Genomic DNA, 48,986 nt, shown 5'->3' with positions numbered 1-48,986 from the left:
AAAACAGCCCGAACAAAAATGCCTGCCACAAAAACAAAAACCCGCCGAAAATATCGACGGGTTTGTCAGCGGTCTGAAGGCGGCCTTCGCCGCCTTTCAGTTTTCTGGCAATCAGGTGATCCGCATCCGCAGCGGACGACGTCGGCTGGGTCCTGTCACGTGCAGGTGAATGCCGGCGCGGGGCTGGGTCGAGCGCCAGGCCCGGGCGCCATGCGTAAGCAACATGCCGACGAGGTCGCGCGTCTTCGCCTTTGACCGGTTCAGCCCGAGGTCGGCGATGCGCATCGCCGCCTCGTGCAGGGGATGCAAGTTGATGCGAGACGGCTTGCCGCGTCTCCCCGGCAGCGGGGTAACCCCCGGAACGTTCTCGTTCATTGCCATATTTAACCTCGTTACGCTGTACAAATCCGAGGAAGGCGGTCGGAAAAAATACACAACCGACCGCCGAAACTTTTCACCTTACTGCTGGCTCGCCCAGCAGGAAATGCCCTTTTTCTTCAGTGCCTTGCAGGCGTTGACTGCTGCGTCCTGGCCATCGAAGCCACCAAAGCGGGCGCGATAGACCTGGCCGAAGGCGACGGTAAAGGGGGTCGCGTTGCGCAGTGCCTTGCCACCCTTGTCCTTGGCGTTGCCAAGAAGGGTCATGGCCTGTTCCTTGTCCGGCGTCGCGCCGATCTGGATCACCCAGCCTTGCGGCTGCGCAGGCATCGGTTCGGCCTTGGCGACTTCAGCCGGCTCAGCCTTGGCGACAGCCTCGGCCTTTTTCGGAACCGAATTGGTGACCTGGGTGTCGACCATGTCGGCGGCGACTGGCTGACGAAGCTTCAGGCTCTGTGCGTCGAGCGTGTTGGGAACGATCCTCGGGGAAAGAACAGGGTTGTCCGATGCGCGCTTGTTGCCGGCATAGGCCATCTGCACGCTGCTTGCGTTTTCACCATTGTAACGGAAGTCCGGAACGGGGCCGGTGTTGGGCAGGTCGTGGCTGCTGGCCGCCGTTGCAACGACGGGCGTTTCGGCAACTGGAGCTGCTGCTGCCACCTCAGTTTCTTCGGCCGGAACCGGGGTCGGCTTGGTTTCGGCAATCAGGTTGCCGTCGCCACGACGGGACGCCGTCGGCATGTACTTTGCCACCAGCCGGCGCATCTGCGCATCGCGGCTGGCACCGGACGTGCCGCCCATGACAACGGCGACGATGCTGCGGCCGTCGACTTGGGCCGAGGTCACGAGGTTGAAGCCGGAGGCGCGGGTGTAGCCGGTCTTGATGCCATCGACGCCGCGCACATTGCCGAGCAGGCGGTTGTGGTTGCCGATCGTCTGCTTGCCGAAGCGGAAGCTGCGCGTGGAGAAATAGTCGTAATACTGCGGAAAATGCTGACGCAGCGCGAGGCCGAGACGAGCCTGGTCGCGTGCAGTCGTGCGCTGCTCGGGGTTCGGCAGGCCGTTTGCATTGCGATAGGTCGTGCGCGTCATGCCGAGCGCCCGGGCCTTGTTCGTCATCATGCGGGCAAAGCGCTGTTCGGAGCCGCCGAGATACTCGCCGAGGGCCGTCGACGCATCGTTTGCCGAACGGGTGACGAGCGAGAGGATCGCCTGCTCGACGGTAATCGACTGACCCGCGCGGACACCGAGCTTCGACGGCGGTTCGGCCGAAGCGTTCTTCGAGAAGGGAATGGTAGTGGACTTCGTGATCCGTCCAGCCTCGAGCGCCTCGAAGGTCAGGTAGAGCGTCATCATCTTGGTCAGCGACGCCGGATAGCGCAGTTCGTCGGCATCCTCGCCGTAGAGGATCTTGCCCGTCTTGGCATCTACGACAATGCCCGAATATTTCGGATTGGCATACTTCGAGGCCGCGAAGGCCGGCGCTGCAAAGGCGGCCGATGCAATGGCGCCCGCCAGGACGACGCGCCCTACCATCTTTGAAAGAGCGCCGAACGGGCGCTTCGCGAGATCAAAAAAACCGGATTGGGACACTACGCTACTCTTCATTCTCATGTCATGGGGTTGTCCGGACGCCGCCTCCGGGAACGACCGTTCTCGAGACAGTATCGGCATAGCGTTACCAATCGGTTTATGATGAATGATTGGTTTCCGGAAAAGGACGCATTCGTACAAGGACAATTCCGGTGTAGCGCAATGGTGCGGCGGCCATGCCTGCACCATATCAGTTGGACGAAATCAGGGCAGGATGCGGCTTTTGACAAAGGTGGCGATGGCATCATCGATCTGCCGCCACTGCGGCAGCAGCCTGTTCGAGAAGCGGTAGAGCACGACAAGATCCTTGCCGGCGTGAATGTCGCGCTGGCAATCGGCGCTGGTCGAGAGGGTTTGAGCGTCGGCCTGCAGGCAGCGAACGACATACGGCGTCTGGCCATTCCGCTCGGCCGTAAGGAAGACTTCGCCGGCATAGCTGGACGTCCGCTTGACCTGATGTTCCGTGAGGCCGCCTGGTCCGGGTGCCGGCGTGCCGTCGAACACCTGGGTGTAGATCGGTTCCAGCCGCCCGGACATGTCGCGCGACATGGTGCTCTGCGCAATCTGCAGGAATATCAGGTTTTCAGGTGCGTCGACGTCGTTGAAGAGGTCGCGGTTCGCGTCGCTGTAGCCTTCAAGCGCCGGCCAGGTCAGGTAGAGGTCGACGCGCTCGACGATCGATGTGGCGCGCTGTGCCTCGAAGCGGATCATGTTGGCGGGGAGGCGCAAATGATCCTGGCCGATGAAGATGTCGTAGGGCTCGCGGCTGGCGGTATGGCCAGCAAGCGCCAGGTTTTCGCCGAACCAGCGACCGGAGAGAGCGATGGCGGCAGTCAGGCCGGCAAGCAGCACAATGACGGCCGTCACGCGATAGACGAAACGAGGTGACAGCAGCGGCCGGAGTTCCGGTTCGTGAGTGCCGTTTGAAGCGCTGCTCATCTTTGGACTGACCTGTCCGCTATCGCGAGGGATCCGTTGGGCGCCTTACCTGTCGCCACGCACCAAACGTGCCTGATGTTGCTTGCCCGACGCTGGTCGAAGTTGGTTAATTTTCGGTAAATACGACCGGCGCTGTGCGACGGGTGGAACCTGCTCTCAAAAAAAGGCCGGTTCCGAGGGACAGCGGAACCGGCCGAGGCCCGGTCTGGACGGGGAAAGTGAATGGACCGGAGCCCTTTGGGGGAGAGAGGTGGCCGCTTACAGCACCTCTCATATGCGTCTCATTGGGTGCGTACGCTGCCGACGGCGACGGTGCGGCCGTCCTGAAGCTTGACCCAGCGACCGGAATGTTCGGTCGATTGCCGCTTGAGGTAGGTGTATTCGGTATCCGACCACGCCAGCACCTTGTTGCGCATGTTGTCGAGGATGAAGTCGCCGCGGTCCGTGCGGACGGTCAGAACCGCGTGGCCGTCGCCATTCGGTTGCAGCACGACGGTGATGAGAAGATCGGACGGGGAGAAGCCGTTCTCGATCAGCTTGCGGCGCTTCAGAAGAACATAATCTTCGCAGTCGCCAACGGTGTCCGGGTAGGACCACTTTTCTTCGACGCCATGGATTTCCATGTCGGTGAGCGGCGTGATCGCCTGGTTGACGTCGTAGTTGATCTCGAGAATCTTCTGCCAGCCTTCGCGCGTCAGGACCATCGGGCCGCGATCCTTGCCATTGGACGCGCACTCGGCCGAATAGGTCTTGCAGAATTCATAGTGGCCGATCGGCGGGTTGGTGGCGCCGGTGACGACCATGTTGGCCGGAAGTGCCTGGGCTGCTTCGATCAGTCCGCCGGTAAAAAGCATCGCAACCGCGATCATCTTGGTGATTGTCTTGAGCATCATTGTCTCCCCGTTATGGTTCGACAATGGCACAGACGTTTTTATCGCTCGCGAACTGGCGAGGTAAAAACAAGTACAAATGCGGATCGTATAAGAATAAAATAAGAATAGATTTTTATATGTATTTGAATCGTATTTGATTCAAATTTTATCGATTTCAAGCCTCTTGATCCGGATGATCGAAATTCATTCATTATCCAAGTGGCTGTATTGGCGTGTGTTTCTAGAGAAACTGGATCCGGCAAGCTTCAGGTGGCCTGGCACAGCGCGGACGAAGTCGGCATCGAAGGGGAACTACCCGCCCGCTTCGGTTGCGGTTTTAAACTTGCGACGACCTTACAGGCCGGGGTTTTCTGAAGAAAATATTTTTGTGAAATCCGAGGGCGGCTGGAGCGTGCCGCCACTTGCCCTGTCCCAGAATGAGCCAACTGATCGCATGCCGCTGCATGCGGTTCCGAGGGTGAGCCTGCTTCTGCCCGGTTGCCGGTGGGAGGCTTGAGGCGGAACCCTGGCGGGTAAACTCAGTCGGCGTCGCCGTTGGCGGTTTGCGCAACGGGCTGATCGTTCAGCAATGTCGGTGAAGGTCTTCTTGATGGACGGGCGTGGCGGTCTGCTTCGACACGTTGCCCGATCCCGTTCTCATGAAACTCAGAGAAACTCGGTCAGCGCCGCGCGGGACTGAATGCCCGAGAACTCGATGGCGCAGCCTTCCTGGAAGTGCCGGACGATCTTGCCCTTCATGTTGCCGAGCAGGACCGGCGTGCCGATCGGCGGGCGATTTTCGATGTCGACAGCGGCGCCGGAAAGCGAAAGGTCGATGATGCGGCAAGGGAGTTTGACGCCGGTGTCGAGCGTCAGCTCGGTTACAGTCTTGCGCGGCGCGAGACGGTCGTGGCGACGATCTTCAGGCAGGCCAAGTTCGTGCTTGTTGGCGATCCAGGTCAGTTGGGCTGCGAGTTTCTCGCGCTTGCGTTCGGTCGCGTTGAGCTGGATCACGAAAGCATCTTCGGCGATGCGCGACACGGTGCCTTCGAGGCGACCGACATGATCGATATAGGCGATGATGCGTTCGCCCGCCCGCGGGCGCGCCGGCGAGGCAAGCAGCACGTCGCCGGGCGACATGTCGACGGCGGTGCAGTCAAATTCGTCATGATTGGCAAGCATCAGCCGGCCAGCAAGGTTCACCGAAACGCGCTGAAATGCACCTTCCTGGCGCGGTTTCGGAGCGGAATTCTGTGCGTGCTGGAACGAAAACATGGTGTCTCTGCATGACGTATCTTGGCAGGCGGAGCTTAGAACGTTCGGGTTAATAGAAGGTTCGTCCTCCGGTTGGTCCGCGCGTCCATAGCGAGACATCGGCGACGATCAGCCGCGACGCCCGCCCTCCAGGATGCGCAGGTGTCGTACCTGACGGAACTTGCTTGAAACCCTTTCATCGAAAAGGAATTCCGCGGGCACTCGAGTGCAGTCCGCCGCCGGCTCGTCTCGGAACACAGCGGTGCGATCGGGGTCGAGCACCTTCATGCCGGTGACGTCGAGTGCTTCGATCGAAGTCGCATGCAACCATTGCGGGCGCGAAAGTGGCGAAAGCGCCCCAAGGATTCTGTCGCTTGCGCCTTCGCCGGACGCGAGCGGGAGTAGAAGTGTTTCGATTTCGATCTCGCGGTTATCGGCAGTGCGACCCTTGGCCGACAACATGACCGGCACGCGGTGCGTCATGACCTGGCCGGCTATGCGCTGTGTCTTGGCGGCCTGCGCGCCAAGCCAGAGCATGCCGAATTGCCGCGCGCGAAGTTCCAATCCGAAGAGGGCACAGACATGGGTTCCTGCGAGCCGAAACGAGATGCCGGCGTTGCGGTCACGCTCAAGCATGAACAGGTTCGGCAGCAAAGTGCGGATGTCTGATGGTTCAAGTTCGTCGCGGCGCGGTAGGTCGCGCTTGCCGCGAATGGTGTTCCAGTATCGGAAAAGCTCGATTGTCGTATGGCTGCGCATCGTAAATTCATTCCATCTGTACGGCCCTGTCTGTGCCGGTCTGGTACAGGCTTGGCCTCTCATTGCGGTTTTGAGATCAGCGGAGCGAAAACCGTGCCAGCCCGAAATTAAGGTTAACAATCGGTTTCGATTGCGTGTGCGGCGTATGACTGGCACTGGAGAGACATCACTTCACGAAGCGTTGTCTTCGGCACTTGAACTGGAGCTCGGATGTGAGCTTGGCGACCGTTCAGTTTTTGCTGGACGGTCTTTTTTTGTTTGCTTATGGCTGGTCGCCCCAGTCCGGTCCAAAATTCCGGCGATGCCTTGCCGTCGCCTCGATCGAACGGGCGCATCGATGGAAGAGAGCAGCATGGAACGAGATCAGACGGCAACGCCACCGGAAGCGGAGCGCGACGGCGCTGCCAGCCCGGCGCGTGAACCCGCCTTCAATCTGCCGGCGGGGCTGACTTTCATCCTCCTGTTCCTCATCGCGGTCCATGTGCTGCGGATCTATGTCCTGCCGCCTTCCGTCGACCAGGAAATCATTTTCAATTTTGCCTTCTTGCCTGCACGGTACGATCACCCGCTTGCCGAGCAGGGGCTCGCATGGCTCTGGAGCCCGGTGACCTATTCGTTCCTGCACGGCAGCTGGGAGCACCTGATCTTCAACATCTTCTGGATGGTCGCATTCGGGGCTCCGGTCGTACGGCGGATCGGCATGGGGCGGCTCGCGGTTTTCTGGTGCCTTTCGGCTGCCGCAGCCGTGGCACTTCACACCGCGTTTCACTGGGGCGAGATGATCGTGGTCGTCGGTGCCTCGGGGGTCGTGTCTGGTTTCATGGGTGCGGCTGCGCGATTCGTCTTTTCGCCGAGCGGCCGGATCAGTCGGCAGTTTGCCCATCTCAACCGCCGGCTGACAGTTTATGAGGCGCTGGCGAACCGCTCTGTGGTCATGTTTGCCGGGATCTGGTTTCTCACCAACTTCCTGATCGGCCTCGGCATGTTCACGCCTGGTGGCGCAGGCAGTGTCGCCTGGGAGGCCCATATCGGCGGTTTCCTCTTCGGCTTTCTCCTCTTCGGTCTGTTCGATCCTCGCGACTGACAATGTGAAAGATCGGCGGATGGCCGCTGTAACCGCTTGATTTCCCCAAGGCGCTGGCGCACCATTTGTTACGGTCGCCATCAAATGGCGACCCGTGTAGGCCGGGTATCGAAGGCCCGTCCGCGTCTGAGGAGCACGCGGGCAGGTCGTCCACAGCGGCCAGGGTACAGGTTCCATCGCCCGACCGTACCGCACGAGAGACGGCTGGAACTTTCCCTGCCGACCCGGTGTTGTCGCAACGGGAGATGTGCGCATGTCAGTAAAAGCAATACTCGATGAAAAGGGCCGGAATGTCGTATCCGTCGGCCCTCAGATGACGGTCCAGCAGGCTGCCATCCTCTTGCGTGACAATCATATCGGTGCGGTCGTCATCCTTGACGCGGACGATCAGATCGCAGGCATCCTCACCGAGCGTGACATCGTCGCGGCAATTGCCAAGCAGGGAGCGACCTGTCTCGAACGGCCGGTCGCAGCCGTCATGTGGCAGAATGTCTATTGCTGCACCGAGGAAATGTCCGTCCAGACGCTGATGGAGATGATGAGCAAGCTCAGGGCGCGCCACCTGCCGGTCGAAAGGAATGGCCAATTGGCGGGTATCGTATCGATCGGTGACGTGATCAAGCACCACATCCGTGCGATCGAGCACGAGACCGAGCAGATAAAGGCCTATATCGCCGGCTGATACCGGGAAGGGCGGCCCGCGCCGCCCTCTTTCACCGACTTGGCTTCGGACTCACCGTTGCGGTGAGGGTAATGCATTTGTGCTGCATCCCGCGCGGTCCGTCCGCTCGCGGCAAAGCGATTTTAAGAGCTGCCTTTTCTGCAGACGATTGGCGCGAGACGATTGAACGCGCGTTCCCTCACGACACGCGCATTGCTCAGCGAACGAGGACTTCCTGCATCCGACGAATCTCGACCAGCCTGGCTTTCGCCTCGTGGTAACCACGATCGATCGCCTCGCCGGCACGGTGGAATTCGGACAGGCCGATGTCGTTGAGCTTCGGATGCAGCGCCAGATCCGGCGGATCACCGGCAAGCCGGGCTCGTGAGATGCGATCCTGGATGATGTTGAAGGCCTGGACCATGACGCTGGTCATGCCGAGACGCGAGTGGTGTGCCACTTCCCTTGCTGGGTCGTCCGGCGATCCCGCGCCCGCACTGTGCTTGACGACGGCCGAGCGGCCGTAGAGGTCGTAGTTCAGGTTGACGGCCACAACGAGTTGTTGCTCGTGAGCACGGCAGACGGAGACGGGCACCGGATTGACGAGCGCCCCGTCGATCAGTGTGCGGCCATTCGCCTTGATCGGCTCGAAGATGCCGGGCAGCGCATAGGAGGCGCGGATGGCGGTGATCAGCGATCCCTTCTCGAGCCAGACTTCATGGCCGCTATGGACTTCTGTGGCAACGGCAATGAACGGCCGGTCGAGGCCCTCGATGCTCAGGCCCTCGAGGTGTTCCTGCATGCGTTTGGTCAGTCTCAGCCCGCCGAAAAGACCACCGCCGCCAATGGCAAAATCGAGCAGTCCGGCGATGCGGCGTACGGTCAGGGAGCGGGCGAAAGCCTCGAGTTCGTCCAGCTTGCCGGCAAGGTAGCAACCGCCGACGAGCGCCCCGATCGACGTTCCGGCGATCATGCCCACTTCGATGCCTTCCTCGTCGAGCGCGCGCAGCACGCCGATATGGGCCCAGCCGCGAGCAGCACCCCCGCCAAGGGCGATCGCAATCTTTGGACTTTGCGGCGGTGTCGCAGGTTCTGGCAGTGTGGTGGATATCGATGCCCCGTCCGGGCCGGACAGATCTGAAATCTGGTTGCTACGCGTAAAAGTCCAGTTCAACATCCGGCACCTCCAACACCGCCGAATACTCCGCAGCGCGACACGTCGATGAGAATGCGCGAGGGTCGCTGGGGCAATTCTTCACTGACTAAACTGTCCAGGAGCGGGTTCGATCCTGAAAAAAATGCTACTCGCCGCGCGCGTCTTGAGGAGGCTCCGCCAAGCCGGCGCTGGTGCCGGCCTCGTCTCATTCCATTGCTGAAAGACTGGCACCATTCTCTAGGTATATCACCGATCCCGTCGCCGATTGCGGCACGATCGATAAACATTGGATACAGTTTGCAATACAGTCTGGGACGCCAATTCCCGTTGTCTGCCTTGTATCCCTGCATAAGGATTAGGCGCCCGCTTGGTTTCCAAAAGGTGAATGTAGCACATGCGCGCACCGAAAAGATGCGCAATGCTTAATTTTTATCATAGATCTCGGCGGGATCGAAGTGCCTGTGGTCATCGGTAATCGTGACCACGGCCTTGCCGTCCTTCATGCCGACCGTGCGGTAGAAGCAGGAGCGGCGGCCGGTGTGGCAAGTGGCGTCGTGGCCGGCGACCGAGACCTTCAGCCAAATTGCATCCTGGTCGCAGTCGGTGCGGATTTCCCTGATTGTCTGCAGGTTTCCGGAGCTTTCGCCTTTCTTCCAAAGGCTCTTGCGCGAGCGACTGTAGTAGTGGGCCACGCCGGTCTCGAGCGTCAGGGCTAGCGCCTCGGCATTCATGTGAGCGACCATCAGCAATTCGCCGTCCCGGGCATCGGTGACGACGGCGGTGATCAATCCCTTTTCGTCGAAGCGCGGAGTAAAGGCCGGACCGGATTCCAGTTCGGCCTTGTCGGAGGAGGGGGCGTCGAAGGTGAGCGTCATGAAAGGCTCCGTCTGTCGGAGCCTTACCGGAAGCCCCTGATCATGGTCATGAACCGGGCCTGTTCGGCCGGCTCCGTCTGGAACGTACCCGTAAATGTGGTGGTGAGCGTTGTCGAGCCTTGCTTCTGCACACCGCGCATCGCCATGCACATATGCTCGGCCTCAACCATGACAGCGACGCCGCGCGGGGCAAGCGACTCATCGATCGCCTTGGCGATCTGCGCCGTCATCGATTCCTGCGTCTGCAGCCGCCGGCCATAGATGTCGACCACGCGGGCAATCTTGGACAGGCCGAGAACGCGGCCGTTGGGCAGGTAGGCGACATGCGCCTTGCCGATAATCGGCACCATATGATGTTCGCAATGCGAATAGAACGGGATGTCCTTGACGAGCACCATGTCGTCGTAGCCGGCAACCTCCTCGAAGGTGCGACCGAGCACGTCTTCCGGGGCAAGATCATAGCCGCTGAAAAGCTCGCGATAGGACTTGGCGACGCGTGCCGGCGTATCCTTCAAGCCTTCGCGTTCCGGGTCTTCGCCGGCCCAGCGCAAAAGAACGCGCACGGCCTCTTCCGCTTCCTTCTGGGTCGGGCGGTCGCTCGCATTGTCGAGCACGGGAAAATTCTTCACTATGGCATCCATAATGGCCTCTTTGCGCAATACGGGATTGCTTGACGTTTTATCTTTCGGACAACTCGCCACTGGCCATTCGCCTAACCCTGCAGGCTTGGGTTCCGTTGGCGGGCTCCGGGGCTTTCGGGTCCTGGCTTAGCAGTGCACTGGACCTTCCGGCACGGTTTCCCAAACAACAGGCGACATTGTTCCTCTTGCGGAACTGTCGCCCCAACACGACATAGCATATAGTATGGTGCCACAGAGATGAAAGAGGCGGAGCGTGTCGCGTCGTGCTTTTTTCCTGCCTACCGGAGAAAATCATGCGTCGATCATTCAAAACCGCGAAAAATCAGTCGGATCGCGTCACATGATGGATGACATCTACAACAGCCGCATTCTTGAGTTTGCCGGCAATATCCCACGCATAGGAACGCTTGCCGACGCGGATGCGGACGCGGCAGCCCATTCCAAACTTTGCGGCTCCAAGGTGCATATCTGGCTGAAGATGGACGGTGACGTGGTTGCCGATTTTGCTCACGAGGTGAAGGCTTGCGCGCTCGGCCAGGCGTCGTCCTCCATCATGGCGCGCCACGTGGTTGGCGCCGGAGCCGAAGAAATACGCAAGGCGCGCGAGGACATGCTGGCCATGCTGAAGGCTGACGGCGAGGGGCCATCCGGGCGTTTCGAGGACATGCGCTTCCTGCGTCCCGTCAAGGACTACAAGGCGCGGCACGCCTCGACGATGCTGACCTTTGACGCTGTTGTCGATGCGATCGAGCAGATCGAGGCCAGGCGACAGCTCGCGGCCGTCTGACATGTGCGGCGAACCGGATTGTCGTCATGCAACGAACGAACGGACAAAGCCTGCCGTCCGCGGCCGAAACTGGAATGGTCCGTTTCGCAAGACGCCGGGACGGCTGATCGGAATGGCGCTGATCCGCGCCTACCAGCTGACCCTTTCAGGCTTCATCGGCAATTCCTGTCGGCACCTGCCGACCTGTTCGGAATATGGCTACGAGGCGATTGCCCGCCATGGCTTTTGGGCCGGCGGCTGGATGACGCTGTTTCGCGTGGCGCGGTGCGGACCAGGCGGAACACACGGTTTCGACCCGGTGCCGGAACGTCTCGAGCCTCGTCTCACTTGGTACGCGCCGTGGCGCTATTGGCGGCCGCGGCCAAAGGCTGGATGACCGCCATGTCGATGCCGATGGAATATCGCCAGGCATCCGCGGATTTTGACCGCTTCCTGCTGGACGCCCGTGACATCGCCGGGCTGCAGACGACCAACCAGGCCTACACGATGGTCCAGGCGGTGCTGCAGACCTTTCGCAGGAGACTCGACCTGGAAGAGGCCATCCTGTTTGCTGACGTTTTGCCGCCGGTGCTTCGGGCAATCTTTGTCGCCGAATGGGACGTCGAAGAACCGAAAATGCCGTTTGCCGGCCGCATCGCGATGACCCGGGAAGTGCAGTCGCTGCGCCCCGACCACAACATTTCGCCGGACAGTGCCATTGCAGACGTGGCTGCCGCCTTGCGTCGCAACATCGATGAGGCGAAGCTCGACCGGGTCCTGGCAAGGCTGCCCGCGGGGGCCGCGGACTTCTGGCGCGCCTGACCTGGAGAAAAGATGAACAGCTACGTCGCCTTGCTCTACAGCATCGTTCTTGGTCCCGGGCGTCGGGTTGTCATGGCGGATCTCAAGCGAATGGCGGAAGGACTCGGCTTTCGCGAGCCGCGCACGCTGGTCGCGACCGGCAATCTTATATTCCAGTTCGGACAAACGCCCATCCCCGACCTCGAAACGCCGCTTGAGCAGGCTTTTCTTGAGACGTTCGGCCGGCACGTCGACATTATCGTCCGGTCTGGTGCCGGCTGGCGGGCGCTAGCGGCATCCAATCCCTTCCACGAGGAGGGCGAAAAAGATGCGACCCAGGTACATGTCCGCGTGATGCGTGAGCCGCTGACGGAGGCAGTGCTCGCGGACCTTCAATGCTACTGTGTCGCTGGCGAACGCCTTGCGATTATCGATGGCGATCTCTGGGTGCATTTCCAGGGAAAGGCGAGCGAATCGAAGCTGTTGGGCGCGATGACGACAAAGCGGCTGGGCATCGGCACGTTCCGCAACTGGAACACGGTCAAGGGCCTCGCCGACATGTTGCAAGGCTAGTTCGCACGGCCGCCCTTGCCTTTACTCGCCTTCGAAAACCCTTTATCAGGCCAGCTTCCATTCACCGGCACTGCCGGCCAACCATACCACCCGCATTCGTTGGCGGGACTGGATAGGAGATGATCATGTCGAATCCCGTTTCCCTTACTTTTCCTGATGGCTCGGTCCGCGAATACCCCGCGGGAACGACCGGCCGCGACGTCGCCGAAGCAATTTCGAAGTCGCTTGCCAAGAAGGCCGTCGCCATTGCCCTTGACGACGAGCTGCGCGATCTGTCCGATCCGGTCACCAGTGGCCGGCTCGAGATCGTCGTGCGCGACGACAAGCGCTCGCTCGAGCTTATCCGTCACGATGCCGCGCATGTGATGGCAGAGGCCGTGCAGGAACTGTGGCCGGGAACGCAGGTGACCATCGGTCCGGTCATCGACAACGGCTTCTACTATGATTTTGCCCGCAACGAGCCGTTCACGCCTGACGATCTGCCGCTCATCGAAAAGCGGATGAAGGAGATCGTTGCGCGCAACAAGCCCTTCACCAAGGAAGTCTGGTCGCGTGACAAGGCCCGCCAGGTCTTCGCCGACAAGGGCGAGGCCTACAAGGTCGAGCTCGTCGATGCGATTCCGGAAGGCCAGGACCTCAAGATCTACTACCAGGGCGACTGGTTCGACCTCTGCCGCGGCCCGCACATGGCCTCCACCGGCCAGATCGGCACGGCCTTCAAGCTGATGAAGGTGGCCGGTGCCTACTGGCGCGGCGACAGCAACAACGCGATGCTGACCCGCATCTACGGCACGGCCTGGCACACCCAGGAAGAGCTCGACCAGTACCTGCACGTGCTCGCCGAAGCCGAAAAGCGCGACCATCGCCGCCTTGGCCGCGAGATGGATCTCTTCCATTTTCAGGAAGAAGGCCCGGGCGTCGTGTTCTGGCACGGCAAGGGCTGGCGCATGTTCCAGACGCTGGTCGCCTATATGCGTCGCCGGCTTGCCAACACCTACCAGGAAGTCAACGCGCCGCAGGTGCTCGACAAGTCGCTCTGGGAAACCTCGGGCCACTGGGGCTGGTACCGCGACAACATGTTCAAGGTGACGGTTGCCGGTGACGAGACCGACGACGACCGCGTCTTCGCGCTGAAGCCGATGAACTGCCCCGGCCATATCCAGATCTTCAAGCACGGCCTGAAGTCCTACCGCGAGCTGCCGGTCCGTCTTGCCGAGTTCGGCAATGTCCACCGCTACGAACCGTCGGGCGCTCTGCACGGCCTGATGCGCGTGCGCGGCTTCACACAGGACGACGCGCACGTCTTCTGCACCGACGAGCAGATGGCGGCCGAATGCCTGCGCATCAACGATCTCATCCTCTCGGTCTACGAGGACTTCGGCTTCAAGGAAGTGGTGGTCAAGCTCTCCACCCGTCCGGACAAGCGCGTCGGTTCCGACGAACTCTGGGATCGCGCCGAAAGCGTGATGATGGACGTCTTGAAGACGATCGAGGCGCAGTCGGAAGGTCGCATCAAGACCGGCATCCTGCCGGGCGAGGGCGCTTTCTACGGTCCGAAGTTCGAGTATACGCTGAAGGACGCGATCGGTCGCGAATGGCAGTGCGGCACGACGCAGGTCGACTTCAACCTGCCGGAACGCTTCGGTGCCTTCTACATCGACAAGGAATCGGAAAAGCGCCAGCCCGTCATGATCCATCGTGCCATCTGCGGATCGATGGAGCGCTTCCTCGGCATTCTCATCGAGAACTTTGCAGGCCACATGCCGCTCTGGGTCTCGCCGCTGCAGGTGGTGGTCGCGACGATCACGTCTGAAGCGGACGACTACGGTCGCGAGGTTGCCGAGCTCTTGCGTGATGCAGGCCTCACCGTCGAGACCGACTTCCGCAACGAGAAGATCAACTACAAGGTTCGTGAGCACTCGGTAACGAAGGTTCCGGTCATCGTCGTCTGCGGCAAGCGCGAAGCGGAAGAACGTTCGGTCAACATCCGTCGTCTCGGCTCGCAGGCCCAGACCGCGATGACGCTTGACGAGGCGATCGCCTCGCTCGCCTTCGAGGCGATGGCGCCCGATCTCAAGCGCAAGGCAGAAAAGAAAGCTCGGGGTTAATACCCCGGGCACTTGCTTTGTCAGCAAACTGTCATATTAGCGGAATATCCGGATAAGATCGTATCCATCGGAGATTTCCGTGCAGTTCAAAGAGCTGTCCTACGCCAATGCCAACGACCGGCGCCTCAAGCGCTGGTTCATTCGCTCGGTAGAAGGCCTGTCGGGCCGTAACCGCTATGCCAAGCTCTATACGCGCTGGCGGTCTGACATTGTCGGCAAGAGTGACCGGGTCTTCGGTGGCATGCTGCAGCTCATCGATGTGAAGTTGCGCACGGAGGGGGAGTGGCCACCGCGGCAACTGCCCGATACGCCGCTCGTCATCGTCGCCAACCATCCCTTCGGTATCGGCGACGGTATTGCGGTGCTGGCGCTCGCCGAACAGCTCGGCCGGCCGTTCCGTGTCCTCATCAACAACGAACTCTTGAAGGTGCCGGAAATGGCGCCTTACTCCTTGCCGGTGTCGTTCGAGGAGACGAAGGAGGCGCTGGCCGTCAACATGGCGACGCGCCATGAAGCGCTGCGCCTTCTAAAGGAAGGCGTCACCATCGTGATCTTTCCCGCCGGCGGCGTCGCTACCGCGCCCAAGGGCTTTGGTCGGGCGGAAGACCTGCCGTGGAAGATCTTTCCGGCAAAGCTCATTCAGGCTGCGCGGGCGAGTGTCATCCCGATCTACTTCGAGGGACAGAACGGTCCCATCTTCCATCTGGCCAGCAAGATCTCGCTGACGCTCAGGCTGTCGTTGCTGATCCGCGAATTCCGCCGCCTGTCGGGCACGACGATCGCAGCACGCATCGGTCGTGTCCTGACGCCTGAAGATCTCGGTGCCTGTGGCGACCGCAAGGATGTGCTGGCGCGGATCTATGACGCGGTCTTCTCGATGGCGCCGCCACGCCGGCGATTCCTGAAGCGAGCAGGTTGACGTAACGTCAATTGGCCGCCGTTAGAGCAGGGCGTCAGTCCGCCGCGTCGGAAATTGCACCCGGATTGGTATTGGCGTCATTGCCGCCGCTGCTGAGCAGCACTTCCACATCGGTGTTTAAGCCGGCCTTCACCATGAAGTCGCGCTCGTAGATCTTGTCCTTGTAGCGTGCCACGGCGGAATAGCTGCCTTCGAGCAGGACCAACGTCGGGAAGGCGCCGTTTTCTTCGTCCACCGTATCGCCTGCGGACGTCAGGATCGTCCAGGCGGTGTTGGCGATCGCTTCTCCGCCTGGTTCCGAGACAAGTTTGAGCGTCAGCTTGGCGGCACGATGCTGGATGGTCGCTTCGGTCAACTTGCCGGCTTCGACCTGGATGTCGGCGGCGGTCGATGCGTTGGTGGAGCCATAGCTTGACGTAACGTGATAGGTGCCCGCCCCAAGTCGCACAACCGTGTTCGGTTTCACATCCGACATGATGAGAGCCCGCTCGCCATCGCTCTTGGTGTCGGCCGAATAGACCGAGAAGCTGAGCTCTGCTGGCGGGATGCGCACGTCGCTGCCGGAAACGGCGTTGAGCTTGATGCCGCCGGCATCGAGCACCAGAACCTGTTTTTCGAGCGTGCCTTCCTCGGGCACGCGGATCTTGCGCGTGGCGGCCGCACGGCCGAACGAGACATTGACGAAATAGTCGCCAGGAACGAGGTTGAAGGCTGTGGAGCCGCCTTCCGAGGTCGCAAGAAGCGGCAACTTGCCGTCGCTTCCCGGGATCGGGCTGAACACGCGCCAGGTCAACCCGGCCTCGACGGGGCCGCCCTTTTCGGCGAGCAAGGCCTCGAGTTTCACATCCTTCAGGGTACCGTCCGCAATCGGATCTGACGCCATCGGGCTGAAGCCCGTGAGCTTCGGCATCTTGCGTGGGACCGCAATCGAGGGAAAGCTTTTGAAGGCCTGCGTCGCATCTTCAGCGAGAACGCTTCCCGCAGCGACCGTGGCGACAAGCATCGCGAGACCGGTTCTGAGGAAAATACGAGAGCACGGACGCATGAGAACAGTTGACTTCCTGACTGAGTGACTCCACTTGGGACGCCGATATGGCATTTTCGTGGCTGCCTGTGGGGCGGCAAATTAGTGGAATTCATCGGACATGAAAACCGAAATTAAGCTTGTGGACTACCTCACGTCCCGCCGCTCGATCCCTGCGTTCCAGATGGGCGAACCCGGCCCCGGCAAGGCCGAAGTCGAGGAGATGCTGAAGCTTGCCTCGCGCGTACCGGATCATGGCAAGCTCGCCCCGTGGCGCTTTATCGTTTACCGCGGCGAGGAAAGGGTGCGCATCAGCGCCGAGCTGAAGGCAATGGCGCTTCGGCTGAAGCCGGATCTGTCCGAGGAGATGATCAAGGTCGAGGAAACCCGCCTGTCGCGTGCGCCCGTCGTCGTCGCCGTCGTCAGCACCGCCGCACCGCACTTCAAGATCCCCGAATGGGAGCAGGTGATGTCGGCCGGTGCCGTCTGCCTCAACCTGCTGATGGCCGCCAATGCTCTTGGCTACGCCTCCAATTGGCTGACCGAATGGTATGCGTTCGACGAGCGGGCCTATCCCTTGCTTGGCGTCAAGCCGGGCGAGAAGATCGCCGGCTTCATTCACATCGGCACCGCGATGGTGCCGCCGACCGAGCGGCCGCGCCCTGAGCTTGCCGAGATCGTTACCTGGGTCGGGGAAGGTGCCTGATGTTCTACGATACGGCCTTAAACCGTCATGGGCTGTCGCATGACCCCTTCAAGGCCATCGTCTCGCCACGGCCGATCGGCTGGATCGGCACGCGTGCATCGGACGGTTCGCTGAACCTCGCGCCCTATTCCTTTTTCAACGCCATCGGCGATCGGCCGAAGCTCGTGATGTTCTCCTCGAGCGGCTACAAGGACTCGGTTCGCAACATTGAGGCGACCGGGGAGTTCACCGCGAGCTTTGCCAGCCGCAGTCTCGCAGAAGCGGTGAACGCGACGTCGGTCGCAGCACCGCATGGCGACAGCGAGTTCGAGATTGCCGGATTGACGCCGGTCGAAGGCACGCTGGTGAAGGCGCCTTTCGTTGGCGAGGCCTTTGCGGCGCTCGAGTGCCGCATGACCGAGACGTTTCGCCCGAAGGGGTTGGATGGCACGCCGTCCGACAATTATGTCGTCATCGGCCAGGTGGTCGGTATCCACATCCGCGAAGAGGCGATCCGCGACGGCCGTTTCGACATGGCGACGGTCAAACCGCTCGCCCGTCTCGGTTACATGGATTACTGCGACGGCGGCGACGTTTTCGAGATGATCCGTCCGACGCGCTGATGGACTGGGTTTTACACGTCGCTGAGAAAGGTGGCCTGCTCGATCGAATGGCAGCCAACCGAGGCGAAGCCGTTGTCCCTGCTTTTCGCAAGGGCCTGCCGGGTCCTGGTCTCGTTGTCGCAGCTGGTGGGCAGAACCTCGTAAGCGGGAATGCCCGCATGGCTTGCCTTCAGCACCACGGCTGCGCGCGCGGCGAGGATTGGCGCTGCCGTGCGCTCATGGGTTTCGGCCGTGGGTTCTTTGCAGCCGACCAGTGTTGCCAGTGCCGTGCCGTCGAAAATCAAAGCGTCCAGACGTTTTGACGATCCCGCCAGTGTGTGCGCGGACAACAGGCCCCCGGCCGAACCGCCAAACTCCGCATAGAGCCGGATCCGATTGGAAGCGATGCCCATTGATGCTTCGGCAACCTGCAGCATCACATCAAGCCGCTGGATGTCAGAGCGCCCCGCGCATTCGGAAAGAACGAGGCCGTCGACGCCGCTGTCGAGCAGCCGGTTGAGATGCTCCTCGCTCAACTGACCGGCAGGCGCGACGCGCGCAAGCAGCGAAAAGCTGCGACCGGCTAGCTGAGCCATGCCGACAAGTACCTCTTTGCTGCAGTCGATGCCAACGACGACGCCGGCAAACCTGTTGAGGGCCGCGACATCGACATTGGTCGCTGCACTGTCGGCAAGAAGCAACGGCTTTATGGTTTGGAGGCGGTTAACAGACATGGTGAACCAATCTTAAACCTTTGCCTGCTAGGGTCGGAACATCAGATGGCATTGGCGTGTCTAGTGGGGCGTAGGTGATCATACAAGCATTTCTTCGCTGGGTGGAAACGGCGAGAACGGGTGAGCGAACCCGCGCCGCCAGCGCTCTCGGCCGCGCCTATGTCGATGCGCAGATGAATGGCCTTGATCGTCGTGCGGCCGAGATGGCGATGACCTTCCTGCTCGATGATCCTTCACCCAAGGTCCGCCATGCGCTGGCCGATGCGCTTTCCGGCTGCTCGACCGTGCCGCGCGCAATCATTCTTGGCCTTGCTGCCGACCAGCCCGAAATCGCCTATGTCGTTGTCTCGCGTTCGCCGGTCCTTACCGATGAGGACCTTGTCGATCTTGCCGCACGAGGTACTCCGGAAACCCGCGCGCTGATCGCGGCCCGCAGTTTTGTCTCTCGCGCCGTGTCTGCCGCGATCGCCGAAATCGGCGACGAAGAAGAAATTTTGATCCTCTTGGAAAATGCTGGCGCTCAGGTGCCGCGCCGCTCGCTGAAGCGGATTGCCGAGCGCCTTGGCTGTTCGGCCGCCGTGCGCGATCTGCTTCTCGGCCGCACCGACCTGCCGAGCGACGCCCGCCACGCTCTTGTCGAAGAGGTGGGCGCTGCCCTTGCCGCCTTCGGCCTGGTCCAGGTGGCGATCGGCGAGGCGCGGGTGCAGCGCGTAACGCGCGAGGCCTGCGATGTCGCAGCAGTCGGCATGGCAGGCGCGCTTGCCGTTGAGGAATTGCCCGGACTTGTCACGCATCTGCGCGAGACTGGGCGGCTGACACCCGCGTTCCTGCTGCATGCCTTGGTCACCGGCCGGGCGGAGTTTTTCTCAGCAGCAATCGTCGATCTCTCGGGTGTTTGCGACAAGCGCGTGCGCTCGATCCTGTCCGGTGGTCGCATTCATTCGATCCGGGCGCTTTTCGAGAGCGCCGGGCTTGGCCGCGACGTGAGCGAAGCATTTGCCGAGGCCGTGCTGCTTTGGCGTCGCGACGGGAGTGCTCACGGTGGCGGCGTGGCATCGTCCGTCTCGTCCACGCTGCTTGCCCGTCTTCGAGGGCAGCGCTCGACGTCTCCGGCATTGACGGCAATGATCGACCTGCTCGAGCGGCTGGCCTTTGCCGAGGAGCGTCAGTCGGCCCGGGACTATGCCCTGCTGGCAGCCCGCCAGGCGGCCTGATCCCAATCGTTGCACTTGTCATCGGCCGCCATTCTGCCCAATTAGCGACGGGCCTGTGAACGCGACCAGCCACAAGGCGCTCGACCCGGCGAATTCAGGTGAAACATCTGTGGCCGTTTCCGGCATCGGAGTGTCGGTCGCCGCGCTGCCGGGCACCTGTTTGAACAAGATCGGATCGCCTACTCGGTGAAGCGGCGGGCAACCCAGGAATAGCCGTCCTCGATATAGTGCACGGGCTTGCTGACGATCGTTTTCAGCTTCTCGCGATCGGGCATGGCGCCTTTCAGGAAGGCGAGCGTCCGCTTCGGCAATCCCGGCTCCGGCTCCGTTGCTTGTTGCGGCGGCGTTTGCGGTAGGGGTTGTGGCACAGCCGGCGCAAGGTCGACCGCGGCAACGGCTGGCGCGGTGCTTTCGCAGACGGCAACGACGACCGGGTAGTTCGCATTCGAAAACTTCGGCAACTGCGCCTGCGAGGCGGTATCGCACTGCGCGATCGAGGGCCATGTGCCGTTGACCGTCGAAATGTACTGGCATTGGCTGACGTCGTGGTCGCAGCCGAGAATGGTCATGACAATCAGAGCCGCTTGCATGGTGTACCTGCGTTCCATCGGGGAGTGGCATTGTTGTGCAGTCAACCTATGACTGCCTGATTCTCCCGGAAATAGGGCAAAGCACGGAAGGCTGAGGAACAATTTGTTTCAGATCGTCAGCCGGATTGATGCCGCCGCAACAGGGTGATGCGCCAAATGACGTATTGGCCTGCGGGACCGTCGACGGTAGGTTGGTGATCGAGATCGCCGACACCAAGGAAAGACCGATTGCCCGCCGTAACCATCGCCCTCGAGCCGCCACGCCAAGCCGCCATCATACGGCTCTTGGAACTCTCCGACGCCTATGCTGCCTCGCTTTATCCTGCCGAAAGCAATCATATGGTCGACCTGTCGAGCCTGGAGCAACCGGCGGTCTCATTTTTCGTGGCGCGGCGTGAGGGCGATATCGTCGGCTGTTGCGCGCTCGTGGATGCCGGCGACGGAACTGCCGAAATCAAGCGCATGTTCGTCGATCCGCAGGCGAGGGGGCTGAAGGTTGGCAAGCTGTTGCTCGGGGCGCTGGAGGAACGTGCGCAGCAACTGCAATGCAGGGCGATCCGCCTCGAAACCGGCATCTATCAGCCCGAGGCCATCGGCCTCTATAAGGCCGCCGGCTACGTCGAGCGCCCGCCGTTTGGCAGCTATCAGCCGGATCCGCTGAGCCTGTTCATGGAAAAACCTGTCGACCCTGCCGCCTGACCCGGTGCAAGGGGGCGCGGGCTGAAACGCAAACGGCGGCGACTGGCCGCCGTCTCGGATTTGACAGGTTGGAACATGGAACGCAGCGCCAACCTTGCGGCGCCTTCCCCGGGCCAGCGTCCTTAGATGTCGAGATTCTCCGCAAACACCGCCCGTTCCTGGATGAAGCGGAAGCGGGCGTCGGCCTTGGTTCCCATCAGGTTGTCCACCGCCTCGCGCGTGCCTTCGAAATCGATTTCGTCGATCTCGACCTTCAACAGCGTCCGGAACTTCGGATCCATCGTCGTTTCCTTGAGCTGCGCCGGCAGCATCTCGCCAAGACCCTTGAACCGGCCGACCTCGACCTTGCCGCGGCCATTGAATTCGGTCCGCATCAGTTCCTCGCGGTGCGCGTCGTCGCGCGCATAAAGCGTCCTCGAACCCTGGCTGAGGCGGTAGAGCGGCGGTACGGCCAGATAGAGATGGCCGCCGCGGATCAGCTCCGGCATTTCCTGGTAGAAGAAGGTGATCAGCAGCGAGGCGATGTGCGCGCCGTCAACGTCGGCATCGGTCATGATGATGACGCGCTCGTAGCGAAGATCCTCGTCCCGGTACTTGGTCCTCGTGCCGCAGCCGAGCGCCTGGATCAGATCGGCGATCTGCTGGTTGGCGCCAAGCTTTTCACGGCCGGCGCTGGCAACATTGAGGATCTTGCCTCGGAGCGGCAGGATCGCCTGGTTGGCGCGGTTGCGCGCCTGCTTTGCCGAACCACCTGCCGAATCCCCTTCGACGATGAAGAGTTCGGCACCCTCGGCAGTATTCTGCGAGCAGTCGGCGAGCTTGCCCGGCAGGCGCAGCTTGCGCACCGCCGTCTTGCGGTTGACTTCCTTTTCTTTGCGCCGGCGCACGCGCTCTTCGGCGCGCTCGACCACCCAGTCGAGCAGCTTGGCGGCTTCAGCGGGATTGTCGGCGAGGTAGTGGTCGAAGGGGTCACGCAGTGCGTTTTCGACGATGCGCTGCGCCTCGACGGTCGCGAGCTTGTCCTTGGTCTGGCCGACGAATTCGGGCTCGCGGATAAAGACCGAAAGCATGCCGGCCGCCGAAATCATCACGTCATCGGTGGTGATGATTGCCGCGCGCTTGTTCTGCGTCAGTTCGGCGTAGTTCTTCAAGCCCTTGGTGAGCGCGATGCGGAAACCAGCCTCGTGCGTGCCGCCTTCGGGCGTCGGAATGGTGTTGCAGTAGGAGTGAACCTGCTGATCGCCGCCGTACCAGGTGACCGCCCATTCGAGCGAGCCGTGACCGTTGGCCTTTTCCGACTTGCCGGCGAAAATCTCGCGGGTGACGGTGAATTCCTTGCCGAGGGTCGCCGCCAGGTAGTCCTTGAGGCCGCCGGGGAAGTGGAAGACCGCCTTGTCGGGGATTTCCGAGCCTTCTTGCAACAGCGATGGGTCGCAGGACCAGCGGATCTCGACGCCGCCGAAAAGATAGGCCTTCGAGCGCGCCATGCGGAAGAGCCGGCCGGGCTCGAAATGGGCGTGCGGGCCAAAAATGTCCGGATCCGGATGGAAGCGAACGCGGGTGCCGCGGCGGTTGTGCACGTCGCCGAGCTCTTCGAGCCCGCCCTGCGGGATGCCGCGGGAGAACCGCTGACGATAGAGCTTGCGATTGCGTGCAACCTCGACTTCGAGCGCATCGGAGAGCGCGTTGACGACCGAGACGCCGACCCCGTGCAGACCGCCCGAGGTTTCATAGGCCTTGCCGTCAAACTTGCCGCCGGCGTGAAGCACGGTCATGACGACTTCGAGAGTCGACTTGCCCGGAAATTTCGGATGGTTCTCGACCGGGATGCCGCGGCCGTTGTCGGTCACTGTCAGGAAGCCGTCGGCATCGAGATTGACCTCGATGAAGTTCGCATGGCCAGCGACCGCTTCGTCCATCGAGTTGTCGATGACTTCGGCAAAGAGGTGATGCAGCGCCTTCTCGTCGGTGCCGCCGATATACATGCCCGGACGCCGACGAACCGGCTCCAGCCCTTCGAGCACCTCGATCGCCGACGCGTCATAGTCGCTGCCATCGCTGCCGCGCGGGGCAGGGCGCGGCTCGTCGCTGCCCGAAGCGGGCGCGGTCGGCGGCTTGCGCGGAGGGGCTCCAGCTTCGGCAGGCTTCGGCTGCGGGGGCGCGGAGGAGAAGAGGTCGCTGTTGTCGTCCATGGGGCCGTTCGGGTCGTTCCTGTCACTTTGGGATGCCAGAGGCCATAGCAAGACCTCGACTTTGCCGCCATCCCCCGGCGGTCGAATCATCTGAATTCTGCCAGACTCTCACTGAAAGCGCGAACAAAAGGAGAATACTGGCGTCGGTCACAGGTGGAATGCTGCCTCTGCGGCCCTGTCACGGGGCAAGTGTTGCTTTGGCGCCCGTACGATGGCAAGGCTTCCGGCGAAAGAGGGAGCCCGTCATTGGCCGTGTCCACAACTGTTTTTCCGTTTCGCCGGCTTTTTCTGGCTGTTGCCGTCGTCGTCTCGGCTTCCGCCGCCCAGGCGCAGGCGCTGAAGCCCTTCAAGGATGAGCTGTTTTCCTATGGCAAGGTGCTGCAGCAAAATGATGGCGGCGACGATCTGACGGTTGATTATCAGGAACTGCGGGACATCAACGAACGCGACGAAATCCCGGAACGCCGGGTAAAGCGCGCGTATATCTCGCTCGGCGTGAAGAGCGAACAGGTCAACGAGACGCTCGAAATCGGCGGGCGATCGCTCGACGTGACGCGGGTCGGTCCGGACAGGGGTGCGGCGTTCACGGTCATCTTCATACACGGCCGCGGCGGTGATCGGCGGCTCGGTGCCAACGACTTTTCCTTCGGCGGCAATTTCAACCGGCTGAAGAACCTCGCCGTCGCCAATGGCGGTGTCTACTATGCGCCGAGCGTGCGCTCCTTCGATACGCAAGGTGCAGCCGACATCGCGGCCCTCGTCAAGCAGGCGTCCGAGCGATCCGGCGGCCGGCCGGTGGTGCTTGCCTGTGCTTCGATGGGCAGTTTCATCTGCTGGGGCGTCTCGCGCGATGCAGCCGCAGTGGCGGCTCTTGGTGGCATGATGGTCATGGGTGGTGTCAGCGATCCCGATTTTACCAAAAGCGCCGCCTACAAGGCGAAATTGCCCATGTTCTTCAGCCATGGCAGCCGCGACAGCGTCTATCCCGCCGAAAGCCAGAAGGGGCTTTACCGCACGCTCAAGTCTCAGGGCTATCCGACGCGCTTCGTGCTGTTTGAAACCGGTTCGCATGGAACCCCGGTTCGCATGACCGACTGGCGCGATGCGCTGAACTGGATCGGCAAGCGCTAACCGTCGCATGCGCGCTCGGCATTTGTTAACCAGATCGGCAAATTTCCGGGTGCAGCGGCGGCTCGCATTTCCACTCTGGAAAGTTGAAGGCGTCATGATGCCCGGCAACTATGGCTGGGATGGATTTCATGGACGCGCGCACCGAGACACGGCACATTCCGCTGTGTGTGGATCTGGACGGCACTTTGCTGGCCGCCGATACGCTTTGGGAAGGTGCTGCGATCCTCCTTCTGCGCAACCCGCTGATGCTGTTTCCCATGCTGTTCTGGCTTTCGAAGGGCAAGGGGCGGCTCAAGCATGAGGTGGCGCAGCGCTCCGGGCGGCAAGCGCAGGATTGGCCCTATCGCCAGGCGGTCATCGACCGGCTGACTGAGGAAAAGAAGACGGGTCGCGAAGTGGTGCTGGTCACCGGTGCTGCTCCGTCCGTTGCCAGGGACATCGCCGCCCATGTCGGTCTCTTCTCCTCGGTCATGCACTCGACGGAAGACCTCAATCTGACAAGCAGCCGCAAGCGCCAGGCGCTCGTCGAGCGCTACGGCGACGGTGCGTTCGACTACATGGGCAACAGCCGCGACGACATTGCTGTCTTCGAAGTGGCGCGGCGCGCGATCGTGGTGGCCCCGGATGCGGCGGCAGAAAAATGGCGCCGCGGCCATGACGCCGAGCGTCTCGATGTCGGCAAGACCAGCGCGCTGGCGCCGTTGAAGTCGATCCGGGTACATCAATGGGCGAAGAATGTGCTGATCGGCGTCCCGATGATCCTCAATCACGAGGTGTTGCACGTCGACGCGATTGTCAGCGTCATCATCGCCTTCTTTGCCTTCAGCTTTCTTGCCTCCGCGGTCTATGTCATCAACGACCTTTCAGATCTCGCGAATGATCGTCGCCATGCCAAGAAGCGCCACAGGCCCCTTGCCAGCGGTCAGATGTCGGTGCCGACGGCGCTTATTCTGGCGGGCTGCCTGATCATTGCCTCGTTGTCGCTGACCCTGCTGCTGCCATGGAAATTTGCCGCCGTTCTGGCGTTCTATGCCTGCGCGACGACGGCTTACACGTTCGTGCTGAAGCGCAAGCTGCTGGTCGATGTCTTCACGCTTGCCGGTCTCTACACCACGCGCATCGTTGCCGGCGCGGCGGCGACCGAGACGGAACTTTCCTTCTGGTTGGTGTCCTTCGCGATCTTTTTCTTCCTCAGCCTGGCGCTGGTGAAGCGTTATGTCGAGTTGAACGAATTCGACGACAAGGACGGCGGCAACGTGCCCGGGCGCGGTTATCTCGCCGTCGATTTCGAGATGGTGGGACAGGCAGGCGTCGCCTCGGCCTTCACATCGGCCCTTGTTTTGGCACTCTACGTGCACAGCAAGGAATTGCAGGAAATGTACACCACGCCCTGGGCGCTCTGGCCGCTTTGCCCGCTGGTGCTCTATATGCTCTTGCGCATCTGGATGCTCGCACGCCGCGGCATGCTGCATGAAGACCCCGTCGTCTTCATCATGCGCGACTGGCGCAGCCAGCTGACCATGCTGGTCGGCGCGCTTTTGATCCTGTTCGGAGCCATTGGGCCGCAATGACAGTTGAAGACCATGAAAGCTGGGGCCGCCTCGACAATCGTGTGCGGCCGGCCATTTTGCCTGACGACTATGAAGATCGGCTCGGAAATCTGGAGGCCAACGGTTACCTGCCGTTCGGAAACGGCCGCAGCTATGGCGACAGCTGCCACAACGACCAGGGCATGCTGATCGAAAGCCGCCGCCACGCCCGCATCCTGGCCTTCGATCCGGGCACCGGCATGATGACCTGCGAGGCGGGGGTGACGCTGCGTGAAGTTCTGGAGCGCGCGATCGAGCACCGCTTCTTCCTGCCGGTGACACCAGGCACGGCCTTCGTGACGGTTGGGGGCGCCCTTGCCAACGATGTGCACGGCAAGAACCACCACGCACGCGGAACTTTCGGTAACCACGTAACGAGCTTTACCCTGCTGCGCTCGAGCGGCGAAAGGCTGACCTGTTCGCCGGCGGAGAACCCGGACCTCTACGCCGCGACCATCGGCGGCATGGGGCTTACGGGGTTGATCCTGAAAGTCGACCTGCGGCTGATGAAGGTACCGTCGCCGCATGTGCAGCAACATGCTATCCGCTTCGAGAATCTTGACCAGTATTTCGCGCTCGTCGACCGTGTTGATGAGGAACACGAATACTCCGTCGCCTGGATCGATCAGCTAGCGACCGGATCGCGCACGGGCCGCGGTATTCTGCTTGCCGGCGATCATGCCGACGGCTCCTGCGAGCTGCCCGATATCCCCAAGGGAATGAAGCTCTCGGTGCCGCTTGCGCCGCCGTTCAATCTCTTGAACAGGGCGACGCTCAAGGCCTTCAACGAATACTATTTCCGCAAGGTGCAGCCGGGCGAGACCGTGAGTACGGTTCCCTGGACCTCCTATTTCTATCCGCTGGATGCGATCGGAGCGTGGAACAGGCTTTATGGACCGCGCGGCCTCTACCAGCATCAGAGCGTCTATCCCTCCGAGCGAGCGCCCGAGATCACCGCGAAGCTCATGGAAACCGCTCGGCGCGCGGGGCACGCCTCGTTCCTGACCGTGCTGAAGCGCTTCGGCGATATCAGTTCGCGCGGACTTCTGTCCTTTCCGCGGCCTGGTTTTACTTTGACGCTGGACTTCGCCAATCAAGGTGAACGGACAGTAAAGCTTCTTGATGCGCTCGATCGCATCGTGATCGAGGCTGGCGGAGCGGTCAATCCGTACAAGGATGCCCGTATGTCCCCGCAAGTATTTGAAAAATCTTTCGTTTCTTGGCGGCGACTCGAAGCGCTCCGCGATCCGGCGCTCGTTTCCAATTTCTGGAAGCGCACGGCTCTGGCTTTGCCAGAATGAGAATGCAGACAATTTTATTCAAATAAACGTTCAAACTTCACCGAAAATCCGTCTCTTGCCCGTAAGTAGATTTGCGGGACTGGGAGTAAAACGATGAAATATATTCCATTCATTCTCTTCACGGTGCTCACCAACGCCGCCGCTCAGTTGATGCTGAAACAGGGCATGATGACGCTGGGGCCGATTTCGATGACCGCCGAGACGGCGATCGTCCGGCTGTTCCAGATCGTCTTCAACCCTTGGGTCTTCTCAGGCCTTGCGACCTTCGTCATCTCGATGGCCTCGCATCTCTATGTGCTGTCGAAGGTCGAGCTTTCCTTTGCCTATCCGTTCCTGAGCCTTGCTTATGTCGCCGTCGCGATCTTCGCCTATTTCGTCTTTCGCGAAGACCTCAACGCCTGGCGCATCGCCGGCATCGCGCTGATCTGCGCAGGAACCGTTCTTATCGCCCAATCGGGCATCTCATCCCATGCCGACGAGAAGCCGGCTGACGCCGCCGGGGTGAGCACCGCAGAATTCGGGAGCAAGTCATGAAACACATCATCTTTGGTGGCGACGGCTTCGTTGGCCGTCACCTGGCGGAACGCCTCGTCAAGGACGGCGAGGACGTGGTGATCGCCGATATCGTCAAGTCCGATCTGCCGCACTACGGCCGCGCCCGTTTCGTCCATTGCGACGTCACCGACCTCGAGGCTGTGCAGAAGGTCGGCATCGGCCCTGACGACATGGTCTACAACATGGCGGCCAAGATGCTGTCGCCGTTGCAGATCCGCTCGAAGCGCTGGGAATTCTTCTGGCCCGTCAACTACTACGGCGCCGAGAACATCATGAAGGGCATGGATGCAGCCGGTGCCTCACGTCTGGTGCAGTTCACCACAGACATGATCTACGGCCACACGGTGCAATCACCGCAGACCGAGGATCATCCGGCCAAGCCGCTTGGCGAATACGGCAAGTCGAAATGGGCAACCGAACAGCTCGCGGTGCAATGGCGCAAGCAGGGCATGAACATTTCGATCTTCCGTCCGCGCCTGATCATCGGGCCTGGCCGTCTCGGTATCCTCGAAAAGCTGTTCAAGCTGATCGACCTGAATCTGCCGGTGCCGATGATCGGCTCGGGCAAGGTGCCCTACCAGTTCATCTCGGTCTTCGATTGCGCGGAAGCCGCGCGCCTTGCCTGGAAGGGCGGGGTGCCGAACGAAGCCTACAATCTCGGCTCCGACAATCCACCGTCGGTCCGTGAGTTGCTTGGCAATCTGATCAAGCATGCAGGCTCGAAATCCTTCCTGCTGCCGACGCCGGCCTTCGCGGTCAAGCAGACGCTGGCGTTCTTCGACCTGATCAACAAGCCGATCATGGATCCGGAGCAATATCTGATTGCCGACGAGATGTGCGTGCGGGAGACCGGGAAGCTCAAGCGAGAGCTCGGCTGGCGTGCGGAATACAACGATGGCGACATGCTGATCGCCGCCTATGACGAATACCGGGCCAAGAAGATGGGCGCCGCAGCTCCTGCAGCTGTCGCAGTGCCGGCCGAATGAGGGGAGAGACCATGCTGGACAGACCGAACCGTATCGCCGTTGCCGCTCCTTCGCTTGATGGCGGCGTTGCCAGGCCCAACCTCATCACCGTCGAACAGGCGAAAGCCATGTCGATCGGCGATATTACCACGGCCTTCAAGGACCACCTGAACCCCGGGCAGCTGCATTTCATGAAGCTTCTCGGCTTCCACAAGGTGAAGATCGAGAGTGCCGAGGGCATGTTCTACACCGACCAGAACGGCCGCCAGATCCTTGACTTCTTCGGCGGCTTCGGCTCGCTTGCCTTCGGCCACAATCATCCGCGGATCCTCGATGCGCGGCAGAAATTCCAGGACGAGAAGCGGCACGAGATCGCCATTGCCTTCATGTCGCAATATGCGGCTGCGCTCGCCAAGAACATCGCCGCCTGCTCGCCTGGTGACCTCGACATGGTCTTCCTTGGGTCGTCCGGTTCTGAGGCGATGGAGGCCGCGGTCAAGCTCGCCGAGCGTGCCGCCGGCCCGAAGCGGCCGAAGGTCGTCTATGCCGAGAACTCCTTCCACGGCAAGACCAAGGGCGTGCTCGCCATTACGGACGGCCAACTCTACCGCGCCGATTTCAAGGTCGCCGATAACACCGTGCGGGTACCCTTCGCCGACATCGATGCGGTGGAGAACGCCTTCAAGTCGGATCCGGAAATCGGCGTTATCGTGCTTGAGACCATCCAGGGCGGCGGCGGCATCATCCAGGCCCCGGCCGAGTACTGGCAGAAGCTGCGCGCGCTCTGTGACAAGTACGGCGTACTCTGGGTGGCCGACGAAGTGCAGTGCGGTTACGGCCGCTCCGGTCGCTTCTATGCCTTCGAACACTATGGTGTCGTGCCTGACGTGACCGCGCTTGCCAAATCGCTCGGCGCCGGCAAAGCCGCCGTCGGTGCGATGATCGCCCGCCGCGAAGTTTACATGAAGGCCTATGGCACGCCGAAGACCGCGATGATCCACGCCATGGCGACGTTCGGTGGCATGGGCGAGGCCTGCGTGACGGCGATCGAAGGCATCAACGTGCTCTATGACGAGCACCTGATCGACCGCGCCGCCGACAGCGGCAGTTATCTGCTCGAGCGCCTCGAGGCGTTGAAGGCCAAGTACCCGAAGATCATCAAGGACGTGCGCGGCAAGGGGCTGATGGTCGGCCTGGAGTTCCAGGACTTCAGCCAGACGTTGCCGATGGTGCTGCGCCCGGTCGTCTCGATGCTCGACGACAAGCTCAAGGGCTCGCTCTCCGGCTTCATCGGCGCGTTGCTTCTGCGCGACTATGACGTGCTGGTGGCCTTCACCGAATACAATCGCAACGTCATTCGGCTCGAACCGCCGTTGATCTGCGAGCGGGCCCATGTAGACCAGTTCATCGCGGCGCTCGACGACCTGCTTGGCCGGGGCATCGTGCGCATAGTCAAGGATTTTGTCGGCAGCCAGATCGGCTGAGCGGTTAAGTCATCGATCCATCAAAGGGCAGGGGCGTTCAACGCCTTTGCCCTTTGATGTTCATGTCGAACTCCACGACGTTGGAATAGATCGGAGTTCCAACATCCATGCCGTAGGGCGAGCGATGAATGCTGCCGCGGATGTTGAAGGCGATCGAGCCGCTCTTCCAGTCGAGCAGCGTCACCGAGAAGCGTTCCGTGCGTGACGTGCCGCGCGCCGTCAACGTCCCTTCCACTGCCGCCGTGGCGGGCCCGGTCTGCCGGACAGCCGTCGAGCGGAAGGTGACGGTGCTGTAGGTTGAGGTATCGAAGACGGCGCTGGACTTCAAGAAATCCTCCACCCGTTTCTCCCCGGTCTTCACGCTGTCCGGATAGAGTGTGAATTCGACAGATGACCGGTCGATATTGTTGCGATCGATGCGGAAGTTGCCGGAAAACTTGCCGAAGTCACCGACGATTCCTCCGCCTCCGCCAGCCTGGGCCACCGTGAAATGGATCCGGGAGGCAGAGGTAATGCCATAGTTGCCGGCGGCGTCTGCGAGGTCTGGCGCGGCAGCAGTCGCAAGCGGCGGCGCGCCGAGCATGGCCGCCAGTACGGCCAGTGCAATTGCCTTCGGTGATGGATGCAAGCGCAAGGTCATGGTTCTTTCCTTCCAGCAATCATCGGATCTGCAGCCGTCGCATGGGAGCGGTGACGACGGCTGGAACCGGCAGACAGCATGCGAGCAAGGACGTCGTCGTGGCGCGCGAAGTGGTGGTAAAGGGCCGCCGACGCATGTAGCGCGACGAAGGCCAGCAGAAGATAGGCGAGCGTCATGTGGACGAGCGTCCAAAACGCCTCAGCGGGTGCCGATTTCATCATCGGCAGGTGCGGTATGACAAACCAGTTGAAATAGAAGCTCGGAATGTTGAGCGTCGAGGTCGATGCCACACACCAGCCGGCGAGCGGCACCGCGAGCGCAAGCACCAAGAGCAGGATATGGGTGAACCCGGCCGCACGCCGTTCAAGCGCGTTGAGATCTTGCGGTGGCTCGGGCTGCCGCTCGATTACGTGCCAGACGGTCCGGACGGCTGCTAGGCCCAATGCGGTGAAACCAACCGACTTGTGCCATTGGTAGAGCGAGAACTGCAGCGCGGGGTCGATCGGCACCCGGCGCATGACAAAGCCAAGGGCCAGCAACGCCAGAATGAGACCTGCGACGGTCCAATGGAGGGAGATGGCAATCCATCCGAAGCCAGCCCTGTCATTGCGCAACATGTTCAGTTCCTTGGTGCCGGCCCCGGTCCTGTCGGTTTGGCTACCGGGGTGAGACCCATGAGCGGTGGTTTTTATTCGCCGATAATACCTTAAAATTGCCCGGTGATCTTGTTGATGGCGGCAGGCTATGGTCCACTTGTGGTAGAAGGAACACGGAGGAGTTGTTCCCGGGAGGAGTGGGCTGGCGCACATGACAAAAAAGAAAACAACACCGATGAGCCCGCATGAACGAGAGGCCTATGAACACGCCCGCGCAGGCATCCGCCTGGGGACCGAAGGCAAGCTGGCAGAAGCCGTCGATGCCTGGCGCCAGGCATCAGAGATCGCCGATGCGCATCTGGCCTTTCTCGACATGTATTACTGGGTAAAGAGCGGTTATGGCGCGGCGTTGTGCGACGCTGGCCACTACCGCGAGAGCATCACGGTGTCGATGATTTCGCGGGAATGGACGCTGGAGCGGAACCAGCCGCTGTCGTCGCTTTCGATCGCGCGCGCTTACCTGGCGCTCGGCGAAGGCGAGGCGGCCGTGCCCTATCTGCGCGACGTCCATCATTTGATCGGGGACGCAATCTTCGAGCAGTTCGACGCCGACCTGGAGCCGGAGGTTCAGGCGGCGATAGCCGGGCGGGGAAACGGCGATGCATCGCCGACTGCGGATCGCTTGAAGTAAAGCAAAGACCTTTTGCGACGAGCCGGAATTCCGGCGTCGTTCTGGGCTGGAGCGATCCGCGTCCGCTCGGCGCATTTTCTCGCCATGGTTTTAGTCAATCTGGCGTCCACCCCTGTTGCTGGTGGTTCGATGCCGGCCATCCTGGCCTGGTTTCCTTTTTCATGATTTGGTTTTTAGGAGTTTCCAATGAATGAGGCTGTGCTCACGTCTGTCGCAGAGGTTACCTTCAGGCGCATCTCGGCGCTGACCGTCTGCGATGTCTGCGAACTCAGCGAGACGTTGAGCAACGAGCAGCGCAACATGGTGGCGGACAACGGAACATCGATCGCCGAGGCGCATTTTTCGGAGAATGCCTGGTTTCGGGCGATCTATGCGGATGAGATGCTTGTCGGTTTCATCATGCTGCACGAAGGGTCCGACTGGGACGACGGCATCGATTGCCCCGGTGTCTACCTCTGGCGCTTCATGATTGCCCGCCCGTTCCAGGGCAGGGGCTTTGGCAAACAGGCTATCGCTCTTGTCGTTCGCGATTAGAAGGCGCGCGGCCTTGGCGAGGTCTACACGAATTACGGACAGGGTCCTGGCAGCCCTGAGGGCTTTTATCGCGGGCTCGGATTCGACCCGACAGCGGATCACTACGACGGCGAACTCGAAGCGGTGCTGAGATTTTAGAATGGCGCAGGCATGGGCTATCGTTCCCCGCCTTCCGACAGGACCTTTTTGTGAGTAGGACCATGCGTAACGATATGCACGAAGCCAATCGCCTCTCCTGGAATGCGGCAACTGTCGCCCACAACAGCCACAAGGGCGATCAGGCTGCGTTTTTCCGCGCCGGCGGTTCGACGCTTTATCCAGAGGAAGTGGAGTTGCTCGGCGATCTGGCAGGGCTCGACCTCCTCCATCTCCAATGCAATTCCGGCCAGGATAGCCTGAGCCTCGCCCGTCTTGGGGCAAGCGTCACGGGCGTCGATATTTCAGACGAGGCGATAGCCTTTGCCACGCGGCTTTCAGCCGAAAGCGGCATTCGAGCCACCTTCGAGCGGGCGGACCTGTTTTCCTGGTTTGAGGAAGCACGGGTGGCCGGACGCCGTTTCGATCGCGTCCTTGCGTCTTACGGCACCATCTGCTGGCTGTCGGACCTCGGCGTCTGGGCGCGCGGCATTGCCGGCGTGCTGAAGCCCGGTGGGCGTTTTGCCTTCATCGAGTTCCACCCCTTCGCGATGATCTTCGATGCGACCTGGAAGCCGCACTACGACTATGCGCCTAGGGAACCGGTCGCCGAAGCCGGTATCGGCGATTATGTTGCGGATGCCGGTTCCAACCTCGCGGTTGGCGGCTACCACGAGGGCGTCGTCGGCTTCACCAATCCCCACCCGTCGCTCGAGTTCAACTGGGGTATCGCCGATGTGGTCCAGGCGCTCATTGATGCCGGTCTGAGGATCGAGCGGCTGACGGAGTATCCCTATGCCAATGGTTGGATCGGCTTTCAGGCCATGCGCGAACTCGGCGGTCGGCGCATGGGCCCGCCCGAAACAATGCCAAGCTTGCCCTTGATGTATGCGATTGTCGCGGAGAAGTCCTAGCGAGAGCTAGACCGTCCTGTGGCGGCAGCGAACGGAGCTTGGGAACCGTCGATGAGGAAGCACCCTGCCCCCCGGTTGCTATGGATCGCAACCGCTTGTGCGGGCAAGGCAACCTGCCTCGTCGCCACGGAATAATAGCCCGCGGTGCTTTTATTTGCCGGCGGCATTTGCTAGGCCGCTTCCGGAGAAAAGCATAAGACCCGGAGGAAACTGCATGACGCCCGAAATCCGCCCGCTCGTCGCCGGCAACTGGAAGATGAACGGAACCCGCGCCTCGCTCGACCAGATCAAGGCGATGGCTGAAGGCGTGAAGGGCGAACTCTCCGCCAAGGTCGAAACGCTGATCTGCCCGCCAGCGACCCTGCTTTACGTTGCAACCGCGCTTTGCGACGACAGCCCGCTGATGATCGGCGCGCAGGACTGCCACCAGAAGCAGTCGGGTGCCCACACCGGCGACGTTTCCGCCGAAATGATCGCCGATTGCTTCGGCACCCACGTCATCGTTGGCCATTCCGAGCGCCGCACCGATCACGCCGAAAACGACGCGCTGGTGCGCGCGAAGACGGAAGCCGCCCACGCCGCCGAACTCGTGGCCATCGTCTGCATTGGCGAGACCGGTGACGAGCGGAAGTCTGGCAAGACGCTGGATGTCCTGAAGCGCCAACTGGCCGAAAGCCTGCCGGATGCGGCGACTGCTGAAAACACCGTCATCGCGTACGAACCCGTCTGGGCGATCGGCACGGGCCTGACGCCGACTGCAGCCGACGTCGAGGAAGCCCATGCCTTCATGCGCAAGGAACTCGTTTCGCGCTTTGCAGACGCCGGAGCCAAGATGCGCATCCTCTACGGCGGCTCGGTCAAGCCATCCAATGCGAAGGAATTGATGGGCGTCGCCAATGTCGACGGCGCATTGATCGGTGGCGCGAGCTTGAAAGCCGAGGACTTCCTCGCCATCTACCGGGCATATGAAGAATTGACGGCCTGATCGCCCACGCCAGCGGGCAGGGGCTTGGAATGGCGCACGGCTTGGTATAAAGAGGCGCGAAAATTGCGCCCGGCCATGCCGAGTTTGCGCATGGTTTGATTCGTGTGCCCAAAGGGCAGGACTGGAAGCTGATGCAGACCGTACTACTCGTCATCTATCTCATGGTGGTCGTCGCCCTGATCGGCGTCGTTCTCATTCAGCGTTCCGAAGGCGGCGGCCTTGGTATCGGCGGCGGCTCGGGCTTCATGTCCGCGCGCGGTACGGCCAATGCACTGACGCGCACGACCGCGATCCTGGCGGCACTGTTCTTTGTCCTGGCGCTCGCAATGGGCATCCTGGCGCGCTACCAGCCGCAGGCGACCGACATTCTCGACCGCATTCCGGGCACCAGCTCGAACGGCGGCGGCGTCCTCGATTCGCTCGGCGGCAACACCCCGGCTCCGGCCGGTGGCGCCACGCAGCAGCAGCCGGCGACCGGCAACGGTGCCGCGACCGGCAATGGTGTCCCCTCGACGGCTCCGGCAACATCAGGCGAAGCGCCTGCTGGCGGTGCCGCCACGCAGACCCCCGCCGCTGGCGCCAACACCAATACGGGATCACAAGTTCCCAGCGGCCAATAAGGTCGCAATTCTAAAGAACCCGCCGGCGGATGGTTTCATCCGCCGGTTTTGTTTTGTGTGAAATCTGCCTCCATCCAAAGACGAAAAGTTCTGGAACATGAATTTTTCGGTGGCGGAATCGTTTGTTAAAAGGTATCCGGTGACTCCCATGGCGCGATATGTATTCATCACTGGCGGCGTGGTTTCCTCCCTCGGAAAAGGCATCGCTGCAGCGGCTCTCGGAGCACTGCTGCAGGCGCGTGGCTACCGGGTGAGACTGCGCAAGCTCGACCCCTACCTCAACGTTGATCCGGGCACCATGAGCCCGACCCAGCACGGCGAGGTTTTCGTAACTGACGATGGCGCGGAGACCGATCTCGATCTCGGCCACTACGAACGCTTCACCGGGCGTTCGGCGACGAAGACCGACAACATCACCACCGGCCGGATCTACAAGAACATCATCGACAAGGAACGCCGCGGCGACTATCTCGGCGCGACCGTTCAGGTGATCCCGCATGTTACCAACGAGATCAAGAACTTCGTTACCGAAGGCAACGACGACTATGATTTCGTGCTCTGCGAAATCGGCGGCACCGTCGGCGACATCGAAGCCATGCCGTTCATGGAAGCGATCCGCCAGCTCGGCAACGATCTGCCGCGCGGCACCGCCGTCTACGTCCATCTGACGCTGATGCCCTATATTCCGGCCGCCGGCGAACTGAAGACCAAGCCGACGCAGCACTCGGTCAAGGAACTGCAGGCGCTCGGCATTCATCCCGACATCCTGCTTGTTCGCGCTGATCGCGAAATCCCGGAAGCCGAGCGTCGCAAGCTCTCGCTGTTCTGCAACGTCCGCCAGTCGGCGGTCATCCAGGCGCTCGATGTTGCCTCGATCTACGACGTTCCGATCGCCTACCACAAGGAAGGCCTCGACAACGAAGTGCTGGCCGCTTTCGGCATCGAGCCGGCGCCGAAGCCGCGCATGGAAGCCTGGGAGCGTGTTGCTGATCGCATCCGCACGCCGGAAGGCGAAGTCACGATCGCGATCGTCGGCAAGTACACGGGCCTGAAGGACGCCTACAAGTCGCTGATCGAAGCGCTTTACCACGGTGGCATTGCTAACCGGGTCAAGGTCAAGCTCGAGTGGATCGAATCGGAAGTCTTCGAGAAGGAAGACCCGGCACCCTACCTCGAGAAGGTGCACGGCATCCTCGTTCCCGGTGGCTTCGGTGAGCGTGGCTCCGAGGGCAAGATCAATGCGGCGCGCTTTGCCCGCGAGCGCAAGGTGCCTTATTTCGGCATCTGCTTCGGCATGCAGATGGCGGTCGTGGAAGCGGCCCGCAATCTCGCTGGCATCGAGAAGGCCTCGTCGACCGAATTCGGCCCGACCAAGGAACCGGTTGTCGGCCTGATGACCGAATGGGTGAAGGGCAACGAACTCGAGAAGCGTTCGGCCTCGGGCAATCTCGGTGGCACGATGCGCCTCGGCGCCTATCGCGCAGCGCTCAAGGGCAACACCAAGATTGCCGATATCTACGGTTCGACCGAGATTTCCGAGCGCCATCGCCACCGCTACGAAGTCAACGTCGACTACAAGGATCGGCTTGAATCCTGCGGCCTGGTCTTCTCCGGCATGTCGCCGGATGGTGTCCTGCCGGAAACGGTCGAGTATCCCGATCATCCGTGGTTCATCGGCGTCCAGTACCATCCCGAACTGAAGTCGCGGCCGCTCGATCCGCATCCGCTGTTTGCAAGCTTCATCGAGGCGGCGCTCGAACAGTCGCGCCTCGTCTAAGACACGAGAGCTCTCTCGTAAAAGGCCGGTCCCGCGACCGGCCTTTTTGTTTTCGCGGATGTCTCGCATTCCGCTTGAGGTGTGCCGCCTTTCAGCGCGCCCCGACGGGCTTGCGCCATTGCGGCGCACGCCAGATGGTGATCAAGCGCAGTACCCACTCGAGTGGCCCATAGGCGAAGCGGGCCATCCACCAGCGGCTGATGAAAAGCTGTGCCGTGAAGATGCTGAGTGCGATGAGCGCCGTTGCGAGCGGCGACACGCGGCCGATCAGGCCCAGGCCGTAACCGTGAAAGATCAGCGCGGCGATGAGAGATTGCATCAGGTAGTTGGACAGCGCCGTGCGCCCGGCAGGTGCCAGCAGGCTGCGCAGGCGTTGGCCGATCCTCGTTCCGAAGAAAAGCATCATGCCGCCGACATAGGCGCCGGTGAGGAACGGTCCTGTAATCAGGCCGACAGAAAGCCCGATGATCGCGACGGGAGAATCGATCATCTCGACGCTGGTATAGGCGTAGATGATCGCGCCGGGCAGGCCGATCCAGAGGCCGGCGCGGATGAGGCGTTGGAACAGCAGTTGGTTCTCCCGCGGTCGCGCCAGCGTCTTGTGACGTCCGGCAATCAGGCCAAGTACGAACATGGCGAGTGCCGAGGGCGCCTGTAGCAGACCGAGGATCACCCAGACCGACGAAAGCTCTGTCAGGTGCTGTCCGATGATCGCCTGCCAATCGCCGCGAAAGGCAAGCTCGGTTGCCTCGGCGGCAGCAAGGATGGCAGGGCGATCAAGCGACGTTGGCTCCAGGGTCGCGACGACACCGAGTGCGCCCCAGGCGATGGCGACGAGAACCACCAGCCACGTCGCCAGGCGCCAGAGGGCGGCGTCGCTGCGGTTGCGCAGCATCAAGAGCATGATGCCAAGCACCGCATAGGTCGTGAGAATGTCGCCGTGGAACAGCAGGGTCGCATGGGCAATGCCGATCAGCCACAGACCCGCCTGGCGCCGCAGGAGCCTTGGCACGAAGGCCTCACCGGACCTCTCGGCAGAGCGCATCTGCAGAGTGAAGCTGTAGCCGAACAGGAACGAGAACAGGAGATAGAATTTCATCTCGAAGAACAGCGCGACGACGAGGTGAACGACGCGATCGACAAGGCCGTTGAAGGCAGGGTCGGGGATCTCAAGGCCGTAGAAGGCAGAGGCAAAAGCCATGGTGTTGACGAGCAGGATACCGAGCAGGGCAAAACCGCGCAGTGCGTCGACATCGTCGATGCGTTCCTGGGTGTTCATGATTGAACTCCGTAACGGAAGGCGACTGAAGATCGCGCCATAATTGTCTGATTTGGAATGTTTCTTTTGGTAAGCCCGCACTCGTCCCTCCAGTGCGGGGGGCTGTGGCGGCCGTGTTTTTTCGGGTGTATTCGCTCGTGATATTTAATAAACCGAGTAATCAATCTAATTATTAATACCGCACAACGTCAAGGTCCGACGCGCGCATTTATCGCGCCGGTCGGCGTTGCTTATGCAGGGTGTATTCGCGGCTTGGGCCGTCAGCTTTCGCGGGTGGCCTTTTGCTTCAGCCAGGCGATTTGACGCCGGGCGCGCAAAAGCGCCGTCAGGGCGGCACCGATCATAACCAGGAGCAGGGCGATCCAGAGAACTTCCCCGTCACCCAGCCAGAGGCCCTCGAAGGCTGACACGAGTGCTGCCGCGGTCATGGTCGCCATGCGATGCTGCTTGGCCATCGGGCCGGAGAAATCGCTCGGTGCGCCATTGGCTCGGCCGAGTTCGCGCACATAGGCGGTCAGCACGGCAAAGCTGGCTGCGGCAAATCCAAGCGCCGGGGCGCCGATAGCGAAACCGGCGCCGGTGAAAATGAAGATGTCGGCGATGCGGTCCGGAAACTCGTTCCAGAACGGGCCGTCGGCCTCGCCCTTGCCACCCTCCACCGCGACCATGCCGTCGAAGAGATTGCAGAGCAGGCGGAGCTGGCAAAAGAGTGCGGCCGCGATGAACAGGCCGGCGCGCCAACCGTCCTGCGCCTCGCCGGCCAGCCAGAAGGCGAGCCCGGCAAAGGCTGCTGCCAGCATGCTCGCCTGCGAAATCCGGTTGGGCGTGACGTTCATCGACGCCAAGCGGCGTGCGATCGCCTGCGCCCAACGGGTGTTGCGGCTTGCCAGCGGCCTGCGGTCACCGGTCTCGCTCATGCCTGATCTCCTCGGCTGATCGCATAGTTGTAAAGCGCCGCGTAGCTGGTCGACACCGCGAGCGGCAGCGCGATCGTTTTCAGGATCTCCGGCGTGCCGCTGGCGGCATGGATCGTGACCAACACGGCGGATGAGCCGAGGCAGGCGATTACCGGCGGCAATACCAGTTTCGAGACGCCGTGAAACCGGCGCGAGAGCGCGTCGATCATCGTCTTGAGGTAAAGCGCCAGCAGCGCCGAGATCGTGCCCTGCACACCGGCGGCGACAATCGGTCGTGGCATCGGGTGCAGCCGGTTGGCGAAAAAGGCCCAGCCGCCCATGGCGATGAAGGCGAAGGCGACATGCACGGCACCTCGGCCGGCGAGTGCGCGCAGCCTGGCGCTCATGTCAGCGACCACCAGTAACGGGTAAGGTGGAAGAAGATCGGCGCGGAAAAGACGACCGAATCAAGTCGATCGATCAGGCCGCCGTGCCCCTCGATCAGGTGGCCCCAATCCTTCACTCCGCGGTCCCGTTTGATCGCCGACATCACCAGCCCGCCGAAGAAACCCATCATGGTGATGATGAACGACATCAGCGCCGCCTGGACCGGCGTGAACGGGGTGATCCACCACAGAGACGCGCCGAGCAGCGTTGCGCTTGCCACCCCGCCAACGAAGCCTTCAACCGTCTTCGACGGCGAAAGCGTCGGCGCGATCTTGGTCTTCCCGAAAAGCTTGCCCCAGATATATTGCAGCACGTCGCTCGACTGGACGACGATCACCAGGAAGGCGATCAACAGCACGTTGCGCCCGTCATAGCCGGGGATCTGCAGTGTCAAGAGCGCCGGCACGTGCGAGGCGCAGAAGACGCAGATCATCAGCGCCCATTGCACTTCGGAGATCCTGAGCAGAAAGTCGCGCGGGTCGCCGCGCAGCACCGCGATGATCGGCATCAGCAGGAAGGCGTAGACCGGCACGAAGATCGAATAGATGCCGTACTCTTCGGCCCAGAGCAGGAAGTAGTTGATCGGTAGCACGACGAAGAAGGCGGCGGCGATGGCCCAGTGATCGCCGCGACGGGTGTTGATGAGGGTGATGAACTCGCGAAGTGCCGCGAACGAGCAGAAGGCAAACAGCAGCAGCACGCCGACCCGGCCGGCGACGAAGGCGAGTGCGATCAGCACTACCATGGCCCACCACGCCTTGATGCGCGCGTTCAGGTTTTCGATCGCGCCGTTCGATCCATCGGCAGAGAGCTTTTGCTTGAGCACGTAGCCCACGCTTGAGGCCAGGACGAGGATGCCGCCGACGCCGAGAAGCAGTCTGAGCATGTCGAGGGTGGCGGTACTCATGCATCGTTGTCCGTTGACGAAGGCGCAAGGCCAAGCAGGGCAGCTTCGGTGCGGGCGATGAACTCGTCCTTGGTCTCCTGCGCCCTAAGGTGCATCGGTTCGCCGAAGGTTACGGTACAGACGAGCGGGATCGGCACAAATTCTCCCTTCGGCATGACCCGGTTGAGATTGTTGATCCAGACGGGGACCAGCGCCACGTCCGGCCGTCGGCAGGCGAGGTGATAAAGCCCGCTCTTGAAGGGGAGCAGCCGCGCCTCGGTCTGGTTGCGTGTCCCCTCGGGGAACAGGATCAGCGACGAGCCGTCGCCAAGGGCGGTCGCCATCTGATCGACGGGGTCCTGGGTACGGGCGGCCGGATCGCGTTCGATCAACAGCGCGTCGAAGACATCACGGCCGATGAAGGTGGTGAGCTTCGACTTCAGCCAGTATTCGGCGCCGGCAACCGGCCGCGCGCGTTCCCGAAGCCAGGGTGGCAGCACCGCCCAGATCAGCACGAAGTCGCCGTGGCTGGAATGATTGGCGAAGTAGATGCTCTGCCTCGGTGGCAGGCCGGTCTCATGCCAGATGGCGCGTGCGGCAGTCAGCGCACGAGCAAACATCATGATGGCGACGGAAGCCAGCTTGGCCATCAGGTCGCGGATCATGCGGGCTCATGTCCGATTGATAAACAGGCCGTCGTGCCGACGCGCTTTGCCGTACGTGCCGGCCGGACCCGGATGTGTTTCATGCCTTGCAACAATAAGATCAAGCGCTGCCCCCCAGCCTGCGCCCGGCGTAAACCCCAGGCTGCAATCGACCAACTTTACGCGATTGCGTCCGCTTCTCAAGCGGTTGAAATCACACGCAGCGTGATAACGGACCAGGGCTGCCGGATATTCGTTCCCGGGTTGAAGCGGTCGAACGCAGAACGATGCGACGCCTGGTCACGGCGATCCGCCTCGAAGTCGCCGTCTCCGAGATTGACCGCCTGCGGCCGGCCCATCCGCTTCCCTTCGTCGAAGCCGACCATCTCGCTGCCGAGGTGGTGCAGGCCAAGGTCGATCGAGGCGAGGCGCTCGTGTTCGGTCACAGCCTTGCCGCGCAGATCGACGGGCAATTGCGGGCTGGCTTCGTACTGACAGGCTTTCACGAAGATTGGCAGCCATCGCCCCGGTTCCTGATCGACAGGTTCGTGCCGACCTTCATCGCCACCTGTGCCATCAAGAGCGATCTCGGCCTCTGACGCAGGCGAGCCGAGGACGATGCGCGTCTTGTGGCACGCATCGGACGAACAAGGCGATCACGACGTCTGCGATGAGGTGCGAATGCGTTTTCGGAGCAAAACCGCATGTCGCTCTTCGTCTCTTGTTACCTCGCGTTACTGTTACGTACTCGCCAAATCGCTGATTTCATTGTTTTCTGTTGGTCAGCGAAACTGAAAAAAAGGGGTCAATACCTATGCGCTTCATCGCTTCATTGTTCGTGCCGCTGGCGGTTGTGCTGGGGCTTGCGGGCTGTGCCTCCACGTCCTCCTCGGCCAATACCACCTACGCGCAGCCGCAAGTCTCCGCCCCCGGTCTCGGGGCGGGAAATACCGCCAACTCGACGGCTGCTCCGGGCTACTACTGAGGCAGTTCGGCACTTGCTGGCAAACATGACTCTGCGGCGGGCGCGGCCCGGCGCGGAGGTTTTGGTTCACGGCTTGTAATTGGACGCCGGTGACAGATCGGCTTCATGGCTGCGACCCGACTTGCATTCGCCGGCCAAAAGTTGCAAACAGCGGCGAACCATCAGGGAAACCGCCATGAGCCTCTCCAAGCGCACCACCCGCCCGCTCGATCACCTCGTGCTGCCGGTGGATACGCTTACCCAGGCGCGCCGCCGTCTTGCTGATCTCGGCTTTACGGTGGCGGAGGATGCCCGCCACCCCTTCGGCACCGAAGATGCTTGTGTCTTCTTTGCCGATGGCACCTATCTCGAACCTCTGGCCGTTGCTTCCCGCGAGGAATGCGAAGCGGCTGCGCTTGACGGCAACGCCTTCGTCGCCCGCGATCAGGCGTTTCGCTTCCGCCAGGGTCCTGAAGGCTTGTCGGCTTTGGTCTTCGGCACGGAGGATGCGGCGAGCGATCATATCCGCTTCCGTGCCCGCGGCATTTCCGGCGGCGATATGCTGGAGTTCTCCCGGCCGATGAGGTTACCGGATGGTCGCGAGGGCCTCGGGTCCTTCCGCCTTGCGTTTGCCGCCGATCTGCGCTCGCCGGATTTGTTCCTCTTCAACTGTCAGCGCGTGCGAGCGTTGCCCACGGATCGGGCGGCGCTGGAGCAGCACGAAAACGGCGTGATCGGCATTTCAGAAGTGGTTCTATCGGAAGCCAATCCGACAGATTTCCAATACCTGCTTCAGGAAGCAATCGATGAGCGCGAGGTTACCGCGCACTCCTTCGGTATGGATGTCGCCACCACCAACGCCAAGGTCTCGGTGCTGAATGCCGCCGGCATGGAGGCCTTCTTCGGCCGCTCGGTGCGTGGTGCCGAGCGTGGCCTACGCGGGCGTGCCGTCGTCTTCCGCGTTGCCGATCTCGAGGCGACACGTGCACTGTTTGCCGAGAACGATATCGAATTTGCAGAAATGGGCGGACGCCTCATTGTTCCCGAAATGCCGGGGCAAGGGGTGATCTTCGCGTTTGGAGCTTGATGATGAAAACCAATGCCAGAGTCGTTGTCGGTGAGGGTGCACACAAGGTTGCCTTCGCGCAGGCTGACAAGCTGTCGCTGATTGCCGGCCCCTGCCAGATGGAAAGCCGCGAGCACGCCTTCATGATGGCTGGCGCGCTGTCGGAACTCTGCAAGAAGCTCGGCCTCGGCCTTGTCTACAAGTCCTCCTTCGACAAGGCCAACCGCACGTCGCTTTCGGGCAAGCGCGGCATCGGCCTTGAGAAGGCGATGGAGATTTTTGCTGATCTCAAGAAGGAATTCGGCTTTCCTGTTCTGACCGATGTGCACACCGAAGAGCAATGTGCCCTGGTTGCCCCAACGATCGACATCCTGCAGATCCCGGCCTTCCTGTCGCGCCAGACCGATCTGCTGGTGGCCGCCGCCAAGACCGGCCGCGCGATCAACGTGAAGAAGGGCCAGTTCCTGGCGCCCTGGGACATGAAGAACGTGCTGGCGAAGTTCACCGACAGCGGTAATCCGAACGTGCTTCTGTGCGAGCGCGGCGCATCCTTCGGCTACAACACCCTCGTCTCCGACATGCGCTCGCTGCCGATCATGGCCTCGCTCGGCGCACCGGTCGTCTTCGACGCCACCCATTCGGTTCAGCAGCCGGGCGGGCAGGGTGGCTCCTCGGGCGGCCAGCGCGAGTTCGTCGAGACGCTTGCACGCGCCGCCGTTGCGGTCGGCGTTGCCGGTGTCTTTGTCGAAACGCACGAAGATCCGGACAATGCGCCGTCGGACGGTCCGAACATGGTGCATCTGAAGGACATGCCGCGGCTGCTCGAAAAGCTGCTCGCCTTCGACGCGATCGCCAAGGCTTAACCGCCGGGGCGCTTCGTGAAATTTTCATGAACCCCAATGGCGCGAACTGTTTTGCATCTTGCGCGCCATTGAAATTTCGAGGCCTTGGCGTATGACAGGCCCCGACCATTCCACCGTCCTCAAGCAGGGAAGAGATCATGACTGCAATCATCGACATCATCGGCCGAGAAATTCTGGACAGCCGCGGCAACCCGACCGTCGAGGTCGACGTGTACCTGGAAGACGGAAGCTTCGGCCGTGCGGCAGTCCCGTCGGGCGCTTCGACCGGTGCGCATGAGGCTGTCGAACTGCGCGATGGTGGTACGCGCTATCTCGGCAAGGGCGTCGAGCGCGCCGTCGAAGCCGTCAACGGCGAGATCTTCGAAGCGATCGGCGGTCTCGATGCCGAGAACCAGATCCAGATCGACAAGACCATGATCGAGCTCGACGGCACGGCGAACAAGTCGCGCCTCGGCGCCAACGCCATCCTCGGTGTTTCGCTGGCCGTTTCGAAGGCTGCTGCCGAAGCTGCCGGCCTGCCGCTCTATCGCTACGTCGGCGGCCCGAACGCCCACGTTCTGCCGGTTCCGATGATGAACATCATCAACGGCGGCGCCCATGCCGACAACCCGATCGACTTCCAGGAATTCATGATCGTTCCTGTCGGCGCCGACACGATGCGCGATGCGGTGCGCATGGGCTCGGAAGTCTTTCACACGCTGAAGAAGCAGCTCCATGCCGATGGCCACAACACCAATGTCGGCGACGAAGGCGGCTTCGCACCGGGTCTCGCTTCGGCTCCGGCAGCGCTCGACTTCATCATGAAGTCGATCGAGAAGGCGGGCTACAAGCCGGGCGAAGACATGTTCATCGCGCTTGATTGCGCTGCGACCGAATTCTTCAAGGACGGCAAGTACGTGCTTGAAGGCGAAGGCCGCACGCTCGAGCCGGAAGCCATGGCCGAATACCTCGCCGAGCTCGCTGCCAAATACCCGATCTTCTCGATCGAAGACGGCATGGCGGAAGACGATTGGGACGGCTGGAAGGCCGTCACCGACAAGATCGGCTCCAAGGTCCAGCTCGTCGGCGACGACTTGTTCGTCACCAACTCCGCCCGCCTGCGCGACGGCATCAAGATGGGCGTTGCCAACTCGATCCTCGTCAAGGTCAACCAGATCGGTTCGCTCTCGGAAACGCTCGACGCCGTCGAGACCGCGCACAAGGCGCGCTACACCGCCGTCATGTCGCACCGCTCGGGCGAAACCGAAGATGCGACGATTGCCGATCTCGCGGTTGCCACCAACTGCGGCCAGATCAAGACCGGCTCGCTCGCCCGTTCCGACCGGCTCGCCAAGTACAACCAGTTGATCCGCATCGAAGAGCAGCTTGGCGTGCAGGCCAAGTACGCCGGCCGTTCGATCCTGCGCGGCTGATCGCCTCAGCCTTCGTCTTTAATGAGAAACCCGTCCACGCTGCCGCGTGGGCGGGTTTCTGCTTTCTTGCCATTCATGGTCAACGGTCGGTTAATCTATCGGCGCTAGTCTCGTTTTCGTATTGCGTTTCAGGGCATGTATGGATGTGGACACGGCATCATAAGAAGCGGAAATTGGGTCGGCTGGTCATGCCGCTGATCACGGTCGCCTTTCTCTCCTACTTCGGCTATCATTCCATTCACGGCGGCTACGGCTTGAAGGCGACCGAGCAATTCGATCGCCAGATCGTCGAGCGGCAGGCGCGGCTGGATGAGCTCACGAAGAAGCGATTGATCCTCGAAAAAGAGGTTCAGCTCATGAGTGACGGGTCGCTGGAACGGGACATGCTGGATGAAAAAGCTCGCCTCGCGCTCAACATGTCGCGAAGCGACGAAATCGTTATTTTTCATCGGGTCCAGAATTAACCGAAAGTCGGTTAATTGAAATTTATTAAGCAAATTCAGTAATTTGCGCGGAATGCGAGCCATGCAAATATGGCATTGCTGTGTCCGCTTTCTTTCCCTATGGTAACCGCAAAAGGCTAACCATTGGGAGGAACGAATGGCTCCGCGAAAATCCGCGTCCGTTTCCAGCCGCAAGAGTGCCGCAAAGCCGGCCAAGAAAGATTTCAACGGCGGCACCTTCGCCGAATTCTCCAAGCAAGAAGATCTGAGCGCCTACCGCGAGATGCTGCTGATCCGGCGTTTCGAGGAAAAGGCCGGCCAGCTCTATGGCATGGGCTTCATCGGCGGCTTCTGTCACCTCTATATCGGCCAGGAAGCTGTCGTCGTCGGCATGCAGGCGGCGCTGAAGGAGGGTGACCAGGTCATCACCGGTTACCGCGACCACGGCCACATGCTGGCCTGCGGCATGAGCGCCCGCGGCGTCATGGCCGAACTCACCGGTCGTCGCGGCGGTCTTTCCAAGGGGAAGGGCGGCTCGATGCACATGTTCTCCAAGGAGAAGCACTTTTATGGCGGCCACGGCATCGTCGGCGCCCAGGTGTCGCTCGGCACCGGTCTCGCCTTCGCCAACCGCTACCGCGGCAATGACAATGTTTCCGTCGCTTACTTCGGCGATGGTGCTGCCAACCAGGGCCAGGTCTACGAGAGCTTCAACATGGCGCAGCTCTGGAAGCTGCCCGTGATCTACGTGATCGAGAACAACCGTTACGCCATGGGTACCGCCGTTTCCCGCGCCTCGGCCCAGACCGACTTCTCCCAGCGCGGCGTTTCGTTCAACATCCCGGGCTTCCAGGTCGATGGCATGGATGTCCGCGCCGTCAAGGCTGCGGCCGATGAGGCTGTCGCCCATTGCCGCGCCGGCAAGGGCCCGGTCATCCTGGAGATGCTGACCTACCGCTACCGCGGTCACTCGATGTCCGACCCGGCGAAGTATCGCTCGAAGGACGAAGTGCAGAAGATGCGTTCCGAGCATGACCCGATCGAGCAGGTGAAGGCCCGCCTCATGGAGAAGGGCTGGGCGAGCGAAGACGAGCTCAAGCAGATCGACAAGGAAGTCCGCGATATCGTTGCCGATAGCGCCGATTTCGCCCAGGCCGATCCGGAGCCGGATGTATCCGAGCTCTACACCGACATCCTGCTTTGATCCGGGGAGGGACAAACATGCCAGTAGAAATTCTTATGCCCGCCCTTTCCCCGACCATGGAGGAAGGCACGCTCTCGAAATGGCTGAAGAACGAGGGCGACAAGGTGTCCTCCGGTGACGTCATCGCCGAAATCGAGACCGACAAGGCAACGATGGAAGTCGAAGCCGTCGACGAAGGCACGATCGGCAAGCTGCTGATCGCCGCCGGCACCGAAGGCGTCAAGGTCAACACCCCGATCGCTGTGCTGCTGCAGGATGGCGAAGGCGCTGGCGATATCGCCGCACCGAAGGCCGAAGCGCCGAAGGCTGCCGCAGCCGAAGGTCCGGCTACATCCGCACCGGCACCGGTTGCCGCCCAGCCGAAGGTCGAAGTCGCTGCCGATCCGGCAATTCCAGCCGGCACCGAAATGGTGACGATGACCGTTCGCGAAGCGCTTCGCGACGCCATGGCCGAAGAAATGCGCGCCAGCGACGACGTCTTCGTCATGGGTGAGGAAGTCGCCGAATACCAGGGCGCCTACAAGATCACCCAGGGCCTGCTGCAGGAATTCGGTTCGCGCCGTGTCATCGACACCCCGATCACCGAACACGGCTTTGCCGGCGTCGGCGTCGGCGCTGCCATGACCGGCCTTCGTCCGATCGTCGAGTTCATGACCTTCAACTTCGCCATGCAGGCGATCGACCAGATCATCAACTCCGCCGCCAAGACGCTCTACATGTCCGGTGGCCAGATGGGTGCTCCGATCGTCTTCCGCGGCCCGAGCGGTGCCGCTGCCCGCGTGGCCGCCCAGCACTCGCAGTGCTATGCCGCCTGGTACAGCCATATCCCCGGCCTCAAGGTCGTCATGCCTTACACGGCTGCCGACGCCAAGGGTCTTCTCAAGGCCGCGATCCGCGACCCGAACCCGGTCATCTTCCTCGAGAACGAAATCCTCTACGGTCAGTCCTTCGAAGTGCCGAAGCTTGACGATTTCGTGCTGCCGATCGGCAAGGCCCGCATCCACAAGGTCGGCAAGGACGCAACGGTCGTCTCCTTCGGCATCGGCATGACCTATGCCGTCAAGGCGGTTGCCGAACTCGAAGCTCAAGGCATCGACGTCGAACTGATCGACCTTCGCACCATCCGTCCGATGGACCTGCCGACGGTCATCGAATCGGTCAAGAAGACCGGTCGCCTCGTCACCGTCGAAGAAGGCTATCCGCAGTCGTCGGTCGGTACCGAAATCGCGACCCGCGTCATGCAGCAGGCCTTCGACTACCTTGACGCCCCGATCCTGACGATCGCCGGCAAGGACGTGCCGATGCCTTACGCCGCGAACCTCGAGAAGCTCGCGCTTCCGAACGTCGCCGAAGTCGTCGATGCGGTGAAAGCCGTTTGCTACAAATAAGGGGAGGGCCCTTCGATGCCTATCAACATCACAATGCCTGCCCTCTCTCCGACGATGGAAGAAGGCAATCTGGCCAAGTGGCTGGTCAAGGAAGGCGACAAGGTCAAGTCCGGCGATGTGATCGCCGAGATCGAGACCGACAAGGCGACGATGGAAGTCGAGGCCGTCGATGAAGGCACCGTTGCCAAGATCGTCGTTCCCGCCGGCACCGAAGGTGTCAAGGTCAACGCGCTGATCGCCGTTCTTGCTGCTGATGGCGAGGATGTCGCTGCTGCCGCCAAGGGCGGCAATGGCGCAGCCGCACCGGCTCCCGCTGCCAAGACCGAAGCGCCTGCGCCGGCAGCGCCGAGCGCTCCGGCTGCGGCTGCCGCACCGGCGGCTCCCGCCCCTGTTGCGTCGCAGCCGGCCAAGTCCGAAGGCGCACGCGTCTTCTCGTCGCCGCTCGCTCGTCGTCTGGC

The 48,986-nt window shown here is 61.6% G+C and carries 52 protein-coding genes (1 of these 52 cut by a window edge); 32 read left to right on the top strand and 20 right to left on the bottom strand.

Going from position 1 to position 48,986, the window contains the following annotated elements; translation table 11 throughout:
• Positions 1-111: 111 nt before the first annotated feature.
• From MKZ91_RS20285 to MKZ91_RS20260, 6 genes are all read right to left on the bottom strand, one after another.
• On the bottom strand, positions 112-381 hold the full coding sequence (locus MKZ91_RS20285; protein ID WP_336172884.1) for a hypothetical protein: 270 nt from the start codon (positions 379-381) through the stop codon (positions 112-114).
• A 78-nt stretch (positions 382-459) separates the two neighbouring features.
• Positions 460-1,992: a D-alanyl-D-alanine carboxypeptidase gene (locus tag MKZ91_RS20280; RefSeq protein ID WP_336172883.1), complete on the bottom strand. Its 1,533-nt coding sequence runs from the start codon at positions 1,990-1,992 to the stop codon at positions 460-462.
• A 183-nt stretch (positions 1,993-2,175) separates the two neighbouring features.
• On the bottom strand, positions 2,176-2,910 hold the full coding sequence (locus MKZ91_RS20275) for a hypothetical protein (protein ID WP_336172882.1): 735 nt from the start codon (positions 2,908-2,910) through the stop codon (positions 2,176-2,178).
• A gap of 281 nt (positions 2,911-3,191) precedes the next feature.
• Positions 3,192-3,800 carry a transglutaminase-like cysteine peptidase gene (locus MKZ91_RS20270; protein WP_336172881.1) on the bottom strand — a complete coding sequence of 203 codons (609 nt, stop codon included), beginning with the start codon at positions 3,798-3,800 and terminating at the stop codon, positions 3,192-3,194.
• Between the two features lie 648 nt (positions 3,801-4,448).
• The gene (locus MKZ91_RS20265) at positions 4,449-5,057 is read right to left on the bottom strand and encodes a PilZ domain-containing protein (protein ID WP_336172880.1); all 609 of its coding nucleotides are present in this window, start codon (positions 5,055-5,057) and stop codon (positions 4,449-4,451) included.
• A 108-nt stretch (positions 5,058-5,165) separates the two neighbouring features.
• Complete coding sequence (locus MKZ91_RS20260) at positions 5,166-5,795, bottom strand: PAS domain-containing protein (protein ID WP_336172879.1); 630 nt, start codon at positions 5,793-5,795, stop codon at positions 5,166-5,168.
• Positions 5,796-6,147: 352 nt separating this feature from the next.
• Between MKZ91_RS20260 and MKZ91_RS20255 the strand changes: the two genes are divergently transcribed.
• Entirely contained in the window at positions 6,148-6,879 is a 732-nt protein-coding gene (locus MKZ91_RS20255) for a rhomboid family intramembrane serine protease (RefSeq protein WP_336172878.1), read from the top strand.
• Positions 6,880-7,132: 253 nt separating this feature from the next.
• Positions 7,133-7,561 carry a CBS domain-containing protein gene (locus MKZ91_RS20250; RefSeq protein WP_336172877.1) on the top strand — a complete coding sequence of 143 codons (429 nt, stop codon included), beginning with the start codon at positions 7,133-7,135 and terminating at the stop codon, positions 7,559-7,561.
• Between the two features lie 196 nt (positions 7,562-7,757).
• Here MKZ91_RS20250 and MKZ91_RS20245 read toward each other — a convergent pair whose 3' ends face one another.
• The 3 genes from MKZ91_RS20245 to folE form a co-directional block, all read right to left on the bottom strand.
• Positions 7,758-8,717, bottom strand: a complete 960-nt coding sequence (locus tag MKZ91_RS20245; RefSeq protein WP_336172876.1) for a patatin-like phospholipase family protein — start codon at positions 8,715-8,717, stop codon at positions 7,758-7,760.
• Between the two features lie 401 nt (positions 8,718-9,118).
• Positions 9,119-9,571, bottom strand: coding sequence for a phosphoribosyl-AMP cyclohydrolase (hisI, locus tag MKZ91_RS20240; RefSeq protein ID WP_336172875.1), 453 nt, complete (start codon positions 9,569-9,571; stop codon positions 9,119-9,121).
• A 23-nt stretch (positions 9,572-9,594) separates the two neighbouring features.
• Positions 9,595-10,212, bottom strand: coding sequence for a GTP cyclohydrolase I FolE (gene folE, locus MKZ91_RS20235; protein ID WP_336172874.1), 618 nt, complete (start codon positions 10,210-10,212; stop codon positions 9,595-9,597).
• Positions 10,213-10,552: 340 nt separating this feature from the next.
• Here folE and MKZ91_RS20230 point away from each other — a divergent pair, with 340 nt between their 5' ends.
• The 6 genes from MKZ91_RS20230 (at position 10,553) to MKZ91_RS20205 (ending at position 15,379) form a co-directional block, all read left to right on the top strand.
• Complete coding sequence (locus MKZ91_RS20230; RefSeq protein WP_336172873.1) at positions 10,553-10,999, top strand: iron-sulfur cluster assembly scaffold protein; 447 nt, start codon at positions 10,553-10,555, stop codon at positions 10,997-10,999.
• Position 11,000: 1 nt separating this feature from the next.
• Complete coding sequence (gene yidD, locus MKZ91_RS20225) at positions 11,001-11,375, top strand: membrane protein insertion efficiency factor YidD (protein ID WP_336172872.1); 375 nt, start codon at positions 11,001-11,003, stop codon at positions 11,373-11,375.
• A complete protein-coding gene (locus MKZ91_RS20220) occupies positions 11,372-11,800 on the top strand; it encodes a DUF2267 domain-containing protein (RefSeq protein ID WP_336172889.1) in 429 nt (142 codons plus the stop codon). The genes yidD and MKZ91_RS20220 overlap by 4 nt, the downstream gene beginning before the upstream one ends.
• Before the next feature lie 12 nt (positions 11,801-11,812).
• Entirely contained in the window at positions 11,813-12,352 is a 540-nt protein-coding gene (locus MKZ91_RS20215; RefSeq protein ID WP_336172871.1) for a DUF1697 domain-containing protein, read from the top strand.
• A 125-nt stretch (positions 12,353-12,477) separates the two neighbouring features.
• Complete coding sequence (thrS, locus tag MKZ91_RS20210; protein WP_336172870.1) at positions 12,478-14,460, top strand: threonine--tRNA ligase; 1,983 nt, start codon at positions 12,478-12,480, stop codon at positions 14,458-14,460.
• A gap of 79 nt (positions 14,461-14,539) precedes the next feature.
• Positions 14,540-15,379 carry a lysophospholipid acyltransferase family protein gene (locus MKZ91_RS20205; protein ID WP_336172869.1) on the top strand — a complete coding sequence of 280 codons (840 nt, stop codon included), beginning with the start codon at positions 14,540-14,542 and terminating at the stop codon, positions 15,377-15,379.
• Between the two features lie 34 nt (positions 15,380-15,413).
• On the opposite strand, the gene MKZ91_RS20200 is transcribed toward MKZ91_RS20205, so the two are convergent.
• Positions 15,414-16,424, bottom strand: coding sequence for a hypothetical protein (locus MKZ91_RS20200; RefSeq protein ID WP_336172868.1), 1,011 nt, complete (start codon positions 16,422-16,424; stop codon positions 15,414-15,416).
• A gap of 100 nt (positions 16,425-16,524) precedes the next feature.
• On the opposite strand from MKZ91_RS20200, the gene MKZ91_RS20195 reads away from it, so the two are divergent.
• A complete protein-coding gene (locus MKZ91_RS20195; RefSeq protein WP_336172867.1) occupies positions 16,525-17,109 on the top strand; it encodes a nitroreductase family protein in 585 nt (194 codons plus the stop codon).
• Entirely contained in the window at positions 17,109-17,711 is a 603-nt protein-coding gene (locus MKZ91_RS20190; protein WP_336172866.1) for a flavin reductase family protein, read from the top strand. Before MKZ91_RS20195 ends, MKZ91_RS20190 begins: the two co-directional genes overlap by 1 nt.
• A gap of 11 nt (positions 17,712-17,722) precedes the next feature.
• On the opposite strand, the gene MKZ91_RS20185 is transcribed toward MKZ91_RS20190, so the two are convergent.
• Positions 17,723-18,424: an aldolase/citrate lyase family protein gene (locus MKZ91_RS20185; RefSeq protein WP_336172865.1), complete on the bottom strand. Its 702-nt coding sequence runs from the start codon at positions 18,422-18,424 to the stop codon at positions 17,723-17,725.
• Positions 18,425-18,498: 74 nt separating this feature from the next.
• Between MKZ91_RS20185 and MKZ91_RS20180 the strand changes: the two genes are divergently transcribed.
• A complete protein-coding gene (locus MKZ91_RS20180; protein WP_336172864.1) occupies positions 18,499-19,638 on the top strand; it encodes a DUF2336 domain-containing protein in 1,140 nt (379 codons plus the stop codon).
• Positions 19,639-19,817: 179 nt separating this feature from the next.
• Here MKZ91_RS20180 and MKZ91_RS20175 read toward each other — a convergent pair whose 3' ends face one another.
• The gene (locus MKZ91_RS20175; protein WP_336172863.1) at positions 19,818-20,228 is read right to left on the bottom strand and encodes a hypothetical protein; all 411 of its coding nucleotides are present in this window, start codon (positions 20,226-20,228) and stop codon (positions 19,818-19,820) included.
• Between the two features lie 228 nt (positions 20,229-20,456).
• Here MKZ91_RS20175 and MKZ91_RS20170 point away from each other — a divergent pair, with 228 nt between their 5' ends.
• A complete protein-coding gene (locus tag MKZ91_RS20170) occupies positions 20,457-20,927 on the top strand; it encodes a GNAT family N-acetyltransferase (RefSeq protein ID WP_336172862.1) in 471 nt (156 codons plus the stop codon).
• Between the two features lie 122 nt (positions 20,928-21,049).
• Here MKZ91_RS20170 and parE read toward each other — a convergent pair whose 3' ends face one another.
• Positions 21,050-23,119 carry a DNA topoisomerase IV subunit B gene (parE, locus tag MKZ91_RS20165; protein ID WP_336172861.1) on the bottom strand — a complete coding sequence of 690 codons (2,070 nt, stop codon included), beginning with the start codon at positions 23,117-23,119 and terminating at the stop codon, positions 21,050-21,052.
• A 246-nt stretch (positions 23,120-23,365) separates the two neighbouring features.
• Between parE and MKZ91_RS20160 the strand changes: the two genes are divergently transcribed.
• The 6 genes from MKZ91_RS20160 to MKZ91_RS20135 all read left to right on the top strand — a co-directional run bounded on the left by MKZ91_RS20160 (position 23,366) and on the right by MKZ91_RS20135 (position 30,144).
• Positions 23,366-24,250, top strand: a complete 885-nt coding sequence (locus MKZ91_RS20160; protein ID WP_336172860.1) for an alpha/beta hydrolase — start codon at positions 23,366-23,368, stop codon at positions 24,248-24,250.
• Positions 24,251-24,378: 128 nt separating this feature from the next.
• Positions 24,379-25,821, top strand: coding sequence for a UbiA family prenyltransferase (locus MKZ91_RS20155; protein WP_336172859.1), 1,443 nt, complete (start codon positions 24,379-24,381; stop codon positions 25,819-25,821).
• Positions 25,818-27,140, top strand: a complete 1,323-nt coding sequence (locus MKZ91_RS20150; protein ID WP_336172858.1) for an FAD-binding oxidoreductase — start codon at positions 25,818-25,820, stop codon at positions 27,138-27,140. The genes MKZ91_RS20155 and MKZ91_RS20150 overlap by 4 nt, the downstream gene beginning before the upstream one ends.
• Positions 27,141-27,233: 93 nt before the next feature.
• Positions 27,234-27,674 carry an EamA family transporter gene (locus MKZ91_RS20145; protein ID WP_336172857.1) on the top strand — a complete coding sequence of 147 codons (441 nt, stop codon included), beginning with the start codon at positions 27,234-27,236 and terminating at the stop codon, positions 27,672-27,674.
• Positions 27,671-28,681 (top strand): NAD-dependent epimerase/dehydratase family protein, encoded by a 1,011-nt coding sequence (locus tag MKZ91_RS20140; protein WP_336172856.1) that lies wholly within the window; start codon positions 27,671-27,673, stop codon positions 28,679-28,681. Before MKZ91_RS20145 ends, MKZ91_RS20140 begins: the two co-directional genes overlap by 4 nt.
• An 11-nt stretch (positions 28,682-28,692) precedes the next feature.
• Positions 28,693-30,144, top strand: a complete 1,452-nt coding sequence (locus MKZ91_RS20135; RefSeq protein ID WP_336172855.1) for an aspartate aminotransferase family protein — start codon at positions 28,693-28,695, stop codon at positions 30,142-30,144.
• A gap of 37 nt (positions 30,145-30,181) precedes the next feature.
• On the opposite strand, the gene MKZ91_RS20130 is transcribed toward MKZ91_RS20135, so the two are convergent.
• Entirely contained in the window at positions 30,182-30,784 is a 603-nt protein-coding gene (locus MKZ91_RS20130) for a YceI family protein (protein ID WP_336172854.1), read from the bottom strand.
• Positions 30,781-31,401, bottom strand: coding sequence for a cytochrome b (locus tag MKZ91_RS20125; protein ID WP_336172853.1), 621 nt, complete (start codon positions 31,399-31,401; stop codon positions 30,781-30,783). Before MKZ91_RS20125 ends, MKZ91_RS20130 begins: the two co-directional genes overlap by 4 nt.
• Positions 31,402-31,591: 190 nt before the next feature.
• On the opposite strand from MKZ91_RS20125, the gene MKZ91_RS20120 reads away from it, so the two are divergent.
• From MKZ91_RS20120 to MKZ91_RS20095, 6 genes are all read left to right on the top strand, one after another.
• The gene (locus MKZ91_RS20120; RefSeq protein WP_336172852.1) at positions 31,592-32,071 is read left to right on the top strand and encodes a hypothetical protein; all 480 of its coding nucleotides are present in this window, start codon (positions 31,592-31,594) and stop codon (positions 32,069-32,071) included.
• Positions 32,072-32,257: 186 nt separating this feature from the next.
• Positions 32,258-32,605: a GNAT family N-acetyltransferase gene (locus MKZ91_RS20115; RefSeq protein WP_336172851.1), complete on the top strand. Its 348-nt coding sequence runs from the start codon at positions 32,258-32,260 to the stop codon at positions 32,603-32,605.
• A 200-nt stretch (positions 32,606-32,805) separates the two neighbouring features.
• Entirely contained in the window at positions 32,806-33,654 is an 849-nt protein-coding gene (locus tag MKZ91_RS20110; protein ID WP_336172850.1) for a class I SAM-dependent methyltransferase, read from the top strand.
• 214 nt (positions 33,655-33,868) lie between these two features.
• Entirely contained in the window at positions 33,869-34,639 is a 771-nt protein-coding gene (gene tpiA / locus MKZ91_RS20105) for a triose-phosphate isomerase (RefSeq protein WP_336172849.1), read from the top strand.
• Positions 34,640-34,770: 131 nt separating this feature from the next.
• Positions 34,771-35,259, top strand: coding sequence for a preprotein translocase subunit SecG (gene secG / locus MKZ91_RS20100; protein ID WP_336172848.1), 489 nt, complete (start codon positions 34,771-34,773; stop codon positions 35,257-35,259).
• Between the two features lie 139 nt (positions 35,260-35,398).
• Positions 35,399-37,036, top strand: a complete 1,638-nt coding sequence (locus MKZ91_RS20095) for a CTP synthase (RefSeq protein WP_336172847.1) — start codon at positions 35,399-35,401, stop codon at positions 37,034-37,036.
• 91 nt (positions 37,037-37,127) lie between these two features.
• On the opposite strand, the gene MKZ91_RS20090 is transcribed toward MKZ91_RS20095, so the two are convergent.
• The 5 genes from MKZ91_RS20090 to MKZ91_RS20070 form a co-directional block, all read right to left on the bottom strand.
• Positions 37,128-38,315, bottom strand: a complete 1,188-nt coding sequence (locus tag MKZ91_RS20090; RefSeq protein WP_336172846.1) for a DUF418 domain-containing protein — start codon at positions 38,313-38,315, stop codon at positions 37,128-37,130.
• Positions 38,316-38,575: 260 nt separating this feature from the next.
• Positions 38,576-39,232, bottom strand: coding sequence for a CDP-alcohol phosphatidyltransferase family protein (locus tag MKZ91_RS20085; RefSeq protein ID WP_336172845.1), 657 nt, complete (start codon positions 39,230-39,232; stop codon positions 38,576-38,578).
• Positions 39,229-39,618, bottom strand: coding sequence for a hypothetical protein (locus MKZ91_RS20080; RefSeq protein ID WP_336172844.1), 390 nt, complete (start codon positions 39,616-39,618; stop codon positions 39,229-39,231). Before MKZ91_RS20080 ends, MKZ91_RS20085 begins: the two co-directional genes overlap by 4 nt.
• On the bottom strand, positions 39,615-40,565 hold the full coding sequence (locus tag MKZ91_RS20075; RefSeq protein ID WP_336172843.1) for a phosphatidate cytidylyltransferase: 951 nt from the start codon (positions 40,563-40,565) through the stop codon (positions 39,615-39,617). The genes MKZ91_RS20080 and MKZ91_RS20075 overlap by 4 nt, the downstream gene beginning before the upstream one ends.
• Positions 40,562-41,206 carry a lysophospholipid acyltransferase family protein gene (locus MKZ91_RS20070; protein ID WP_442892319.1) on the bottom strand — a complete coding sequence of 215 codons (645 nt, stop codon included), beginning with the start codon at positions 41,204-41,206 and terminating at the stop codon, positions 40,562-40,564. Before MKZ91_RS20070 ends, MKZ91_RS20075 begins: the two co-directional genes overlap by 4 nt.
• Before the next feature lie 269 nt (positions 41,207-41,475).
• Between MKZ91_RS20070 and MKZ91_RS20065 the strand changes: the two genes are divergently transcribed.
• From MKZ91_RS20065 to MKZ91_RS20030, 8 genes are all read left to right on the top strand, one after another.
• Entirely contained in the window at positions 41,476-41,787 is a 312-nt protein-coding gene (locus MKZ91_RS20065) for a hypothetical protein (RefSeq protein WP_336172841.1), read from the top strand.
• A 561-nt stretch (positions 41,788-42,348) separates the two neighbouring features.
• A complete protein-coding gene (locus MKZ91_RS20060; protein WP_336172840.1) occupies positions 42,349-43,239 on the top strand; it encodes a VOC family protein in 891 nt (296 codons plus the stop codon).
• On the top strand, positions 43,239-44,081 hold the full coding sequence (gene kdsA, locus MKZ91_RS20055) for a 3-deoxy-8-phosphooctulonate synthase (protein WP_336172839.1): 843 nt from the start codon (positions 43,239-43,241) through the stop codon (positions 44,079-44,081). The genes MKZ91_RS20060 and kdsA overlap by 1 nt, the downstream gene beginning before the upstream one ends.
• Before the next feature lie 137 nt (positions 44,082-44,218).
• Positions 44,219-45,493, top strand: a complete 1,275-nt coding sequence (gene eno / locus MKZ91_RS20050) for a phosphopyruvate hydratase (protein WP_336172838.1) — start codon at positions 44,219-44,221, stop codon at positions 45,491-45,493.
• Positions 45,494-45,636: 143 nt separating this feature from the next.
• Positions 45,637-45,957 (top strand): FtsB family cell division protein, encoded by a 321-nt coding sequence (locus MKZ91_RS20045; protein ID WP_336172837.1) that lies wholly within the window; start codon positions 45,637-45,639, stop codon positions 45,955-45,957.
• Positions 45,958-46,093: 136 nt separating this feature from the next.
• A complete protein-coding gene (gene pdhA / locus MKZ91_RS20040; protein WP_336172836.1) occupies positions 46,094-47,140 on the top strand; it encodes a pyruvate dehydrogenase (acetyl-transferring) E1 component subunit alpha in 1,047 nt (348 codons plus the stop codon).
• 17 nt (positions 47,141-47,157) lie between these two features.
• The gene (locus tag MKZ91_RS20035) at positions 47,158-48,528 is read left to right on the top strand and encodes a pyruvate dehydrogenase complex E1 component subunit beta (protein WP_336172835.1); all 1,371 of its coding nucleotides are present in this window, start codon (positions 47,158-47,160) and stop codon (positions 48,526-48,528) included.
• 15 nt (positions 48,529-48,543) lie between these two features.
• On the top strand, positions 48,544-48,986 hold the beginning of the coding sequence (locus MKZ91_RS20030; RefSeq protein ID WP_336172834.1) for a pyruvate dehydrogenase complex dihydrolipoamide acetyltransferase. The gene runs 901 nt beyond the window's last position; only the first 443 of its 1,344 coding nucleotides appear in the window; the start codon lies at positions 48,544-48,546; its stop codon lies off the right edge, out of view.

This window comes from Ensifer sp. MJa1 (assembly GCF_037026475.1).
In the GTDB taxonomy this organism is placed as follows: domain Bacteria; phylum Pseudomonadota; class Alphaproteobacteria; order Rhizobiales; family Rhizobiaceae; genus Ensifer.
The sequence above is the reverse complement of the archived record's forward strand: the minus strand, read 5'-3'. Positions and strand labels throughout refer to the sequence as shown.

What these genes read in the sequence shown, in the direction of transcription:
- MKZ91_RS20060 (WP_336172840.1), top strand. Translation starts at nt 42,349, where the DNA reads ATGAGCCTCTCCAAGCGCACCACCCGCCCGCTCGATCACCTCGTGCTG.
- MKZ91_RS20245 (WP_336172876.1), bottom strand. Translation starts at nt 8,717, where the DNA reads ATGTTGAACTGGACTTTTACGCGTAGCAACCAGATTTCAGATCTGTCC.
- MKZ91_RS20125 (WP_336172853.1), bottom strand. Translation starts at nt 31,401, where the DNA reads ATGTTGCGCAATGACAGGGCTGGCTTCGGATGGATTGCCATCTCCCTC.
- yidD (WP_336172872.1), top strand. Translation starts at nt 11,001, where the DNA reads ATGTGCGGCGAACCGGATTGTCGTCATGCAACGAACGAACGGACAAAG.
- MKZ91_RS20045 (WP_336172837.1), top strand. Translation starts at nt 45,637, where the DNA reads ATGTGGACACGGCATCATAAGAAGCGGAAATTGGGTCGGCTGGTCATG.
- MKZ91_RS20265 (WP_336172880.1), bottom strand. Translation starts at nt 5,057, where the DNA reads ATGTTTTCGTTCCAGCACGCACAGAATTCCGCTCCGAAACCGCGCCAG.
- MKZ91_RS20135 (WP_336172855.1), top strand. Translation starts at nt 28,693, where the DNA reads ATGCTGGACAGACCGAACCGTATCGCCGTTGCCGCTCCTTCGCTTGAT.
- MKZ91_RS20120 (WP_336172852.1), top strand. Translation starts at nt 31,592, where the DNA reads ATGACAAAAAAGAAAACAACACCGATGAGCCCGCATGAACGAGAGGCC.
- kdsA (WP_336172839.1), top strand. Translation starts at nt 43,239, where the DNA reads ATGATGAAAACCAATGCCAGAGTCGTTGTCGGTGAGGGTGCACACAAG.
- MKZ91_RS20230 (WP_336172873.1), top strand. Translation starts at nt 10,553, where the DNA reads ATGATGGATGACATCTACAACAGCCGCATTCTTGAGTTTGCCGGCAAT.
- MKZ91_RS20280 (WP_336172883.1), bottom strand. Translation starts at nt 1,992, where the DNA reads ATGAGAATGAAGAGTAGCGTAGTGTCCCAATCCGGTTTTTTTGATCTC.
- MKZ91_RS20255 (WP_336172878.1), top strand. Translation starts at nt 6,148, where the DNA reads ATGGAACGAGATCAGACGGCAACGCCACCGGAAGCGGAGCGCGACGGC.
- MKZ91_RS20075 (WP_336172843.1), bottom strand. Translation starts at nt 40,565, where the DNA reads ATGAGTACCGCCACCCTCGACATGCTCAGACTGCTTCTCGGCGTCGGC.
- MKZ91_RS20065 (WP_336172841.1), top strand. Translation starts at nt 41,476, where the DNA reads ATGCGACGCCTGGTCACGGCGATCCGCCTCGAAGTCGCCGTCTCCGAG.
- MKZ91_RS20130 (WP_336172854.1), bottom strand. Translation starts at nt 30,784, where the DNA reads ATGACCTTGCGCTTGCATCCATCACCGAAGGCAATTGCACTGGCCGTA.
- MKZ91_RS20185 (WP_336172865.1), bottom strand. Translation starts at nt 18,424, where the DNA reads ATGTCTGTTAACCGCCTCCAAACCATAAAGCCGTTGCTTCTTGCCGAC.
- MKZ91_RS20190 (WP_336172866.1), top strand. Translation starts at nt 17,109, where the DNA reads ATGTTCTACGATACGGCCTTAAACCGTCATGGGCTGTCGCATGACCCC.
- MKZ91_RS20090 (WP_336172846.1), bottom strand. Translation starts at nt 38,315, where the DNA reads ATGAACACCCAGGAACGCATCGACGATGTCGACGCACTGCGCGGTTTT.
- MKZ91_RS20145 (WP_336172857.1), top strand. Translation starts at nt 27,234, where the DNA reads ATGAAATATATTCCATTCATTCTCTTCACGGTGCTCACCAACGCCGCC.
- parE (WP_336172861.1), bottom strand. Translation starts at nt 23,119, where the DNA reads ATGGACGACAACAGCGACCTCTTCTCCTCCGCGCCCCCGCAGCCGAAG.
- MKZ91_RS20140 (WP_336172856.1), top strand. Translation starts at nt 27,671, where the DNA reads ATGAAACACATCATCTTTGGTGGCGACGGCTTCGTTGGCCGTCACCTG.
- hisI (WP_336172875.1), bottom strand. Translation starts at nt 9,571, where the DNA reads ATGACGCTCACCTTCGACGCCCCCTCCTCCGACAAGGCCGAACTGGAA.
- MKZ91_RS20115 (WP_336172851.1), top strand. Translation starts at nt 32,258, where the DNA reads ATGAATGAGGCTGTGCTCACGTCTGTCGCAGAGGTTACCTTCAGGCGC.
- folE (WP_336172874.1), bottom strand. Translation starts at nt 10,212, where the DNA reads ATGGATGCCATAGTGAAGAATTTTCCCGTGCTCGACAATGCGAGCGAC.
- MKZ91_RS20285 (WP_336172884.1), bottom strand. Translation starts at nt 381, where the DNA reads ATGGCAATGAACGAGAACGTTCCGGGGGTTACCCCGCTGCCGGGGAGA.
- pdhA (WP_336172836.1), top strand. Translation starts at nt 46,094, where the DNA reads ATGGCTCCGCGAAAATCCGCGTCCGTTTCCAGCCGCAAGAGTGCCGCA.
- MKZ91_RS20155 (WP_336172859.1), top strand. Translation starts at nt 24,379, where the DNA reads ATGGACGCGCGCACCGAGACACGGCACATTCCGCTGTGTGTGGATCTG.
- MKZ91_RS20260 (WP_336172879.1), bottom strand. Translation starts at nt 5,795, where the DNA reads ATGCGCAGCCATACGACAATCGAGCTTTTCCGATACTGGAACACCATT.
- tpiA (WP_336172849.1), top strand. Translation starts at nt 33,869, where the DNA reads ATGACGCCCGAAATCCGCCCGCTCGTCGCCGGCAACTGGAAGATGAAC.
- MKZ91_RS20085 (WP_336172845.1), bottom strand. Translation starts at nt 39,232, where the DNA reads ATGAGCGAGACCGGTGACCGCAGGCCGCTGGCAAGCCGCAACACCCGT.
- MKZ91_RS20080 (WP_336172844.1), bottom strand. Translation starts at nt 39,618, where the DNA reads ATGAGCGCCAGGCTGCGCGCACTCGCCGGCCGAGGTGCCGTGCATGTC.
- MKZ91_RS20215 (WP_336172871.1), top strand. Translation starts at nt 11,813, where the DNA reads ATGAACAGCTACGTCGCCTTGCTCTACAGCATCGTTCTTGGTCCCGGG.
- MKZ91_RS20175 (WP_336172863.1), bottom strand. Translation starts at nt 20,228, where the DNA reads ATGCAAGCGGCTCTGATTGTCATGACCATTCTCGGCTGCGACCACGAC.
- MKZ91_RS20220 (WP_336172889.1), top strand. Translation starts at nt 11,372, where the DNA reads ATGACCGCCATGTCGATGCCGATGGAATATCGCCAGGCATCCGCGGAT.
- MKZ91_RS20270 (WP_336172881.1), bottom strand. Translation starts at nt 3,800, where the DNA reads ATGCTCAAGACAATCACCAAGATGATCGCGGTTGCGATGCTTTTTACC.
- MKZ91_RS20275 (WP_336172882.1), bottom strand. Translation starts at nt 2,910, where the DNA reads ATGAGCAGCGCTTCAAACGGCACTCACGAACCGGAACTCCGGCCGCTG.
- secG (WP_336172848.1), top strand. Translation starts at nt 34,771, where the DNA reads ATGCAGACCGTACTACTCGTCATCTATCTCATGGTGGTCGTCGCCCTG.
- MKZ91_RS20200 (WP_336172868.1), bottom strand. Translation starts at nt 16,424, where the DNA reads ATGCGTCCGTGCTCTCGTATTTTCCTCAGAACCGGTCTCGCGATGCTT.
- eno (WP_336172838.1), top strand. Translation starts at nt 44,219, where the DNA reads ATGACTGCAATCATCGACATCATCGGCCGAGAAATTCTGGACAGCCGC.
- MKZ91_RS20250 (WP_336172877.1), top strand. Translation starts at nt 7,133, where the DNA reads ATGTCAGTAAAAGCAATACTCGATGAAAAGGGCCGGAATGTCGTATCC.
- MKZ91_RS20035 (WP_336172835.1), top strand. Translation starts at nt 47,158, where the DNA reads ATGCCAGTAGAAATTCTTATGCCCGCCCTTTCCCCGACCATGGAGGAA.
- thrS (WP_336172870.1), top strand. Translation starts at nt 12,478, where the DNA reads ATGTCGAATCCCGTTTCCCTTACTTTTCCTGATGGCTCGGTCCGCGAA.
- MKZ91_RS20150 (WP_336172858.1), top strand. Translation starts at nt 25,818, where the DNA reads ATGACAGTTGAAGACCATGAAAGCTGGGGCCGCCTCGACAATCGTGTG.
- MKZ91_RS20195 (WP_336172867.1), top strand. Translation starts at nt 16,525, where the DNA reads ATGAAAACCGAAATTAAGCTTGTGGACTACCTCACGTCCCGCCGCTCG.
- MKZ91_RS20110 (WP_336172850.1), top strand. Translation starts at nt 32,806, where the DNA reads ATGCGTAACGATATGCACGAAGCCAATCGCCTCTCCTGGAATGCGGCA.